Genomic DNA, 57671 nt, shown 5'->3' on the forward strand with positions numbered 1-57671 from the left:
ACCCGCCGGAGGAGGCGTTCGCCCCTTGCGCATGCCTGCGGAAGGAACCTCCCGAACCGCCGAACATCGAGGAAAACATGTCCTCGAATCCTGCGTCGCCTCCCCCGCCGGCGGTGAAGCGGGCACCGCCTGCGCCGAAGGCGCGGATTGCGTCGTACTGCTTGCGGTCCTCCTCGTTGGAGAGGACTTGGTAGGCCTCGCCTACCTCCTTGAACCGTTCTTCTGCAGCCGAGTCTCCCGGATTCTTGTCGGGATGGTACTTGCGGGCAAGTTTGCGGTAGGCCTTCTTGATGTCCTCTGCAGAAGCGTCTTTCGACACCCCCAGAGCCGAATAGAAATCCTTGCCGATCCAATCCTGGTTAGCCATCGCCCTTCACCTCCTTCGTTGTGTGCAACGCGATGTTCACTCGGGGGACACCACTGCGACGCGCGCCGGGCGCAGGACCTTCTCGCCGATCCGGTACCCGGGCTGAATGAGTGTTTCTATCGTTTCCGCCTCCGCTTCGGCCGACGTCGAATGCATGAGCGCCTCGTGCAGGAGCGGGTCGAAAGCGTCTCCGACCTTTCCGTAGCGCTCGACCCCAAAGGAGGAGGCGAGCGTCGACTCGAACTTCTCCGCGATCGCGCCGAACGGGCCGGTCAGATCGCCGTGCTGCCGGGCGAGCTCGACGTCGTCCAGAACCGGGAGCAGCGCCTCGACGACGGAGGCGACTCCCTCCTCGCGGCGCACCGCGCCCTCCGCCTTGGAGCGGCGGACGTAGTTCTTGTACTCCTGCTCGAGGTTGTAGAGGTCGGCTCCGCGCCTGGCCACCTGGTCCTCCAGCGAGGAGATCGTCGCCATCGCCTCAGCGAGCGGATCGGTCAGATCGGCCGGATCGGTCGAGTCAGCCGAGGACGTCGGCGCCGCCGGGTCGGCCTGCGCCTCTTCCGCCGAGGAGGCTCCGTCCGGGCCTCCGTCCTCAGCGGCGGTCGCCTCCGGGCCCGTCTGTCCAACGTCGGGCCCGGCCGGGCACTCGTCTTGCGGCCCCGGGGCCGGGGCGGACTCGAACTCCGCCCCGGCCTCGTCGAACTCTTGGTTCGTCACTTCTTCTCCTCATCGTCGACGATCTCGGCGTCCACGACCTCTTCGTCACCCGCCTGGGCGCCCGCCGAGGACGCGTCGGCGGAGGCCCCGGCGTCGGCCTGCTGCGAGGCGTACATGGCCTTGCCAATCTCTTGGGACTTCTCGTTGAGCTCGGAGAGAGCCGACGAAACGGCGTCGAGGTCCTCGCCCTTGAGGGCTTCGCGGACCTTCTCGACCGCCCCGCGCACATCGCTGGCGACGTTGTCCGGGACCTTGTCGGCGTTGTCCTTGAGCAACTGCTCGATCGAGTAGACCGTTTGCTCGGCCTGGTTGCGGACCTCGGCCTCCTCGCGGCGCTTGGCGTCCTCGGCCGCATGCTCCTCGGCTTCCTTGACCATACGCTCGATCTCTTCCTTGGGAAGGGCCGAGCCGCCGGTGATCGTCATCGACTGCTCCTTGCCCGTCGCTTTGTCCCGAGCCGAGACGTGGACGATGCCGTTGGCATCGATGTCGAAGGTGACCTCGATTTGCGGAACGCCCCGGGGCGCCGGCGCGATGCCGGTCAGGTCGAAGGTTCCGAGCAGCTTGTTGTCGCGGGTGAACTCACGCTCGCCCTGGAACACCTGAATCGTCACGGACGGCTGGTTGTCCGTCGCGGTGGAGAAGGTCTCGCTGCGCTTGGTCGGGATCGCCGTGTTGCGCTCAATGAGCTTCGTCATGATTCCGCTGGTCCCGCCCAGGCTCGTCTCGATGCCGAGGGAAAGCGGGGTGACGTCAATGAGCAGCACGTCCTTGCGGTCGCCGGAGATGACGCCCGCCTGGAGCGCGGCGCCGACGGCCACGACCTCGTCGGGATTGACGCCCTTGTTGGGCTCCTTGCCGCCGGTCAGCTCCTTGACGACGTTCGTCACGGCCGGCATACGGGTCGATCCGCCGACCAGCACGACGTGGTCGATGTCGGAGACCTTGATTCCCGCGTCGCGCACGACGTTGTGGAACGGCTCCTTCGTGCGTTCGAGGAGGTCCTTCGTCATCTCCTCGAACTTCGCCCTGGTCAGCGTCTCATCGACGTGGATGGGGCCCGATTCCGACATCGAAATGTAGGGCAGCGAGACGTTGGTCGACGTCGTCGAGGACAGCTCCTTCTTGGCCTTCTCGGCGGCTTCCTTCAAACGCTGAAGCGCGATCTTGTCCTTGGAAAGGTCGGCGCCGGACGCTGCCTTGACCTGCTCGACGAGCCAGTTGACAATCCGCTCGTCCCAGTCGTCGCCGCCGAGCTTGTTGTCGCCGGAGGTGGCGCGCACCTGGATGGTGGAGAATCCGTCGTCGTCCTTGCCCACCTCGAGGAGGGAGACGTCGAAGGTTCCGCCGCCGAGATCGAAGACGAGGATCAGCTCGTCCTCCTTGCCCTTTTCAAGACCGTAGGCGAGGGCCGCGGCGGTGGGCTCGTTGACGATGCGCTGAACGTTGAGCCCGGCGATCTGGCCCGCGTCCTTCGTGGCCTGGCGCTGGGCGTCATTGAAGTAAGCCGGAACGGTGATGACGGCGTCGGTCACGGGTTCGCCGAGGTATGCCTCGGCGTCCTTCTTCAGCTTCTGCAGGATGAAGGCCGAGATCTGCTGCGGCGTGTAGACGGTGCCGTCGATGTCGACCTTCCAGTCCGTGCCCATGTGGCGCTTGACGGACGAGATCGTGCGGTCGACGTTCGTGACGGCCTGCCGCTTCGCGACCTCTCCGACGAGGACCTCGCCGTTCTTCGAAAAGCCGACGACCGAGGGGGTCGTGCGCGATCCCTCGGAGTTGGCGATGACGGTCGGTTCCCCGCCCTCGAGGACGGAGACGCAAGAATTCGTTGTGCCGAGGTCGATGCCTAGTGCACGTGCCATGTGTTTTCTCCTTTTCTGCGAGCCTGGCGGCTCGAAACTCTATGAGCCTGTCGGCTCTAAGCCTCATGCACCCCAAGTCTGGCTCGCCGGCCGGGTTATGTCCAGTCGACTCTCCATTTCTTGAGTCCAATTAACTCAACTTTCACCGCGGGCGGATTATTCCCGCATTCGACGAGGAGTTTTCTTCCCGCGTCGTTTTGAAGCCCTTCGACGTGGATTCAGAGCATTTCGGACACCCCGAAGCGTCGGACATCGAGGCGTCCGGAGCCGGCCCTTCCGGCTCGCCGCGCTCGGCGTCCTGAAGGGGATAAAGGAACACCCCCAGTTCCGAGCACCGAGGGCGGGAACAAACATACTGATAGTTCGCATCAAGCGACGCTATCGTCGCACGCACAAGAACGCCCCGGCACTCCGGCCGGCCCTCAAAGAGGAGAAAAGACACATCATGCACATCGTTAAAGAAACAGACGCCGAGCAGCGCCGAAGTCGGCGCAAAAGCACGCGTGCGCCCATCGCGGCGTCGTCAATCGCTGCGCTCGGCGCATGCTCAGGCGTTTCAACCAAGAACGACCCGGAGGCCGAGCGCATCGTCAAGAGAGCCATGCAAGAGGAGAAGGACCCGACCGAGCTTCCTTTTGGCGCGAAGGACATATCCGGCGGCGAAGACACGACTGTCGTAGCCAAAGTACAAATTAGCATCTCAGGTTTCGACGACCGTCGAAAGGCTGCATTCGACGCGGCCTGGCGGACGGATGCCGACAAGAAGCTCGGAGTTTTCACTTACAAGGCGGATAGAGGGAACGGAAGAACCTTTGACCTGAGTCTGCACGTGCAGCAGACAAACGGCGTTTACGTCGTCTATCGTCAACTTGACGGTAAGTGGGTTCGAAAGTCATGCCGGCGAAAAGAGCTTATCGACGCATTGGAAGATAAGACCATGTCACCACATACTGCAAACCTCCTGAAGAACGTAAAAGGACTGACTCACGCAAAATCAGGAAACACTCACGTCATAAAGAGAATTCTCGACGCAGACCTTTCTGAACGTAAAAGAGATTACAATATTGCGTTAAAGCGAATAAAAAGTACTCAAGATTTACAATGAAGGCAAATCGAAAAAATTATGCCATACACGCATTCAAAGGGAACGTGATAGGGACCGTAAGTGAGGGAGCAGTCAGAGGAAAGATGGAGATAGACATCGACATAAAGGCAGACAAAACCGCCCCCGTCCGTCTGTCGCTCCCCGAAGAAGCCAAAGACGCCCCGGAGGGAGACCCTTTCGATGACTCCAAACCACAGACGAACCTTCCGACCACGAGCCCGACACGACGGACGAACCCTCCGACTACGAACCAGAGACCACAGAAGACCCCGCCGACGGCGGATCAGAACCCGCCGAAGATCCTGTCGATGGCGCGGAGGCCGCATGAGACAACGCGGAACGGGAATGGGAACAGGGCTTCCGAGATGCGACAAGCGACACATTTGAGGGAAAAGGCCGCTTCGCGCGGCCACCGTGCGCCGAGATCCGACAGTTCAGGAAGCGGCACGCGGCGGCTCGCCGACGTCGAAGAGGCCGTCTTTGCCCAGGAATTCCATACCGCCATTGGCGAAAACGACCGCGCGGCCGCCCGCGCGCCGACGCGCCTGCGCAACTCGGCTGTTCCGCGCCAAGCGGCAAATGCGCCCCAATAGAAACTTCGGCAGAAAAAGCGCTCGGGGTAGGACTCACCACGCAGGCGGTGGCGACATTCGCCCGTCTTCCGTTAGGGTCGAACAAAACCCGCACGATAAGGAGTGAAAATGTCCCGCAAAGCGATCGCAGTCGCAGCCGTCGCCGCCGTGTTGACGGTTTCCGCCTGCTCCAGTGAAAAGACCGCTGACATCGACGGCGCAACCCTGATGTCGAAAGTCAGTTCAAAGCTCTCTTCAAACACACAAAAAGGCGACAAGATCTTCACGAAGGACGGCGTCCTCACCGCTTCCATCGACTTCGAGGCCAAGGCGCCCTCGTCCAGTGGGATTAAAGAGGGCAAGGCGAAAGGCGACCTGGAGATGAAGGTCGATTCCGAGAAGCACGGAATCGCGATCAAGGCCAAGGGAGATTTCAAGGGCAAGGCCTTCAAGGACGTTTCCAAGGGGATGTCCGACAAGGGCTCCGGCTCGATTGAGGCTTACGGCGAGAAGACCAACGACGGCGGATACAGAGTGTACTTCAACGCAAACGACAAGCAGTGGAAGTACACCTCTGTGGGGAAGTCGGATTACCAGTCTTTCCTGAACGAGGTGCAAAAGTCCGCGAAGCAGCAGAGCGGCAACCTCAAAGGCAAGATTGACAAATTCATGAACGACGCGAAGCAATATGTCGACATTGACGTCAAAGAGAACGGAGACGATTACATCGCAACCGTCACGCCTAAGGATGTCGTTATCAACCAGCTGGTTTCCCAGGCTGGTAAAGAAGGCGTCAAGATCAATAAGAACGACGTCAAGGTCAAGCTTGTCGTGACCACCAAAAAGTCGGACTACTCCCTCAAAGAGCTGAAGGCCGACGTGGACATCAAATCCACGGACGACAAGTTCTCCCTCAAAGGCAACGCCAACATGAAGATCGAGGAGAAGGACGTTTCGATCGACGTTCCCAAGAGCGCCAAGAACGGCACGTCCGTTCCTCTTCAGGAATTGCTCGGCTCCTCATCCTCGAAGGCATTCTCACAGGACTGAGGCACTCCCAACCAAAAGCGCCAGCCTTGGGGTCGGATTCTCCGGCCTCGGGAGCGTGAATCCCGGAAACCCGAGCTGTCACTATGCCCTCGAAGCCCGACCGAGGCCAGTATCACGCATGGTTTCGGTCGGGGGCGGGCCGGCTGCACGCAAGCCGGCCCGCCCTTCTGTCTTTGCCCGGACCAAGCGCGCCGTCTCAGATTGAGGGCGATGAGAGCAGCCCGGCGCCTATACGGTAGAATGCCTTTCGGCATCCCCCACGCAGGAGCGCAGTATGACCTTTCGCCACTCTCTTTCTCGAGCCCTATGCGCATCTTTGACGCTTCTCGCCTTGGCCTCATGCTCAGACGGCGGAGCTTCCCCGAGTCACGAAAGCACCGCCGACCCCAGGGACGTTCTCGACGCCGCCGTCGCGGACACAAGCCGGAGCAAAAGCGATCCTTTCGGCATTGGCAAGCACGATAAAACAATTAGCGAGACCGAGGCCGTCTCCTATGAGGCGTCAACAGAAAAGCGGGAGAGGAAGACTTCGAAGAATATCATCATACGAATCGACGCCGATTCTCGCGTCGCAGAAGCCAGAGGGACGCTCAAGGCCACTGACGCAGCGGGACGGCCCAAGGAGCGCAGCCAGGAGCGACTCAGCTACTACGACGGCTCCGCCAAAACACCGACCGCTTATTACAACGACGAGGGATGGCACAAGACGTCTCGCACACCGGATGGGAACGCGCCTTTCGACGTCGTCCCTGTCGACATGCCGTCCTTCAAACGACTCAAGGACCTCACAATCACGGAGGTCGGTCAAACTTACGTCATCACGGGAAAGCCGCATTCGGACGACGGCGGAAACGGTTCGCACACGGCGGGCGTCGTTGATCCGTCCAAAAGCATGGTCTCGGTGACCATCGACAGGAAGACGAAGAGAATCGGCTCGATCGAAAGCCGCATCGTCGTCATGCGCGACGGCAAACGCGCCTTCGAGGCGAAAAAGTCTCTGAAATACGACTGGAGCCCAGTCGACGTCGTCGTGCCGCCGGAGGCCAAATCGGCTCCGAGCGCCACACCGACCACAACTCCGACTGCCGCCGCTACGCCCACGGGCCTCGCACCGAGCAGCAAGGCCGCGTCCGCAAACGGCTAATCGGCCGACGGCCGCCTCTCCCCCGCCCTGATCGGCGCCTGGATGCCATTGCCGACCGGCGGCATTGGGCATGTGCCAAACGGTGTGAACGCCGCAGGAAAGTTGGCCGCCCGATTGAAGTCAATTTTCACGGGGCCGGCGCCGCCCCCCTCTGGGGCATCGAAGGAGACATATCGCCAGTCCGCCGTTTCCACGCCGTTCGTCCCGTCATAGAAGACCGCCGTCAACGTGGACGAATCTCCTTGAACCACGAGCTTCGCCGAGGCTCCCGCGTAGACGAACTCAACGACGCCGACGATGTGGGCCACGCCGGGCACCGCGGGATTCGCGGTGGTGATTGGGATGTCCCGAGGCTCGTCAAAAGGCTCGAACGTCCCCTTCACGACAGCCGACGGATCGTAGCCGTACACAGGCACGCCCTTGAACCTCTGCCGCGTGGGAGCGAGGGAATCGCGGACCCGAACGGCGTATCGCCCCCCTCTTTTCGCGACCTCCGCGACCTTCGTTCCGTGCTTCAGGGAGGTTTCGGAGTCTCCGTCGTCGAGTTGGAAGACGACCTCCCCCTCAACCGGCACACCGTTTTGTGTGACGCCGTCGGCGGCGGTGAACGCCGCATAGACCCCCTCTCCGTCGACCGCCCGCCACGTGCCGAGAAACCCCTCCACGGGCCCGGCGGCGGCGGGGATCCACGTCAGGGAGGTCAAGCTCAGCCATCCGTGTTCGGAGGCCAAGGCCTCGTTTCGCTCATTGCGCCATTGATTCCATGCTTTTTCGGCGTCCGCCGTCTTCTGCGCGTCGGCTGCTTCGTCGGCGTGCGCTGCTATTTCGGCGTCCGTTCCAACCACTTCGGGGTCCATAAGCTGATTGTACGCACGTGGGAGGCCGTTTGGCTCGGTGGCGAGAGAAACCACATTGTGACTGGAACCATGCATTGCCGCTTTGCCCTTGCAAGAGGCGGGAGGTAAGCTAAGTAAGTCTTAGTTGACACGCGCTCATAGCTCAATGGATAGAGCATCTGACTACGGATCAGAAGGTTGGGGGTTCGAGTCCCTTTGAGCGCGCCGAGGCTCCGCACTGGTCGACGCGATCCCGGTGCGGAGTTTTCGCTGCCTTGAGTTTTAAGACTATTGTTGAAACTCGAACGGCCCGACATACGCGACATCGGCGGAGACGACGTTGACTTCACGATCACAGACATCGCCGAACACTGAGCTTCTCGATCCTCTGCGCATTCAGTCCGCCCGAATGCGCAGAGGACTCAGTCAGGCGGAGCTCGCACGCCGGCTGGGGCTGACCGATCGAACCGTCCACAGGTATGAAACCATCGGCGCTCCCACCCGTATGGGACCCAAGCTGTCGGAAACTCTTGGGTTCCCCGACCGTTTTTCGAGCGCCGTCCATGCGTCGAATTCGATGCGAAAGCCATCAGTTTTCGTGCGAGGCGAACAACAACGAAGCGGCAGCGCGCGGCCGCTATATCGGCGGGCAGCTTCGGCATTGAGGTAGACCTGTGGATTTCCCAACGCTTTGGCCTGCCCGACGTCGCTGTGCCCGACATGACGGGTGAATTACTTTAGGCTTTAGGACCTCGATCGCATGGATTCAGCGTGTGACGCGCGGCGAGGGATCCTCGGGGATCTTCGGATGATTCGGATCCGGATTGTCGCGCGTGAACGTCGACCAGTTGGGCGTCGGCAGGGATATCGACGGCGTCGGAACGGATATACGGGAAGGCGAGGGGATCGAGGGCATTGGCACGGGGCTCGGGGCGCAGCGCGGCAGGCCGCTTCCCGGGCGCGTCGAGCAGGCCGACGGCGCCCTCGTGCCTCCTTCCGACGGCGCCGTGGCGGCCGTCGTCGACGGACTGGGGCTCGGTTCCTCAGAACCGCAGGAGGCAAGGCCGCCCATCCCGATCGCTCCAGCGACGAACACGACGCAGAGAATAGCCGGAGAGGCGACATAACGGGTTTCGCGCATATGCATATAGGCAATGTACCCGAGAGAGGCGGAAACAGAAACCAAACACGTAACAGGCGCATCGGCAGAACCAAGGGTTTGCAGGCGCCTCGGCCGAGGCTTTCCAACCCGCGTTTTCCGGCATTCTGGCAGGTGCGCCTCCGTCGTCAGCCGCCCGCACCCGCGTTCGCAAAAGCTCAGGCCGCGGCGCGCCTGCTCTTGAGGAAGCCCCGCAGCCCGCGCGGCGAGGCGAGCCACACCGCGAAGAAGAGAAAGCCGCCGGTCGCCACGACGGTCGCCCCCGAAGCCGTGTCGAACCAGTAGGAGACGTAGACGCCCACAATGGTCGATGTCACAGAAAGCGCTGGGGCGATGAGCAACATCTTCGAGAATCTCTGGGTGATGAGCAGCGCAGTCGCCCCGGGCGTAATCAAAAGCGTCACGATGAGAACCGCGCCGACCGCCTGCATCGCCGTCACGACGGTCATCGCCAGGCATACGAGCAGCAGCGCGCCCATGCGCCACGCCGGGAGGCCGATGGCTTGCAGGTGGACCGGGTCGAAGGCGTAGGCCGTGAGGTCCTTGCGCTTGAGCAGCAAGACGGCCCCCGCCAGCGGCCCAAGGATGAGCACCTGCCACATGTCCGCCTGCGTGATCCCCAGCAGATCGCCGAAGAGCACGTGGGAAAGATTGATGTTCGAGGGATTCTTCGACACGAGCACGAGGCCTATGGCGAAGAGCGTCGTGAAGACGATGCCCATGCTCGCGTCCGACTTGAGGTGGGACGTTTGCCGCACCGCGAAGATGAGGCCGACGACGAGGAGCGCGGCCGCGAGCGCGCCGACGGAATACGGGATCCCGAGCATGTGGGCGATGACGACTCCTGGCAGAACCGCGTGCGAGAGCGCGTCGCCCATAAGGGACCAGCCGACGAGGACGATCCAGCAGCTGATGATCGCGCATACGGCTCCGGCTATCGCTGTGACGACGATTCCGCGGACCATGAACTCGTAGGTCCACATCCTCCCGAAAGTCTCCCACAGATCAGGCATCGCCCTTCTCCTTTCCGTGCGGGGCGTTGGCCGAAGCGTCCGGACCCGCCACGCCGTCGGTTTGAGCTGCGCCGCGCTCGCGGGCCTGAGCGCCGGTCACGCCGAAGGCGCGGCCGAGATTTTCCGGGCGCAGAGCGTCCTCGACGTCGCCCTGGAAGACGACCTCGCGCAGGAGCAGGAGCGCCTCGTCGCACAGCTCGGACATCCCGTCGAGGTCGTGCGTGGCGACCAGCACCGCTGCGCCGCCGGCGGCAAGGTTGCGCACGAGCGAGACGATCGCCCCCTCGCTCGGCTTGTCGACGCCGGCGAAGGGCTCGTCCATGAGCAGCAGCCTCGCGCCCTGGGCGATGGCACGGGCGATGAAGACCCTTTTGCGCTGGCCTCCCGACAGCGCGCCGATCTGCCGATCGCGCAGCTCCGGCACGCCGACCATGTCGAGGGCCCGGTCGACCGCTTCGACGTCGTCGGGGCGAGGGCGCCTCGTCCATCCCATTCGCCCGTAGCGGCCCATCATGACGACGTCGGCCACGCTCAGCGGGAAGTCCCAGTCGACTCCCTCGTTCTGGGGGACGTAGCCGACCAAGCCGTCCTTGCGGGCCGAACGCGCGGACTCCCCGTACACGGAGACGTCCCCGGTCGAGCGGACCGTGCCGACGACCGCTTTGATGAGCGTCGATTTCCCGGAGCCGTTCATTCCGACGACGCCGCACACGCGTCCGGGCCTGAGCGAGAAGGTCACGCCCGTCAAAGCCTTGACGGGCCCGTACGAAACGCGCAGGCCTTCGACCGACAGCGCGGCCTCCGTTCGCCGTCGCGGTTCGATTTCGCTGCGTCGCCTCATGATGCCCCGCCGGCCAGCCCGGAGGCGATCGTCTTCGTGTCGTACTCGAGGAGTTTCAGATACGTGGGAGCCGGGCCTTTCGCGTCCGTGAGCGAGTCGACATACAGCGTTCCGCCGTATTTTGCGCCGGTCGCCTGGACGACGGCATCCATCTTGCCCTCGACAGTCGATTCGCAGAAAACTGCGGGAATGCGGTTTTTCTTCACGCTGTCTTGAACGGCCGCAACACGTTTGGGCGTCATCGCGCCCTCGGCGTTGACGCCCCAGAGGTAGTGCTCGGCGAGCCCGTAGTCCCTGGTCAGGTAGCTGAACGCCCCCTCGCACGTCACGAGCGCCCGCTGCTCCTGCGGGACCGCAGCGAGCTTTTTCTGCATGTCGTTTGCGATCGCGTCGAGCCTGGCCTTGTACGCCTTTCCGTTGGCCTTGAACTCCTTCGCATGCGACGGGTCGAGCTTGGAAAAGGCCGCGACCATGTTGTCGACGTAGATCTTTGCGTTTTTCGGGCTCATCCACGCGTGGGGATTGGGCTCGCCCTTGTGATCGCCTTCGGCTATGGGGATGGGCGTCACCCCTTTGGAGGCGACGACGGTCTCGGCTCCGGATTGCGAGGTGAATTTCTCAAACCAGCGCTCCAAGCCCAGCCCGTTTTGGATGACGAGGTCGGCGTCGGCGCCGCGCCTGATGTCCTCCGGGCTCGGTTGGTAATCGTGTATTTCCTCGCCGGGCGAGGTGATGGACTCGACGCGCAGTCGATCGCCGGCGATCGACTTAGCCATGTCCTTCATGACGGTGAATGTGGTGAGCACCAGAGGGCGGGAATCGGAAGAAGGCCGCGCACTGCACGCGGCCAAGGCGAGCGCCGCAGCCAGGACGGCGGCTGCGCCCGCGAGTCGATGGGCGGGTTTTCTGAACCCGCTGTACTTCGTCATGAATCTCATGATATTTCGGTAGACCGAAAACTAGTGGGCCACAGGTCCTATTGAGAATCGATCTCAAGTTGTTTGCGAGGGGTGAAAAGGGCGGCGGCCTCGGCGCTCCGCAAACGGAGCTCTTGGACGAAATGCCGGCGAAAGCCGCGTTCAGACTGAACTCGGGGACGGTGGAGGACCCGAGGCGCTTGGCGTCGGAGTCGGCATCGTCGCAGTCGGCGAACTCGTCGGGCTTGGGCTCGGTGCCGGGCTCGTGAGAGTCGCCGTCGGGCTTGTCGAAGTCGGCTCCGGGCTCGCGGGCGCGGGCGACGTCGGCTCGGCGCTCGGCGAGGGGCTCGGCGAGAGCGTCGGCTTAGGAGCGGGCTTGACGGTCACCGTTGCGGAGGCCGCGTCGTCTTCGGAGGCGACGCCGTTGCCGGGAGTCGAATCGACGTCCTTCTGATCCGCGGCTGCGATCTCCGCCTCGTTGACGAGGCCGCCCCCTCCTGTGGCGCGCGCGACAATGGAAATTTCGGCGGACTTCCCGGGCGCCAAGGTTCCGACGTCCCACACGCCCGTGGCAGAGTCATAGGGGCGGTCTGCGGATACGAAGGTCAGACCCTTGGGAAGGCGGTCTTCCACCTTCACGCCGGTCGCGGTCCCGGACGGAACGCGGTTGAAGGAGTAGGAGCCGTCGGCACCCGTCGTCGCCGTCGCCACGACTGCCCCGTCGTGGTCGCGAAGCTCAACCTTCGTCCCCTCGGCTCCCGCTTCGCCGCCGCCCCTGGCGCCATCGCGATCGGAATCGCGGTAGACGCTGCCGGACACCGACTGGAGGACGTCCAGCGAGGCCTTCGAGCTGTTGTTGGCCGCATTGTCGTCCTTTTGGTCAAGGGACTCGAGCGACGCGGCGTTCGTCACCTTCTTTCCGGCTGCGGCAGATGCGATCTTCACGCGGACGACGAGGGTCGCAGAGGCTCCAGCGGGCAGCGAACGCGCGGCCTGTCCGTCGGGGAAGAGGGTCCACAGGCCGGTCGCCGCGTCATAGGACCCGACCGCGGCGCCCGATTCGCGAACTCTGCGCGGACGGCGCGCACGTCGCCGAACGACGCCGGCGAGTCGGTCCAGTCGTCGACGCACCCGGCCGGCCCGGCGGCCCTCGCGGCGCCCTGCGCGGTCGCCTCGCCGCGGCATGCGTTCTCCGAAGTCGAATACTGAATTTTCACCTTGTCCCGCGGGACGTCGGAGTCGGCCACGGCAACGGGCCCGGCCAGCCGCGGCTGCCACTGTGAGCCTCGGGCGTTCGAGGCGGCCGGCCCCACTCCGCGGTCGCCGAGGTGGGGAAGGACGTCGTAGAGGACGACGTCGTCGGCGTTGACGTGCCCGACGGCGGGAACGCCCGTGTACTTTCCGGTCGCGTCCATAGCGGCGGCGTAGGAGGCGCGAAGAGTGTAAATGACCTCGACCCCCTTGACGGGAGGGACGATGTGCCCGGATTTGAGTATGGACAGGTCGGCCGAGCCGTCGACCGTCGTGGACGCCTTCGCGCTCGCCTGCGTCGCGGAGCTTGCGGCAAAGGAGGCCTCGGGGGCGATCGTCGGAGGGGCGACGACTCCCGTCGTGTTGGTGGCGGCCGCAAGGACAGGCGCGACCTCGGAGTTCACCGCCCCGTCCGGGTTGGCGAAGCGCGGGACGTCGACCGTCAAAACCGCGTCGTCGCAGTTGGCGTCGGTCGATGCGCAGGAGAACTCGACCGTGTAGACGACGTTGTGCCGGTCTCGACCGTCCGCGCATTCGGTGTGAGGGTCACGCGCAAGGTCGGGGCGCCGCCCTCGGCGAAGCTCGCCGACCCCAATCCGAAAATGAGAAGCGCGGATACTAAGAAACTAAAATCCTTCGGCGTCTCCTCGATTGGGCGCGGGGCGAGACGGTGATCGACATGAAAATCCCTTCCGGCGTCATAGGTGAGAAGCGCGCAGATGCACCTCAACCCTACCGTCTGCAACAAGCGGTAGTCACTAGCCCGCTATAAGCCTCAGGGATGATAAAACAGAGCGATTCGCACTAAATCGATTCGATTTTGGCTGACAACGCCTCTAAATTCTCGAAACAATGCCCGAGGAAACCCAATTTCTTTGCGGCCTCGACGTTCTTCGGGGAGTCATCGACGAACAGCACGTCCTCGGGGGCCAGTTTCCGCCCGGCGGACTGCGACAGCCGCGCGAGGGCGACGGCGAAGACCTCTTCGTCGGGCTTGGCCAAACGCAGGCGGCACGAGAAGAGGACCGGGTCGAAGAGCTCGTCGATCCAGGGGTTGTGCCACCTCGTCCACCCGACGAAATCACAGGGTATGTTCGAGAGCATCCCCATCGTCAAGCCGGAGCGGTTGAGGCCGCGCGCGAAGGAGACCATCGCCTCGTCTTTGACGCCCAGCGCCGCAAGGTCGGCCGCGAGGGCCGCCTGCCAATCGATGTCGACGCCGGTCTCGGCGGAAATCCTCGCCCAGTATTCGCGCGAGCCAATGGCCCCCGCGTCGTATTCGACGCGATTTTCCCCGCGGTAGGCGGGAAGGAGGACGTCAGGTTCAACCCCCACCGTTCTCGCCAGCGTTTCAAATGATGTGCGTGATTGTTCGGATATGAATAATCCGAAAAGATCGAACAGAAGCGCGTGCATGTACCCAGATTAATTGACATACAGTTTATTTGCATTAGCCGTCCAAGCAGTGCACACAACTTCACTTCTTAGCCGCTCGCCCCAAGGCGGCGACGGATTCGCCGAGCGCCCCGGCGACGTCGGTCAGATCCTCGCCCGCTTCGACCTGCGCGAAGGCCTCCAACAGGAGCATGCGGGTGAAGCCCGTCCACATGCGCGGATTCTCCACTCCCAGCTCTTCCCATTGTTCGCGGAGAAAATCGTCGGCCATCGCGTGAATGTCGGCGACGTCCTCGGCGACGGCGGCGCGCTCGCCGCTTGCCCCGTCGGATCGGGCGGGGCGCCCGCGAGCGTGCATGAGGCTCATGAGCCAGCCGTGGGAAGACTCGTTCGACTGCCTGAGGCTGGCGACCGCAAACTGCCGAAGACGGACGACGGGCGGCGCCTCGGCGTCGATCTGCGAGAAGATAGCTTCGCGCCAGCGAGGAATGTAGCGGGCGAGCGTGAGCAGGCGCAGGTCGTCCACCGAATCGACGTACCGGTATATCGAATTGCGGGCGATGCCGACCTCCGCAGCCACGGCCGCGGCCGAAAGGGCGTCGGGGCCCGACTCGCGCAAAAGCCGTTCGGCAGCGTCGACGAGCTTCGTTTTGACGATCTCCCTGTGTTGGCGCACGGTGGGCGCGCTGATCTTCGGCACTGCCATCCCCCTTGGATCACTGCTTCGAGCATAGTCGCCGCCCGCCCCAATCGCACGCTGCGGCCCCGCCGCAGAGACGACGAGGGCCCGGGAGGTCACGCATCCCTCCCGGGCCTCGCGGTGCACGCAAACGCGCACGCGTCAGACTTCACGCACATCGGAGGGGAAGGAGACGTTCCCGACCCGAATGCCTGACGCACGCATCCTGTCTCCCGAGTCTGCGGTGCCGACTGCGCAGCAGCGCAGGCCGACAATTGAATTATACCTGAAATACCTACGTTTTCGAAGGTACTACTTGCCACAGATTAGGGTCATTCTATCCGTCGTTCTCCTTTTCCCACAGCGACGAAGGAAGGTCAGCGCCTCACCTGCCTGCCTTCGCATGTCTCACCGTGTTGAGCAACATGTTGACGGTCGCGGCCGACCGTTTCTCGCCCTCGACCATCACGTTGAGGTACGTTCCGTTGAACTCAACCACGTAAAGATAACGGAAGTCTCCCGATTCGGTTATATGCCTGGCCGCAACGGCGGGGAGCCCGGCGATCGTCGTCTGCCCGAGGTACTCCCCCGAGGCGTCGTCGTCCTCCTTCGACGCCCATTCGTCGGCGAGGTCCTCACCCGAATGGTACTCTTCCTCGTCGCCGACTTCGAAAAGCAGCGACGCCCCGTTCGCCTCTATGCCGATGGCGTCTTCGTCGTCCTCGTCCCGCTCGGTCAGCGTCATCTTGCCCGGCATCGGGAAGGAAATGACGCCGGACGGCGTCTGGAGGTTGTACTGGCCCCCTTTGACGCCCCCTCTGAGTTTTCCGTCGCGGCTGAGAACAGAGAGCTTCTCCTCCTGGGGGTCGCCTCCGGGCTGCGAATCCGAGCGCCCGTCGCCCCCCACGCCGGCGACCATGTCCGAGCCGCCTGAGCCTTGGGGCCCCGCGAAGTTAAACGTCTCCGCCGCCTTGAGCAGCACGTTGAGCTCCTTTTGAGTGGGCGCCACCACCGTGAGATTCCATACTCCGTCTTCGATCCTCAGGAGGTACACCCTGCTGAGATGGCCGACCCTCGTCTTCGCGTCGACGGCCACCGCTTTGACGTTGCCGAGGGACGCCGTCTGGACCGGCCTGACCGACGTCGAACCGCGCGACTGGACGATCTTGGTCAGCTGCTCGGCCGTCGTGTTGGAAACGGCCGTCTCCGTCGGGAAAAGCGAAAGCTTGACGTTCGGGTTCGACGAGCTCTCCACGCCGGCCACCCCCGTTTCCGCGTACGTTCGCTCGAAGACGCGCATCGACGGGCCGACGTTCATCGTCACCCTTCCCGATCCGGTGCCGACCGTGAGCACGCCGTTTGTGACGCTGGCCGAACCGAGGGGAAGGCCCTGCCCCTGGGGCTGGGCCTTCTTCGTCGCAGTCGCGGTGGGAACGGGCGTCGGAGAGGGCGTGGGCGACGCCGTCCGCGTCGGCGCAGCGCTCACCCCGAAGGACATTTCCTTTTTGGGCTCGGAAGCGCACGCGGTCAGGCACATCGCCGCCGCGAACACAACAATCACGAGCCTAGGAAGTCGCATCCTCGACCACCTGGAGAAGAGCCGGAACCTCGGTCTCCGCCTTGCCCGAGTTGACGACCAGCTGGATCATCACCCCGTTGACGTTGACGATGTATATGCGCGAAATCGTGCCGTTGGTGGATTTGACCAGAATGGCGCCGGCGGGATACCCCGCCACCTTCTGGACCTCGGGCACCGTCTTCATATGCTCGATGTCCTTCATCCCGCCGTTCTCGCGCATTTTCGCCAGGATCTGCGTGGGATCCGTCGTGAACCCCTTCCTGTCGATGTAGAAGGAGACGTTGCGCCCGGAATTCTGCTGATCCTCAAAGCCGAGCAGGCCTTCGGCGCTGGGTTTGGAGGGGACGAACCCGTCGGGCATCCTCATGACGATCTTCGCTCCGTTGACGTCCACCGTGTACGTCCGCCCGGACACGGAGGCCTTCAGAGGGTCGACGTGGCGCGAGGCGGCCGTGCTGGGCGAAGTTCTCGATCCCGCATTGACCGGCTTGAGCGCGCGGACGGTTTTGAGGAGCTCGTCGGCGGTGGCGGCGTCGGGGGCGTTGATCGTCGCCGACCACAGGTAACCTTCGAAATCGGCGACGACGACGATCGCCACATACCCGGTTTGGATTGTCGCCTGGGCCGCGACGGCCTTGAAATCCCCCAGATTCTGGATGTCGTAGCGGGCCTCGATGTTTGTGAACTGCTTCGTCCTAAGCGTTGCGGCGACGCTGTCGGCCGAAGGCAGCGACGTCGCGGAGGACAAATGGGAAAACATGAGATTCGTCTTCGAATCGGAGGAAGACGTCAACCCTACGAGCTTGACGTCTTCCTGTTTGGCCCTGCTCACTGCGTAGCCGTTGGGAGCCGTGAAGCCGACCCAGACTTTGCCCGTAAACAGGCGGAATTCCGAACCTTGGATTTCCGCCTCCCCCAAGGTCGCCTTGGGGTCCGTTCCGACCGTCGGGCCATTGCCTTTGGTCGAGTGCGGCGAAGTGGATGAGGGGGTGGGGCCAGCGGAAGTTGAAAGCGAACATGCTGGAAGGGCGATAAGCACAACAACGGCGAAGAAGATTCGCAGTCCTCTCATATGCCCTCCTGGAGACATTCAACTTTACGGCACGATAATAGGCGACCCCACGCCGAAAATCGGCCCTCGGCAAGGGGTAACCCTGCCCATCGCTCCGTTCCTCGGAGCTGGGCGCGCGCTCCGACGACGACGCGATTGGGTGCGACAAGGGGTCAAGGGCCTGGAATGCCACGGCTGCCAGGGGGAAGGCCCCTCGTCGATCGGACAGAATACACATTACCCCGCACTCGCGGTTATTTCAGGGGCGTTCATCCATTGACATTCCACGCTCCAAGTGCTCCTCCCGACGGCGACGGAGCCGCAAATCGAGTCGGCCGGAAGGAGGCGTCAGTGGACCGCCGCGGGCGAACCGCTCGGCGAATCCGTGCCTCCGTGGACCCAGATGTCGGTCGGAAGCTCGCCGGGCATCGAGGGGTTCCCCGTGGCAACGAACGGCCTTTCGCGGTTTCGCAGATAGTCTTGGAGCGCCCCGAAAGCCCATTTACCGAGCATGACGATGGACACAATGTTGATGAGCGCCATTCCCGTCATCGTCAGATCGGCGAAGTTCCAAACGAGTTTGAGCTCGGCGACGGACCCAAGGACGATCGAGACGATGACGATTGCCTTGAGAAGCTTGTCGCCCCACGCTTTGCCCTTCGTGAGAAAGTCCATATTGACCTCAGCGTAGGCAAAGTTGCCGATAACCGAAGAGCCGGCGAAGACGCAGATGAGAACGACCATGACCGGTCCCGCCCACGCCCCCAGCGTGGATTTGAGCGCGGCGATCGTCATGTCGGCGCCGGCGGGGTCGGGAGAGGTCCAGTAGGGCTTGAGCGCCTCGGGGTCGGCGTTGAAGAGGATGAACGCGGTCGCCGAACACACAAGGATTGTGTCGACGAAGACGCCCGCAGACTGGATGAGGCCCTGCTTGGCCGGGTGGGTGACGTGCGCGGTCGACGCCGCATTCGGCGCCGAGCCCTCGCCCGCCTCGTTCGAGAACAGGCCGCGCCTGACTCCGTTCATCATCGCCGCTGTCATCGATCCGGCCAAGCCCCCGAGCGTTTCCCGCAGTCCGAAGGCGTTTTCGACGATCAGGCTGAAGGTCGGGCCGACCTTGTCCAAGTTCATGACCACGACTGCGGCGGCAAGGCCGATGTACACGATCGCCATGAGCGGGGCGACGATCTCCGAGGCCTTTGCCACGGCCTTGAGGCCTCTGTAGACGATCGGCCCGCACAGGACCAGGAGGATTGCGGCCGTGACCCAGGGGTTCACCTCGAACTGGGTCTTGAGCGTGTCGGCGATCGTGTTCGCCTGGACCATCTCGAAGGAGACTCCGAACGAGCAGATGAGGAACAGCGCGAAAACGACCCCCCATTTGCGCGAGCCGAGCCCCCTCTGGATATAGAAGGCCGGGCCTCCGCGGAAGGTGCCGTCGTGCCACCTGATTTTGAACAGCTGGGCGAGAGTGGCCTCGATGAAGGCGGTGGCCATCCCCAAGAAGGCAACGAGCCACATCCAGAAGACCGCGCCGGGCCCGCCCAAAGTGACGGCGATTGCGACGCCGGCGATGTTGCCCGTTCCGACCCGCGAGGCGATGCCGATCGCGAAAGCCTGGAAAGAAGAGATTCCATCGCCGTCGACGTCGCGGGAGTCGAAGACCTGCTTGACCATCTGGCCGAACAGGCGAATCTGCACGAAGCCGGTGCGAATCGTGAAGTAGATTCCCGCTCCGATGAGCATGACGATGAGGATGTGGGTTGTGATCCAGTTATTCGTCGTGGATATGAGCTCGGTCAGCTTGTCCATGCCGCCCTCCTAAAGACCGCCTGCGACGAGGAACGGTCGGCTCGCGCGATTTGAAAACTCAAGAGATATTACTAGAACATTACGCGATTTGAAGAATCCGTTACTAAAAACGACGCAAATCCGCACCGACGGCGACCTTCCCAACCGCCGAACAAGAGAACGCTCGATTCCCTCGTCGAGAAGCCGACTCTTTGGCCGCGTAATTTTATCAAAGAATGAAGCGTCCCGCCTCGACTCCCCCCATGGGTATCATTGCCCATGCGACTACGGTCGTACGACGCGGTACTATAGATGACGTAGTCAGCCACGGTTGATTGCGCGTGTGTGATAAGCCCACGTCAGCCTCCAATTACGACGTGGGCGACGAGGTCGCCGGTCGCCCAGCCGGGACCTCTGCCTCTTGGGTCTGCGCCTCCAATGGACCCGGAGATGAAGTGAGGCCCACCATGGCGGTGGGCCTCACTTTTTTGCTTTTATCCGCGTCTGCGGGACCTGCGGGAGCCTTCGGCAGCCTTTTGCCGCTGATTCGTCTGGAACTCCTCGTCGAGAAGCGTGAGGTCGTCGGCGGTGACGAGCTGGCTCGCCACGGCGTACTCCACGAGCCTCGCACGGCGATAGGTCGCGTGAACGCCCTTCCCCCCGCGCAGTCCGCGCACGCCGAGCCTGTCCAGCTTCTCGCAGACGTTGTCGAGCTTGCGGTTGAAGCGGGTCTGCGTCCATCCGAGACGCTGGGCGGCCTCCTCCGAACGGGGAATGTCGGAGGGGCCGGTCCCCACCCGCCGCAGCCAGTTTTCGGCCAGAGCGAGGATGAGAAGGCGCTGGCTGGGCGTGAGCGTCACCTGCCCCATGGTCGTCTCGCCGACGTCCTCGCGCCCCGTGGACGAGACCTCGTACATCGTGTCGGGAACCGTCATGTCTATCTCATACGTGGTGGGGCCCGCGGTGAAGACGAGGCTCATGTTGGGCACGACGAGCGGAATCTGGCTTCCCGGGCCTATCCAGGATTGGAGCATCCCCGTGGTCTCGGCAACCGTCACGGCGATGCGCGAACCGACGTTGCTGACCCACCACAGGCCGTTGTGCGACTCAATGACGAGGAAGTTTCGGTGGAGAAACGGATTGTCCTCGATCGCCAGGGTGCCGACGCGGCCGATAGTGAACGTGTCTCCCGGATCGATCTTGTAGACCTCGCCGCAGAACTCAATCTCGAGCGCCACGCGCGCCTTCTGTGCGGGTTGGGCGACCGCAACCGAGACCGCCTCGCTTTTAGCATGTTGAGCCATCGATCCTCCTCCGTCTCCGGCATGACCCCAATATGGACCATTGTGTCAGGTATTGCTGTTAAACGGGAACAGAGCCGTCAATGAGAGGTCGGTTATAGTGAGAGATAGGTTACTGTCCCGATGTCACAACGCATGCACTGACCGCCTTTGATTCGTTGGAAACCCCCACCCGCCTGACCTGAACCGTGATGCACGTCTCGACAGGCCTGGCCGCCACGGTCACGCTCGTCTTCTCCGTGGCTTCGACTTTCCCCTCCCCCGCGACGAACGGGGCCTTGTAGAGGTACATGTCGCCGTCGTGCGGGTCGGGATTCTCCCATGTGAACGTCACGCGCCCGTTGCTCACCGTCCCCTTGAGCTTCGTCACGCCCTGAGGCTGCTCCGCTCCCGGATCCATCTTCGTGGTTTCCGAGGCCGAGGGAGAAGGCTTGATGGTTTCGCCCTTGCCGCGGTTCATGAAATAGACCACGCTCAGCGTCACGATGAGGACGACGACGGCCGCGATGGAGAAGCGCGCGACCGGCTTGCGGAGAAAGGCCGCGAACGTCCGTTTGGCGCCGGAGGCCTCGGGCGGCGGGGCGTCCTCAAGTTCGTCGTCGCCGATGGGCGCCCCGTAATACGAGTGGCGGCGGCCCGCGGAGGCGACGTCGGCGCTGTCGACGGCGAAAACGACCCCCGCACCGCGATCGACCTCGATCGAATGCCGACCGACCCGTCGAGGCACGTCGCGCGTGTTCTCGTCGTCGATCGGGGAGATGGTCCGCACCGCCTGGCGTGTGGCGTCCTCGTCGACCGTCGAGGACTCCTGCCATTCCTCCCCCTCGCCCTGAACGTTCATGTCGGTTGGGCGCTGATGGAGCTGCTCGGCCTGAATGAACTGAAGGGCCGTCGCAAACTCCCGCACCGACTGGTAGCGCTGCTTGGGGTCCTTGGCCATGGCCGTGGCCAGGACCCTCTCGAGCTCGTCGGGGGCGTCGGTGCGCCCGGTCTTCGGCAGGGGGGAGCGCAGAACCCGATTGATGACGGCGATCTCCGAATTGTCGCCGTCGACGATTTCGAAGGGCGCGCGCCCGGCGACGAGAGTGTAGATCGTCGCCGCCAGCGAGTAGACGTCGACGGCGGGCGCGGCCTCGCCCTCGCCCGTCGCCTGCTCCGGCGGGGCCCACGGAACGGAGAAGCCCTCGGCCTGAGTCGTATCGCCCATCCGGGTTGCGATTCCGAAGTCCGTGAGCACCGGATGCTGATACGGAGTCATGAGGATGTTCGACGGTTTGATGTCGCGATGGACGATTCCCGCCCTGTGCAAAGTCTCGACCGCGCCTGCGATCTGTATGCCCACTTCGAGGGCGAAGGTCACCGGCAGCGGGCGCATGCGTAAAAGCTTGCCCAGATGCGGCGGAGGGCAATACTCCATGATGAGGTACATGCGGCCGTCTTCGGTCTCCCCGGCGCCGTGCACGGAGACGACTGAGGGATGCGAGCTCATGCGCGCCATGAGGTTGGCTTCCGCGCGGAAAGCCAGCTTCTGCTGCTCGGTCACGCCCCGCCGAAGCACCTTGATGGCGACTTCGCGGTGCGGAACCTGCTGATCGTACAGGTACACGTCGGCGAAGCCGCCGGACCCCAGATAGGACAGGTACCTGGCATTGGGAATCTTCGGCGGTGTGGCGGGGCGTCGGCCGGCCGACATTAGACTCCCGACCTCGGACCGAGCATCTGGATGGTCACACCCTCGCCGATGTCGATGACGTCGCTGACCCTGAGGAAGAATGGCTCGGTCGGGCTGATGCGAATCGGCCGCTCATTCGGACGCAGGACGTAGGTCCCGTTGTTCGAGTTCCTATCGACAAGCCGAACGTCCCAGTTATCGACGCGAATCTCGCAGTGGGTCCGCGAGATCTGCTGATCGGGGCTCGGAACGGGGACGAGGTGGGCGCGCGGGCGCCCGGGCTCCGGGGCGGAAGCCGGCTTGCGGCCGATGATGATGTCGGCGTCCAAGGGCACGTTGAGCCCCGTGGACACCCAGATCTCCCCGAGGGACGGACGAGGGTACCAATTCGGTTCGCCTCCGAGCGGGCCGCTGCATATCCTGCACACCTTCCCGTGGGGCGGGTTGAGATGGCCGTTTTGGCACAGCACGGCCAGGACCATCGCCTGAGGCGACTCCGCCTGGACCCGCTCCTGCTCCTGCGCGCTCTGCTCGCCGACGACGGTCTCCGCATCGTAATCCTCGGCGGAAGCCCCTGCCGCAGCCGCATCCGCGGCGACACTGGGGAAGGAAGGCTCCGGCCGAGCCCCCTGCGCCCCCTCGTTGTCTCGGGGGGCCTCTTCCCGCGGCTGGCCGTCCCAGCCTGCCGGGCCCTCGACGGGCGCTTCCGGTTCTTCGGCGGCGTCGACGGCGTCGCCCGCCGGCTCGGGCGCGGTCGGCTCCTCGGCCGAGGGGGCCTCGTCGGCGACCTCCCAGGGGCGGGGGGTGCGGCGGGCGGGCTCCTCAGCAGGCTCGGCGGATTCTTCCGCCGCATCCGTCGGTTCCTGTTCCGGGCCTTCGGCCGCCTGGACGGGAGAGAACGCGGCCTGGGCCGCGTCTTCGGACTCGTCCAATTGGTCGGCCATGGGGAAGCGGCTTTCGATCGGGAACCGCGGCTGCTCCTCGGGGACGTCCTCCTCGGGCGCCTGATCGCCGACCTCGCCCGCCGACGAGAGGTTCGCGGCGATCTCTTCGAGCTCTTCGGCGGGAATCGCCTCCTCTTCTTCGGTGGCGCCGTCTTCAGCGGCCGGAGTTTGAGCCGCGGGGCCCTCCGCCTCCACGGGGGCGGGCGCCTCGGCCTCAACAGGAGCGGCGTCCTGCCACTCGGTTTTCTCTTCCTCGGCCTGAGGAGTGTGGAAGTCTCCGGGAACAGAGTCGATGAAGAATGGCGCCTCCGCGGACGGCTCGTCCGCTTTCTCCGGAGATCCGGCCGAGGCGACGTCGTCGGCTCCATTGACGGCGTCGAGCGTGGGCTCGTCGAGCGGCATGCGCGTCTTTTCGAGGGCGTCGATCGGGTTGGCGGGAAGGGGGCCCTCCTCCTTGGCCTCGGCCTCGGCGGGCTCCTTCGAAACGTCGGCGGCTTCCTGCACGGCTTGCGGCGCCGGAGCGGCCTCGGCTCCCTGATCGGCAGCCCCGTAGCCGCCGGGGGCCGGCGAAGAGCCCGCGGCGCCGTATGCGGCCGCCTCCTTGGCGCGGGAATCCGCGGCGGCTCCGCGAATCTCGGGGTGCCCGGGCACGAATGCGAGAAGAAGGGCGGAGGTCGCCGCGATGCCGTCGGCGAAGGGCAGCCCCTCCGGTCGGCCGACGCCGGCGCCGGGCCCGGCGTCGAGAACGAGGTCGGCCATTCGGTCAATGAAGGCCTCGTTCCAGGTCGGGGTCTCCATTCCGGTGCCCAGGACGTTTCCGTCTCTGTCGCAGGCGCGGAAGGCCCCGCGAAGCGCGACTCGAAGGTGCTCGCCTTCGGACACCGCGATGGCGAAAGCCGGGATCTGGCGCGACGGGCGCACGCCGAAACCGAGGGCCTCTACAAGCTGCTGGAAGGTCGATCCTGAACGAATGGCCTCCCACAGCCACTCTGCCTGGCTTGGGGTGGCACCCTGAACCATCATGGCTCCGTGAGGCGCGACGACGGCCAGAACGTCGCCGGATTTTGCCTGCGCACGTGTGATGTACATTCCTAACCCCTCCGGGGAACGGTGTCGTCGCCGACTATGCGGCGAGCGGCAGTAACGGTCTCTTCCTCAATATTGCCGCTTGGCAACTGCGGACCACAATCCACGATGTCGACGACGACCACCGTGACGTTGTCCGAGCCGCCGGCGCCCAAGGCTTTCTGGACCAGCGTTTGCGCGGTCTCCTGCGGATCTTCCATGTATCGTGCCACCTCGCTGATCCTCTCGTTCGACACGACGGAGCTCAGGCCGTCCGAGCACAAAACGAAACGGTCTCCCATCGAAAGGGGCACAAGGAAGACGTCCGCCCCCACGTCGCTTCCCGAATGTCCGCCGAGCGCGCGCGTGATGACGTTCCTGCGGCCCCAGTTGTTCCCGTCGGCCACTCCGGCGTCGATGAGCTCCTGGACCTCCGAATGGTCTTTCGTCACCTGGATGAACGCCATTCCCGACAGGTGATAGGTGCGGGAGTCTCCGATGTTGAAGACGCGGGCGTAAGGGAATCCGCCTTCGATGCCGAGGACGAGGCCCGTAAGGGTTGTCCCGGGGATCCCCGTCTCGCTGGCGAGGCCGCGCACCGTCCTCGCTGCCAGGGCGATTCGCTCCTCGAGCTCGCCGGCGCTTACGAAGTCTCTGCCGTCGAGCGAGGCGAATGCGTCCACTGCCGTGCGGGAGGCGACTTCTCCGGCGCTGTGCCCGCCCATCCCGTCGGCCACCACGAACACAGGCGAGGACGCGAAGAGGGAGTCCTCGTTCAGTTCCCGCATTCCTATGTCCGTCGCAAATCCGCAGCGGGCATACGCGTAAGGGATCACTGGAACGTCACCCTCACGCGGCGCCCGCCGAAGACCACGCTCGCGCCGTCGGTGGCGAGCACGGGGTGGTTCGGCTGCACGGGAACCGGCTGGCCGTCCGGCGAGACGACGATGGTTCCGTTGGTCGACCTGAGATCGTCGACCCTGACGCCACCCGGCATGAGGGTGAGCGCAACATGGGTCTTGGAAACCGATTTCTGCAGGTCGGCCACGGGCATCGGCACGGCCGAGGGCCACGACGGGTCGACGACGGGGTTCCTTCCGAGCACCACGGTTCCCCTGAGGACGTGGGTCACGCCGTCGTCGAACATGAGGCGCACGGTGGCGGGCTCGCGGCTGCCGGAAACTCTCTCGATGATTCGGGTTTCGTCGAGGCTTCCCGGTCCGGCCGACGCCGGAGCCTCGGCGGCGCTGCCGGCGGCGGGCGGGGAAACCGCGTGGCGAGGCGAGCGCGTCGAACGCGACTGGCGCGGAGAAGAGTCCGCGACGGGCGGAGAAGCCTCAGCTGCAGGAGAGACCCCGTACTCGTCGAGCTGCTCGGCGATCCGAGCCTGGGCTTGCGCCCGGTTGCTCCTGGCGCGTCTGGACATCCTGCCCTCCTCGGAATCGGGCGGCTGGCTCTGAGGCGCGAATTGGGACGTTTCCGGCGCCGGATAGCCGGGAGCCGAGTATTCGGCGCCGGCGCCCGAAGGAGCATTCTGAGCCGGGGCCTCGTACCGCGGATCGTACGCCGGTTCCGGCGCACTGTAAGCGGACTGCCCGTAGGCCGGTTCCGGCGCACTGTAAGCCGACTGCCCATAGGCCGGCTCCGGCGCACTGTAAGCGGACTGCCCATACGCCGGCGACGGAGCCTGCCGCTGGTCGACGACCCTGGAGAAGCCGGGGCCGACCAACCCGGGCGCCTGCGCGTAGGGATCGGCCGACGGCTCGGCAGCCGACATTCCCGACGGAGCCCCCTGCAAAGGGGCGGCCATCGGCGATCCGGCCGACTGCGCCAGCTGGGCGCTTGCGGCGGAGGGGACGTCGAACTCGTCGTCGTCCTCGATGGGGCGACGCGTGTCGACGTAGATGATGTCTCCGATCCTGTCGAACCACGTGCGCCCGAAGCGGTCGCTCGTGAAGTGAAGGATGAACGGGAGGCCGACGACGAGGGTCGCCAAAGTCACGGCGGCCTCGACGGCATACTTCTGTATTGCGAACGCTCCGGCGTTGCCGCCGTCCCTCATTCGGACGGCCACCACGCCAAGGGACGTCAGCCCTGGAAGAGTCCCTCTCTTGGCGACGTAGTAGCAGTTGCCCGCGATGAAAACGACGATCAGCCCCACGCACGCGACGTAGGGCATCGGCTTTTCGCCAGGCGGTGGGAAATCCGCGTCCACTATCGGTAGAGCCGAGGCTCCTAGCTCGGCCACAACGATGAGAAGGCTGAGGATCCGCGACGTGGTGCGACGCCGCTTGCCCGCTGGCTGATAGAACACCCTCTCATTACTCATGAGTTCCCTCTTTTTCATTAGGTCTCTTGGGAGGATATACCGACCCGGCGGATCCGCGCTCACCCTGTTCATGGGGACCGCTAGCCTTGAACGTCTTCGCCTGCTTCCAGCGACGGCCCCCGCCGGCCCGCGGAGGCTTCGACTTGCGGCGCGCGCCAAAGGATTTCAAGGAAAAACGCGACCTTCTGGTCGAGGCTCGACGGATGACAGACTTCGCCTCCTCAGCGCTTCGCCACGTCGCCGTCAAAGAAGTATCGCCAATATCACCGCTTCCGAAAACTGAGGCGTCGGCCCTGCGGGCCGTTTCTACGATGGGCGCCGAATCGACCTCCGCTTTCCCTGCGGGCGCCTTTTTCCCTGCGGCCCCCTTTTTCCCTGCGGCCCCCTTTTTCCCTGCGGGTGCCTTTTTCCCGGAAAGGGCCTTTGCGACGGCGTCCGTCACGGCGGACGCCTGCTCGCTGCGGGTCATCCGGGCATCGACCGACACCCGCCCGTCGCGAGCGACGTCGAGCACGTCCTCCCACGCTCCGGCGGCCCTCTCGTCGGGACGGCCTTTCGTCCGCCGCCTGCGAGTCCGCAGCGCCTTCGCGGCGAGGACTGCGACGAAGGGGCCGACGATGAGCAGCGTGATTCCCAGCCCCGTCGCGATGTAGAAGAGCCAGCGGGAGACCCCTGCATCCTCGTCTTTCTTGCGGTCGTCGTCGTTTTGGTTGGTGGGGGTCAGCTCGACCGGCTGATCGAGAGGATCGGGCGGCTGGATCACGATGGGCCGGGGGTTCGGCTTCGGTTTGGGCTCTTGAGTCTGCAGCTTCTTGTCTCGAGGCGGAGTCGGGTCGAACATTACCCATCCGTATCCGTCGAAGTTGATCTCGACCCACACGTGGGCGTCGCGGCCCTTGATGTTGATCGTTCCGTCCTTGTGAGAGTCGGGATAGAAGCCCATGACGACGCGGGCGGGCATTCCCGCCGACCTCGCCATGAGAGCCATGGCGACGGCGTACTGTTCGTCGTCGCCCTGCATGTACTCGGCCTCCAGAAAGGCCTGGATCCTCTGATTCCTGTGCCCCGGGCGCGAGGGAGACTGCTCGCCGCCCGCGTAGAACCCGTTGTTCTTCAGGTGCTGCTCGATTGCGCGGGCCTGCTGAATCGGGCTCATCGTCCCCTTGAGGATCTTCTGGGTCTTCGCGGCGACGGCGTTGGGCACGTTCGTATTCTCCTCCATCGGCACCGCCCCGAAGGCGTGGCCTTCGAGCTGCCTGTCCGACGGGGCGGGCCGGACGAGGTCGACGATCCGGTACGAGTCCCCGTCCCTCAGAGGAGTGACGGTCAAGGCCGTCTGCTCGGACGGCGAGTAGTAGAGGTCGTCTTGGAGCTTCTTAGCCCGATCGCCCGCGAATTTCAGGTGCGTGAGAAGGCCTCCTCCCGGAACCCATACGCCCGAGTATTTGCCCACCGAAATCGAAAGCTTGCTGGGACGGGACTTGGCGGGCGGGTTCTCCAGAGAGACGTCCGGACCGATGCGCCGGAAGCCCTTCTTCGGGTCCGTCGAGACGTTGTAGACGATCCCGTCGTAGACGTCGAGTGTGGCCAGGCGCACTCGCTCGTCCTTCTTCAGCCCGCTGACGGAGAAAAGGGTCTCGCTCGCATGCTGGTCGTTGTACGAGCGGAAATCAGACAGAGGCGACGGATACTCGCGCACGTTGAGCGGCGGGACGACGTGGTCGCGCACGGCGTACCGCGCCTGAGAGTCCGTGAGCGCGGGGGCGAACACGAGCGCCGCCACGGCGCCCGCCCCCGCGAGCGCAAAGGCCCCGTTCCGGCGACGTCGGCTCGCCTTCTCCCCCGCCTCCGCGGCGGAGACCGCCACAACTCTGCGCCTTTCGATGACGCGCGAACACCAGACGAGGCCGATCAGGCCTACGGTCACCCCAATCCACCGGGCCAGAGGCGCCTGCCTCGAGCCGAAGAGGATTCCCAGGATCACGACCAGCCCGACGGGAATGACGCCCCATTCGGGCCGCGAAGCGCGCAGCGCCAGCGAGCCGCATATGAGCGCCGCAACGAGGCACGCGAGGTAGGGCAGGACGGTCGGCCCCACGAAGGCCGCCGCGGGCGGAGTGAGCGTGAGGAGGTCCTTCCACCCCTTGATGGTCTGCACCATGAGCATCTGCAGGACCTCGGAATTCGGCAGCCAGCCCGCGGCGGCCACGGGCCGCAAAGCGATCGCCCCGCCGAACAGCAGGTAGCACGCGACGCCGAAAACGGCCGTGAGCCACGGCGTGAGCCGGGCCGCGTAGCCGGCCCAGGCGACGGCCACGCCCACGGCGATGCCGCCGACGGCGGCGACGTATCCGCTGAGGTCGCCGAAAACCGGCCCCCACGTCATGCTCGCGGCGACGAGCATGACGACGAGGACGCCGAGGTCCATGTAGCGCAGACGGTTTGCGGGCATCAGGTCACCGCCTTGCGCAGCGCCAGGGGCAGATCGTCCAGCCGGGGGACGGTCACCAGCGGCAGGCCCGCGATGAGCGAGCGCGCCGTTTTGCCCAGCTCGTCTGCCCGCAGCGCGAATGTGCGGGCGTTGACGGGGAGGATCGCATAGCCGCTGTGGATTTCGGCGACGTCGACGAGGGAACCCGTGACCAATGCGATGACGCTGGCGTTGGGGGTCTTGTCCATTGCGACTCGGGCAAGGTCGCGCAGTCGGACGACGCCGGGGCGGGCGTCCAGAAGGGTCAGACCGTCGAGGAAGGGCCTGGGAGAACTGGTCGGAAGCGGGCCGAGCTGGCTGACGAAGCTCAGCTCCCTGCGCTCGCGCAGGACCGCCGCCCCGATCGAGGCGGCCACGCTGACGCCGAGTTCGTACTCGCTTTCCGAGGCCCAGGATCTGGCGTCGTCGTCGAAGACGATGAGCAGGTGGGCCCTCCGGGTCTCCTCGAATTGGCGGACCATGAGCTTGCCGATGCGCGCAGTCGTCTTCCAGTGGACGTTGCGCCGATCGTCGCCCGGAATGTAGTCGCGCAGGGCGTGGAAGGCGACGTCGTTGGAGGAAAGGTCGTGGGTCGCGGCGCCCTCGATGTCGCGGATGAACCCTATGGAAGACGAGCCCACGTTGACGGTTTTGGGGTGGACGTAGAGGTCTTGGCGTTCCACCCACACCTGTTCGCGGCGCAGCAGGCCGAGCCCGTCGCCGCGCACGGATCTGACCGGCCCGACCGGGATCACCCCCCGCCGATGCGTCGGAATCGTGAAGATCTCGTTGAACGCGCGGTCTCCCGAGAGGATCGGGACCCCGAATTGCGCGACAGTGGCGCCCACGGGCACCTCGACGACCGACGACGGACAGGGCCTGGCCGCCGTGTTGGCGACCGTCAGCTCTCCGACGGCGGTTTCACCCGAGACGACGCGGCTGGAGGCGAGCGTCAGATCGACCTTGTAGGAGACCTTTCCTATCGTCCACGCCACGGCGACTATCCACGCGACGCCCAAGAGCACGGCCAGGCAGACGAGCTCCATCCAGTGGCGCTGGCGGCCGTAGTGCCAGGCGAGAATCGCCAAGACGAGCACGGCCCAGCCGAAACCGGTGACGACCCTGAGCACGGGGATCGCGCGGCGGACTCCGGGCAGCCCGGATGCCCGCTCGCCCAGCCGGCGCAGCGCGTCCGCGGCGGACGCGGCGGCGCGCCGCAGGCGGGAAGCTCCCGCTCGGAGGGGACGGCGAGCCCCCGATTCCTTCACATGCAGAAAGGCCATTCTATTTGCGCAACGTCGGCGCGGGCACCTCTTCCAGGGCGCGCTCGACGACCGCCTCTCTGGTCGCTCCCGCGAACTCGGCGTCGGGATCGAGGACGAGCCTGTGATCCCACACGACGTGTGCGAGGGCCTTGACGTCGTCGGGAAGAACGTAGTTCCGGCCCTGCGAGAGGGCCCACACGCGGGCGGCGCGAACCATCGAGATCGCGCCGCGCGTGGAGACTCCGACCCGCACGTCCTTCGACGCGCGGGTGGCCTCGACGAGATTCTGGACGTAACCGAGCACCGCTTCGCTGGCGAAGTTGTTCGCAGCCCTGCGGGACATCTCATCGACCGCGCTGGTCGAAATCACCGGAGGGAGGTCCTTCGAACGGTCCGGCGAGGCCGCGCCCTTGAGGATCTCCACTCCCGCCGCGCTCTGGGGGTATCCGACGGAGGTCTTGACGAGGAAGCGATCGAGCTGCGCCTCGGGCAGCGGGTAGGTTCCGGCCTGCTCCACGGGATTCTGCGTGGCGATAACCATGAAGGGGCGGCCGGTCTCGTGGGCCACGCCGTCGACCGTCACGCGGGACTCTTCCATGACCTCCAAGAGGGCGGACTGGGTTTTGGGCGAGGCGCGGTTGATCTCGTCGGCGAGCACGATCGAGGCGAAGATCGGCCCCTTGTGGAAGTTCCATTCGCCGGTTTTCTGGTCGTAGATCGTCACGCCCGTGATGTCGGACGGAAGAAGGTCCGGGGTGAATTGGATGCGCGAGTGCGTGCCTTGCACAGTGGCCGCGATCGACCTGGCGAGAGCCGTTTTACCGGTCCCCGGAGCGTCTTCGAGAAGCAGGTGGCCCCCCGCGAACATCGTTGTGAGGGCGAGGCGAATGACGTCGTCCTTGCCCAGAAGCGCGCGGCCGACGTTGCTGACGATCCTCCCGAACGTCTCCGCGAACCACGCGGCGTTCTGCTCGGTCACCTGTTCTTGTTGTTGAGTCATGTTCTTCCTGTCGATCTTTCTCGCGCTTTCTCACGCCCGCGGCGTTCGGAACGCGACGGCCTCGGGCGGCAGAGCGAGGGCCTCCCGGGGGAGGCGCCCGCCCAGCGCGCCTCCCGGATCGGAGCGCCAGGCGACGGAGTACATGCCCACGCGCTCGCCCGGCATGAGGTCGTTGCAGCGCTCGTCGCTGTCGATCTCCTGCGGGGAGGACTGGCTGACCCTGATGCAGTACCTGACCGGCCTCATCCCGACGTCGTCGATCTTCACCGAGTTCTTCGAGAAATCGACGGACTTCGACTTCTTGATGCCGCTTCCCGTTATGGTGTATTCGCCGGAGGACCCGTTGTGCGAGCCTCCGCTCCACGTGCAGACGACGTCGTCGTCGCCGGGCTCCTCCCAACCGCAGGAGAACGCGTCCGGCGGCGTCGGCCTGCCGTAGGGCACGACGGCGTTGGACGAGGAGACGAGGCTCGTGCGGTTCTCCGAGACGGTGCGGGCACGGAACTGAAGCTTGACGCTTTGTCCGTTGGGCAGCCCGCGAACGATCTGGCCCCCGCCGTTGATCCGGTTCCAGGAGCCTCCGCCGTTGGTCGAATACTCGTAGACGAGCTCGGATTCGCGCCAGCCGTTGGTCGCCGATCCGCGGGGCGCATTCGTGATGCTCACCTCGCCCGAGGTTCCCGTCGCCTCGATGCGGCCTCCCGCAGGGGCGCTGAGCGACCCCAGGATCCGAACGGACCCGGCGCTTGCCGCCGTGGACGAGTTCGGGTTCTTGCTGTTGTAGGCCGTGACGGTGAAGCTCACGGGCTGGCTCGAGTAGCCGATGTCCATGACCACGGAATTCTTGTTGCCCGCGACTGTCACGCTCTCGCCCGTGCTGGCCTGCACGGTGTAGGACTCGATCGGCCTGCCGTTGCTCGGCGCGCTCGTCCAGCGAACGGTCGCCTGGCCCCTGCCGTCACTGCCTGACTTGTTGACCGACGTGTTCTCGACGCTCGCCGAGAAGGCGCCTGGGCGGCCGAAGGGCGTGACGGGCGCCGAGGGCGCGGACGGCTCGGATTGCCCCTGCCTGTTCGTCGCCACAAGGGTCGCTTGAACCGACGTCCCGTTGGGGACGCGGACGGTCGCCGACGTCGCGCCCGGAGCAAGCTGCACGGACTGCCCGGGGGCGACGTTGAGCGTGAGGGCCGTCACCGGGCTGCCGTCGGAAGACACGCGGTTCCACGAGAAAGTCACGCTGCCGTCGCCGGGAGTCGCCGTCAGGCCCGCCGGCCGGTTCGGCACGATGTCCATGAGCACGGGCGCAGACCGCGTAGGCGTCGAAGCGCCGACCGCGTTGTAGGCCGTGACCTCGAATACGTGGTCGATGCCGAGAGTCCGCCCGTCCAGCTGGCATTGGGTGACCGCGCCGCAGTGCTTCTCATCGCCCTGCGTGACGTCGCGGACCACGACGTCGGTCACGGGCGAGCCGTTGAAGTCGATGACCTTCCACATGACCGTCGCGGAGTTCTTGTTCGTCACACGTGCGCCGAGGATCTGCACCGGAGACGGCTTGCCCAAGACCGAGAGCTTGAACTGGCCGCGCACCGACCTTTCGGGCAGCCCCGTGGCGTCCATAAGCTGGTAGGAGACGTAGATCTCCCCCGTCACGTCGTGCGGAATCGACACGGAGACGACGGTTCCCGACGAGGAGGCCTTGACTCCCCCGACCTTGCTCGAAACCGTCGGTTGGCCGGCTATCGACAGGGGCTTGTCCGGGAAGGGGTTGACGGCGAACTTGGACACGTCGACCTTCGCCGTGGTCCCCGCCTTCACGGTCTCTTCGTAGGAGGCGACCTGGATGAGCGGTCTGTCCGTCTTGACGATCGTCACGGGAACCTGGCCCTTGACCGAATTGTGCCCGTCGTCGATGGACACCTCCACGGCCCCGGCCGAGCCCGGCTGCGACTCGGCGTCGGCCTTGACCGAGAGCACGGACCCGGAGACCTTGGCGTCGATCCCCTTCGGAGCCTTGACCACCTTGTACGTGAAGTCCTTCGGATCGTCGCCTCGGTCCTGGTCGGTCGTCATCGCCGCCAGGTTCGCCGAAACGGGCTTCGTCGATCCGGCCTCCACCTGCACGGGCGTAGGCGTGAACTCCGGCGGACGGTTGCCGGACGGCTTGACCTCGACCGGAAGCTGCAGGGTCCTCACCAGGCCGCTGCCGTCGTTGCGGTCCTTTCCGTCCGTGACCTCGAGGGTGATCATCGTCGGGCCGGAGAAGTCCGACTGCGATGTGAAGGTGATCGTCCGCTCGTCCGTGTAGAGGGGGTCGCCGTTCCATCCGACCGAGGCGGCCACCTTGCTGGGGTCGGTCATGATGACGGACCTGCCCGAGCGCGTGAGGATGTAATCGTTGATTTTGATCTTCTTCGGCTTTCCGGCCTCGGCGACGATCGTCTTCGACGTGTCGACGACGGGCTCGGTCTGCCTGGCCGGGGGCACGCGCACGACGGCGGCCGATTCCATCCCCGTCGAATCCTTGACCTTGTAGAGGACGATCCGCGCCTTGTCGGAGGTCTTGATGGTCAGGGACTTGTCGGAATTGACGGTCACGCCCTCGTCGTCGGATTCGACCTTCTCGTCGTAGACGTCGCCGTCGGGGTCGGTGTCGTTGGCGAGCACGTCGACCCTCACCTTGTCCTTGCCGAAGGCCTTGTCCCGACTCACCGAGTCATCGCGGGCGATGGGCGCCAGCGCGGGGGCGTCGGGCGAGACGTTGACCGTCAGCAGGCCCTCCGCGAATCCGCCCCTGCCGTCGGTTATCCGGTAGGAGACGGGATAGGAACCCGCCGTTTTGGGCGTTTTGACGATGACCTCGTTGCGGCGCTCGGAGACTTTGAGGCCCTTGGCCCTGCTCTTGGCCGAACCGGCCACGAGCTTCGGCGTGTCGCCGCTGTCGGGGTCCGAGTCGTTCTGCGTCACGGGCACCGACACCTTCGTCCCGGGCCGCACCCGAACCTGGTCGGCAACCGCGTTGGGCGGTTGGTTGGTCTTGGGCGCCGGAACCACGCCCACGCGCACCCTGGCCGTCGCCGTCTTGCCGTACGTGTCGCGCACGATGTACTGGAAGCTGTCGGTTCCGGGCTTGCCCGCCGTGTACTTCAGAGAGTCGCCGCCGACCTCCGCCAGGCCGAGCTTCGGCGATTCGCCCGGGCCGACCAGCTCGACCGAATCGCCCTCGGGGTCGATCCCGTCGAGCGGGACCGTTATGTTCAGCTTCTCGCCGACGACGGCGCGGGCCGTGATGTTCTTCGGTATGGGCGGGCTGTCCTTCTCGGCGTCGGCGGCCGTGACGGTGATGTTGACGGTGGCCGACTCCGTGTGGCCCAGAGAGTCTTGGACCGTGTACACGACCTTCACCGAGCCGGGCTTCTTCCCCGCCCTGAAGCGAACGACGTTGTCGGAGAGGAAGACCTCCCCCTGATCCTTCTGGGCGTTCGACTGCAGGTTCGGCAGCACGGTCATCTTGAGGTTGCCGGGGGACCTGTCGTTCGCCAGCACGCGCACCGATCCGACGTCTCCGGCCCGGACGACGAGCTGGTCGTCGGCGAGCACGGGCGGCGCCTGTGCGTCCGCGGCGGGCACGGGAATGACCTTGACCCGGCCGGTCGCCGTCTGGCTTCCGTTGGAGACGGTGTAGGTGAAGGTTTCGGGGGCGTCCAGCCCGGCCGGCGCGCTGACCCTCGCATGTTCGTGGTTGTACGGAGAGACGACGAGCTTGGACCCCGGCTCAGTCTGGACGGACTGGAGCGTGAGGACGCCGCCGCCGGGATCCGAGTCGTTGCTCAGCACGTCGACGAGGCTCTGGCCTCCGGCGGGCAGCATCGCAATGTCGTTCTCGGCGATCGGCGTCGAGTTGGCGTCGCGCTCGACAGCTTCGACGCGGATGATCCCCATCGACGACGTCGGCCCGTCAGAGACGAAGTACGTCTGGTAGTAGGTGCCCGGCTTGGACGCGGAGACCGTCACGGTGCTCTGATCCGAGGAGGCCTTGGCGGTCAGGCCTTGGGGGCTCGGGCCGAGGCTCACGAGCTTGAGCGAGTCGCCGTTGGCGTCCGTGTCGTTGGCCAGCGGGTCCACCGTGGTCGATTCGCCGGCCACGACGCGCACGAGGTCGCCGTTGGCCCTGGGAGGCTGATTGACGCCGTCGGTCACTTCGACGACGACGGAGCCGTTTGTGTCCGCCTGTCCGTCCGAGACGACGAGGTTGACGTTGCGCACGCCCGCGCCCTGGCCGAGGTCGGAGATGGAGACGGAGCCGGTCTCCCGGAACGAGGCGTTCAGCCCTTTCGTTCCGGCGGCGCTCTTGAGGTAGATCTGGTCGCCGTCGGGATCGATCCAATCCCCGAGCACCTGGAGGGTCGTCGTGCCGCCGGAGGAGAGCTTGGCGCTCGTATTGATCCTTTGCACGGGCGGGGCGTTCTGACTGAACGGGTGGACGGAGACGTTCACCGTCGCGGTCGCCTTGCCGCCGCGCCCGTCGTCGGCCTCGTACGTGAAGGACGTCGATCCGGTCGCCCCTTCGGGCACGTCGATCTGCAAAGCCTGCCCGTTGCGCCCCGGCCGGACCGTGCCGAAGGACGGCTGGCTGAGGGCTTTGACCGTCAGGATGTCCCCGTCCTCGTCGTTGTCGTTGAAGGTCACGGGCAGCGTCGTTGAGCGCCCGGGCCGCACGCCGAAGGAGTCGTTCTCCGCCTTCGGCGGGTGGTTCTCGTCCGTCCTGTTGGGGTCTTGCTGCTGGGTGTTGAGGTCGGAGCTGTCTTCCTTCTTGTCGTCGTCGACGTCTTCGCTTTGGTTGATATTGTTCCAGTCGTTGACCAGAACCATGTCTTTGTCGGGGAGCCACACGTTGCCGTTGGCCACGTCGTTGAGGACGATGATTTTCCTGTTTGTGCGGAAGCGCACGCTCTTGCTCGCCTCGAGTTTCTCGGCGGGGCGCGAGACGTCGTCGGCGTTGCCGTCGCAGTCTCGCACAAAACGGCCGGTGTTGGCCCACGCCGCGTAGGCGCACCCCTGGTGGAGCACCGGAGGGGCCGCGCTTCCCCGCGCGTTCGGGTTGTCCGGGTCGGCGGCCTTCTGCGTGACGGCGCCGTCGTCGAGGGAAACGCGATACAGCGACGTCGATGAGGCAACGAGCACGTCCGAGGAGTTCGGCCCGGGCTCTTGCAGGCGCAGACCGTTGCTGTCGCCGAGCGAGACGAGCTTGCCGTCGGGAAGCAGGAGCTTGCCCGAGTCGGGGTCGAGCACCACGGGCTTGTCCCCGACCGAGCTGATCTGAAGCCCCTTGACCGAGGCGAGCTCGTCCGGGAACTTGTGCTCGATCCGCGTGAAAGCCGAGCCCTCGGCCTGCATCGTGCGCAGAACCTTCTCCTTGGCCGAGACGACGTGGACGGACCCGTCCTTGCCTACGGCCATCGTTCCGTCCTCGACGCCTTCGGTCGTCGGCTCCGCGGCCTCGGGTGAGAAGCCGGGAAGCGACTTGAAGCCCGTCGTCCAGACCTTTCCGGCCTTGGAGTCGATGAGCCCGATCGTGCCGCCGCCCAGCCCGACGCCGTCGACCGTTCCGAGTTGCTGCTCTGTGCCGATGAGGGACTTGGCCGGATCGACCGCCGCAAGCGTCCCGGCTTCCATGTTGCGATAGAGAACCGTGTCCTCTTCTTGGAGCACGTCGAATTTGTCGGTTTTCGTCCTGTCGGAGGCGTCGATCGATTGTGAGGGGTAATTCACATGGCCTAGCGTGCGTGAGCTCTGGTTCGTGACCCACACGCCGCCGTCGTTCAAGGAGAGCTCGGCTCTGTCGATGCCCTGGGACGCGGCGATGGCCGCTCCGTAGGCGAGAAGGATTGCAGCAGTCGCCCCGGTTGAGACCAGACGCTGGGTACGTTTCGAAAGCCCGCGACGGCGGGGCCTCGGGGCATCGCGTGTCAGATCGCGCGTCAGGTCGCGTGAACGCGGCAAAGACATCCTTTTACCTCCTATTGGATGTTCCGCACGTGGGTGGCGTGTGGGAGGAACCCGCGCACGGCTGAGGCACTCCGCCCTCTTCGATTATTCGAACAGCGCGAAGGACCCCACTGTTCAAAATATATTGCCTTTTGCCCTAGCTTCCAAGACGCCTTCCCCTGCTTTCGCGAGCGCAGCGCTCGCAGCCCCGATCGAGCATCGCATCACGCCGCCGTCCTCAACCGAATGCGTCCGCACCGCCCCGTCCCACTGCCTTCGCAACTCCGCGCTGCCGTCGCCACCCCGTCCCCGCAACTCCGCGCTGCCTTCGCCTCCCCGTCCCCGCAACTCCGCGCTGCCTTCGCCTCCCCGCACCGCCCTCGACGCCCCATCCTCCGTCAGCCGGCCAACCGCAGCGGACGCGCGTGCAGCCGCTGTGAGGCTTCGCGCGCTTGCGCACCAAAACGATTTCAATGTGGAATGATTCGGCCTAAATACAAGGAAATGCGACCTCCGACTCGACCTCCGCCCCACTCAATCCGGCCTCTTTCCCCGATCGCGCGGAACGAACAGGTGGGCTTTTGCCGCCATTTCGGGAGAGAATGACCGCATGGGTTTCATCGATTGGGCATTCGACGTCGCGGCGGCGCACCCCGACTTGACGGGCGCGCTCATCGACGTCGACGGCGAATGGCTTGACATCCTACTGCCCGACGGCCGCACGTTCCGCTTTCGCCCCGGCCAAATGATCGACAAATCGAAGCCCGAACCCGTCCGTCGCAAGCTCCTCGACCGCCTCATCTCCATCGGCGTCGCCCGCGCCGAGTCCGCCCCGTCAGAGTCCGGCCCCTCCGCGTCTGCGCGCTTTGAATCCGACGCGTCCGACGCGAGCGTTGAATCCGACGCGAGCGCGCCCGAGGCCGGCGCAGCTTTCGATCGGTCCTCGGGCTCCGAGTTTTTCGACGAGGCCCCGCCGGAGGACGAGCCCTCCGCCGTCGCAGCCGAACGCCTTGGACCGTTGGACGCAAGCAGCGGAGAGTCCGTGCTTGCCCACATCATGCCTATCGTGCGCAGCGCCGACTACTTCGTCGCCTCCCACGACCACGCGCGCGACGACTCGATGATTTACGTGCCTCTCACTCCTTTCGTGGGTGCAGGCATCGCGATCGACGGCCGCGACCTCATCACGCCCATGTACTTCTCCGACGCCGAACGGCTGGGCCTTCCCACCGACATCGTCGGTTTCTTTCAGCAGGCGCTCATGCACCTGCGTACCTCCGATTTGACCAACGGCCAGCCTTCCGTGCAGGTCCAGCCGGGAACTCTCGCGGGAGCGCAGATCTTTGAGTTCGCCGGCCCTCCCAGCTATCAAAGCTCGTGGTTCATGGACGTCGAAATGGCGCTCACTGTGGCCGAGTCGCTCAGTTCCGTCCACGACGACGGCCTCGCCTTGTTCGTTCCCGCCTCGCGCGACCTGGCGTTTGTGGTGATGGCCGACGATCCGCATCTCGCCCCGCTGTTTCAGTATCTTTCGCAGGCCGCGGCCGACGCGGAATCGATCTATCCCCTTCCGCACGTGGTGACCGGCGACGGGTGGAGCGAGTGGATTCCGATGAACGACCACCCCGCCGCCCGCATCCTTTCCAAGATCCGCGCGCGCTCGCGGGCTGCGATCTACAGCGTGCAGGAGCGCGAGATGCGCACGTGGCCGAACGATTTCGGAAGGCTGGCGCCCTTCGAGGTGATTCGCGACGGCGCTCTTACCTCTTCCGCGACGCGTTGGACGTCCCTCGACGGCTTCGGATCCGTTCCCGACGCCGAGTACATCGATTTCGTGCGTCAAAAGTCTCCCCACCCGTGGGACGCCGAGGCGTCCGACCGCGTGCGGCTCCGAACCCAGGTGGCACGCGACGTCTGGCACGAGGGATTGTCTCCCATGCACAACGTGTGGCCCCCGCGCTGGAACGTCGCCGGCTTTCCCGACGACGCCCAGATGGCCGCCCTTAAGGAAGCCTCAACCCGCGAGTTCTGAGCGGGGCGTATGGCTCCGCGGCCCGCTAGTCACTGCTTCTCCCCCGCACTTCTCCCCCATTTCCCCGCGTAGAACCGGCCAAGGGTCTCCTCCTTGAAGTCCGCATAGTCGCCCGTCTCGATTGCCGCGCGGATCCCGTCGACGAGCCGCACGGTGAAGTGCTCGTTGTGGATCGTCGCGAGCGTGGAAAAGAGCATCTCTTTGGCTTTGTACAGATGGTGAAGGTAGGCGCGTGAGTAGTGCGTGCACGTGTAACAGTCGCATCCGGGCACGAGCGGGTTGAAATCGCGTCTGAACTGGGCGCGCGTGAGATTGAACCTCCCGTCGGGCGAGTAGATCGCGGCGTTGCGGGCGACGCGGGAAGGGTTGACGCAGTCGAACGTGTCGGCCCCGGCTTCCACCGCCGCGAAGAAATCGTCCGGCTCGGAGATCCCGAGGAGGTGGCGCGCCCGATCTTCAGGCAGTTCCTGCGAAGCCCACCCGACAATCGTCCCCAGATTTTCCTTCTCCAGCGCCCCTCCGATGCCGAAGCCGTCGAATCGCTGCCCGTCCGCTTCCATCGCGCCGAGGTCGCGGGCGGCCTTTCGCCGCAGATCCTCGTACTGGGCGCCTTGAACAACCCCGAAGAGCTGCTGGTATGGCTTGCCTTCGCGCTCGGCCGTGAGTGCGCGATGGGCCGCCAGACACCGCAGCGCCCATCGCCTCGTGCGTTCGAGGGCCTCCTCTTGGTAGGCGCGGGAGTTGAGCAGCGTCGTCAGCTCGTCGAAGGCGAAGATCACGTCCGCTCCAAGCTCATGCTGGATGCGCATTGAGACTTCGGGCGTGAATCGGTGTCGACTTCCGTCGAGGTGGGAGCGAAACCACACGCCGTCGTCGTCGACGTCGGCCAGGCGTTCCTTCCACGGCGCCACCGTCCCGTCAGCGTGCGGGGAGCCCGAGAACTCCTCGGAAAGCACCTTTTTGAAGCCCGACCCTAAAGACAGGACTTGAAACCCACCCGAGTCGGTGAACGTCGGGCCGGGCCAGTTCATGAATTTTCCGAGCCCGCCGGCTTCGTCGACGATGTCGGACCCCGGCTGCAGGTACAGGTGATAGGCGTTGGCGAGCACGGCCTGCGCGCCGACGTCGGCGATCGCCTCGGGCGCCACCGCCTTGACAGTGGCTTTGGTTCCGACCGGAACGAAAGCGGGCGTGGCAATCTCGCCGTGCGGGGTGGCCAACACTCCGGTGCGGGCAAGCGGGTGGGCGTCTAAACGGGCTCGAATCTCAAACGTCATTTCGCGATCTCCTTGCCGTCGGACTCCGAGACCCGCTCTCCGCACGAAGCCTGCTCTTCAGCGGAAGATTCCGCGTACGCGGGGTCCGTCTTCTTGACGAATCCGATGACAGCGTAGGTCAGCGGCAGGAAAACGGCTTCGACGCCGACTTTGTAGGCAAAACCGACGAGCATGAGGTTGAAGATCGTGGCCCACCCCGCGTTCCCGGTCCACGCGATGAGACAGAAGACGGCGGTGTCGGCGGCCTCTCCCACCACGGTCGATCCGAGCAAGCGCACCCATAGGCGTTTCTCTCCGAACGCCTTTTTGATCTTGACGAGGACAAGGGAGTTGAGGAGCTGGCCCGCGAGATATCCCAGCAGCGAGGCGGCGACGAAGCGCGGCACCTGGCCCAAAACCGCCTCGAAGGCAGCCTGGTTCTTGTAGTCGGGGTCGGCCGGCGCGATTTGAACAAGCCAGAAAGTCAAAGACGCCAGAATCTGAACGACGAATCCGGTGACGATGACTCTGCGCGCCCGTCGAAAACCGTAGACTTCGGAGAGGACGTCGCCGAGTATGTATGTCAGCGGGAAGAGAATGGCTCCGCCGTCGAACACCAGGTGCCACGAAAAGCCTCCGACGGCTATGTCTACGCCGATGAGCTTCGTGGCGGCGATGTTGGACAGCAGAAGGAATGCGACGAAGCATACTGCGACGATGTCGAAGTATCCTCGGCGGACGTGACGGTGGCTCACGGAGAACTCCTTTAGAACAGGGACTTCAGTGCGGGATGCGGGGTTCGCCCCGCGCTGCCACCACGGGGGCCGGTTTGAAACCGAGACGTCGAATCGCTCCGTCGTCCTCGTAGAGTGTAGCGCCGCACGCACCCGACGCGAAGCCTGAACTCGCGATCGCCGTGCGTTCAATCGTCTTTCGCGTCCCATCTTCACACCCCGTGCCTTCGCGTTCCAATGATTGTTCCATCTGGCCGGGTGAAGACGAATCCGCCGTCGTGGTGGGCGATGGTCGTCATCTCGCGGTGGACGAGGGCATGGTGATGCCAGCACAGCAGGACGGCGTTGGCCAAGTCAGTCGCGCCTCCCCTTTTCCAGGGCAAGGCGTGGTGGATCTGGCCGTGGGGGATCGTCTCCGTGCACCCCGGGTACCGGCAGGTTCGATCTCTGGCGATTACAGCGCGAGTCTGCCCAGGTGTGAACAAACGCTTGCTTCGCCCTGCGTCGAGAACTTCCCCGGTCGCGGAAAACACGATGCGGCCAACCGAAGAGTCGCAGGCCAGCCGGGCAAGCTGAGTCATCGACAGTGCGGTTCCATCGTCAAAAGCGGCCGGCTCCGCTCCGGCCAAAGCCTTCAGATCGATTGCCGAGGGAATGACCGCCAAGAGGGGGCCGAGCTTCTTCCGTTGCCGGCGAACCTTTTCCAGGCACGCGCCGGCCCGCCCCTGCCCGCCCGTCTCGACGCACCGCCTCGAAGCATCGCGGTTCACACCGTCATTGGCCCCACCTGCTTCGGCGGCGCCGACGCCGCGCGCGTCGACGCTTCCGGTTGCTGCGACGCCGCTTTTGAACATTGAGAGCGAGCCTTCGGAAGAATCGTTTGCGTCGAGGGCGGGACAGCCGCCGGCAGCGTTTTCCAAGCGCGTGAGAGTCGCCAAGGGAACATGAACCGACAAATGCGGGCGGATGCGAGCCCCGGCCGCCAGAGTTCCCTCATCAAGGCGGACGCTGGCAAGCTCGACAAGGGCTCCGGCGCGCCGTTCCGGCAGAGTCCGCGCGTCGTCGGCGCCTTTTCTCCCCATGAGCGCGCTCAACGCCGTGTCCACGAGCGCCGAAGTCTCGCTGGAAAGCCAACCGCTGACGCGCATTCCCCACCCCGATGGGGAAAAGACAACCTTCTCCCGCGCAGCTTCGTCTTTCTCCGCCGCCACTCCCATGGCCGGGTCCTCCCGCAGGGCGCGCGCTCTAAGCCGCCGCTCGAATTCACGCGGAGCAGACCGACGCGCCCACCGAACTATTTCTTCTTGAACCCCCTCGCGGCGAAGCGACTCTCGCAGAGCGGGCGTGGAAAACACTCGTCGAACGCCGTCGACATGCTCGGCGAACACCTCTCCCGACTCCAGCGCGGCGGCCATGACCGGCAACTCCTCGCCCAAAGATTGAGCGCGTGCGATTTCACGGGCGGCTGCAGCAGGCGACTGCCCCGAGGCCTTCTCGTTCCAGCGGACCAGCGTTCGCTCGCCCGAAGCGCGCCAGCTGCCCCTTTCGCCAATCGCAACGAGCCAGCGACCTCGCACCGCCCCCAAGCGAGAGGCCAGTCCTGCCAGCGCCTCGGCACCGGCAAGAAGCTCCTCGTCAGAAACCTTCGACACGTCCAGACCGGCCAAAATCGAAATATCGGCCTTCAATCCGTTCACAGACTCACCCACACCGGATTTTCGACCCCGATCGGACGCTCTTCCGCCGCCTCCCGCATAGGCAAAGCCTTGAGAAAGCGCCACCCCAGCTGGGCAAAGAACGCCCGCCACATCGACGTCGTCGAGAGCCATTGTGCCCGCCTCCTTCCGCAAGATCCCCGGCGTCACCCTCTTCTCCCATCATACACGAATCTTGATATGGTTTCAATTTTTTGTTCGATATTTTCTATCGTTTATTCGTGAAGCCAACCTTTGCAAAACGTCCGACGACGCCGCCTCCACACCGGCCGCGTAACCTCCGCCCACGACCTCCACCTGCAACCTCCGCCCGCACCAGCCACGCATCACACGCTGCGCAGCCGCCACCCCCACCCCAACCGCGCAACGCCCACGCGCACGTCGCCGCCGCCGCACACAGAAGACGGCGATTCCCGCCAAACCAGACCGCTCCGCCCGATCGTCGTCGGACACTCGACGACAGGCGGAAACGACGGCAGGCGGAAACGACGGCTCCCCCACCGCCAGCCCCGCACGGAGGCCACCCGCGCACAGAGGCCAAAGGCTCGAACCGCCCTGGAACGAATCCTAGAACCCGATGTGCAAAACCGCCGCGCGGTCGGCCGGGCTCACGGCCTGCGAAACCGCCAGATCCTTGCCGTCGCGATACCCGATGCTCTGCCCGGGAAGCAGGAAGGCGTCGGCAGAAAGCAGGTAGTCGACCACGTTTGACAGCATCGCATATACCTCTTCCTCGCTGTGCAAAGACCCGACCACCTCAAGGTCGAGATGCCCGAACAACGGCAGTCCCAGCGTCCGGCCGTAGACGAGGTCCGGCTTGGACACGCGGATTCCCACCCACAGCGGAATCGGGGCCTGCCCCTTGCTCAAGAGATCCGCGAGTTCAACCGTCATCCGCGGAGGCTGCACGACGCCGAGTTCCGGCCGGAAGAGCCCCACCGCCGACTTCTCGCGCATGAGCGCATCGGCCACCTCCGTGAGAACGACGTGTGCGGTCAGCGCGCGCCGCCGCAGTCCAATCTCGCGAGGAAGCCCCTCCAGTTCCGCTATCTCTTCGCCGGTGAAACCCGGAATCCCCGAACCGCCCGCCTCCACGGCCCGATCGCCGAATTCGCCTCCTGAACCGCCGTTTTCTCGCCGAAAGCCGTCCGCTCCAGGCCCGAAGCCTCCCACTCCAGCCCCGAAGCCGCCAACGTCCTGCATCGGTGCGAAGCAGGTCAAGGCGACATGAAAACCGTGTGCTGGAAGCCGACCCCTTTCCGGCACGGCCTCCCCCGGAACCGGGCTTAGCAGCACGACGACGTCGCGCAGCGCAAACCTCAGAATGCTGCCGCCTTCCTCCCATTCGGAGGCAATGCTCTCACTCCACAGCGTCCCCACGCGCGCCGCAGCCGCCTCGAGGTCGATGGGAGCGGTGAATAGAGCCGTCGCGGAGAGCATCTCCGGGGCATCGGGATGGATCATCGAAACGGGAAACTCGGTCATGCCGCTCTCCTATGCCGAAACAAGTCAAAACCGCGAAACAAGTCAAAACCGCGAAACAAGTCGAAACCGCTGAAATGAGATGGAGCTCGTCCGTCGAAGCCGCCGACACGTCGACAAGCCACCGCTTCGACAGCCCACCAACGCCACTTCGACAAGCCGCCGCTTCGACAGACCGCCACCGCTTCACAAGCCAACGCTTCGACAGCCCGCCAACGCCGCTTCGACAAGCCGCCGGCTTCGGCGGCTTCCAGGTGCGTCGAACAACGAAAATGCCGAAAAGGGCGTGGACAAAACAAAAGGCGTGGACAAAACAAAGGCAAAGACATAGATAAGGCTGGGTGGTTCGAATCGACAGCAGCGGAAACGAACCACCCAGCCAATTGGCAAGGAATCCGGGATTCCCACACGCTCACCTCATTTGGGACGGATGCATCTTGCCATTGCGCGCACCCGACGGGGGCGCAAGCTCTATGAAGTTTTGCTGCTCTAATGGTATACCGCAGACCTGCGATCCGCAGCAACCGTAGGTCTAAAAGTTTAGGCACTTTCGACCGGCATCACAAATCGACTTAGCCGACAGTGAAATTCATCAGAGGTCTGCCAGACGCGTGTAGGTCTCAACGAAGACTTCCTCCGGAGTTCCGGGGTTGTCGACGACGAAGCCGAGCTCGTCGTCCTCGAGCCTTTCCAAAGTGGCGTACTGGTTGGACAGCAGCGAAGGGTTCATAAAGTGCCCGCGCCTCTTTTCCATTCTCTCCGCGTTGAGGTCCTTGGGCGGCGCAACGTGCGCGAAGACGGTTCGAGCGCCGTTTTCCCGCAAGGTGTCGCGATACTTGCGCTTGAGGGCGGAACAGGAGACGACGGTCGAATGGCCGACGGCGTTTTCCGCGCGCATCCAGTCGCGAATCGCCTCGAGCCATGGCTGGCGGTCGGCGTCGTCGAGGGGAAGGCCGGACGCCTGCTTGTCGCGGTTCGCCTGCGTATGAAACTCGTCGCCCTCGGCGTAAACGTAGCCGAGTTTGCCCGCGAGCATCATGCCGATCGTTGTCTTTCCAGACCCCGCAACGCCCATGACAACGATGTTGACGGGCCCTTTCGCCCGCGGCGGCGCTGGCAAGTGTGGGATGTCGGATTCACTCATCGCTTCCTCGCTTTCGCTTTCCCGGCGGAGTCGGCGCCCGCCGCATTGCTTGTACCGTGTCTACGGTATCCCATTGCGAAGGCCGCGGGCATATGGGCTTGTCAACTTTTTGACGCAATGCACGTCCCGGTTCAGCCCGCACCCTTCCCGGGTCCGCCGCCGTTGCCGTCCATCTTCATGAAGTGCGGTCCGCGCGCCGCGAGTTCGACGGCGTACATCGGCCCCCAATGCCTCCAGGGTTCCTTCGACAGGTAGTCGTTGGTGAAGCGCATGTCGTCGGAGACTTCCGTGACGCAGAACTCGGGGATTTTCAGGTCGACGACGGGCGCGAGCCTCTCGCATTCGGCCACGATGAGCCCCTCGTTCTGGCCGGCGAACACGTCGAATTCCCAGCCGTCCTCGTCATACCAGAGCGAATAGCGATTCTTCAAGATGACGGTGGGGCAGCGCCGAATGATCTGGGTTGCCACGGCGAGGTCCAAGCTGGATTCCATCTCGTAGCGCTCCCCTTGGACCGCCGGCGACTTCACCGCCATCGAGGCGGAGGCCTCGTCTTCGGCGTCGGCCAGAAGTCCGGTGAGAAGCCGGCGTTCGTAAGCGCCCAAGTAGTCCGTCGCCTCGTCGAAGGCCGGGCACTCGACGGACCTTCCAGGGAAGGAGATCCTCACGCGCACGGCGTACCCGTCCACGGCGAATACGTACGCCTGAACGATCACCTGCTTCGAGCCGTGCCGAACCACGTCTCCGGGCAGCGCGCGCACCAAGAACTTGCGCTCGAACTCGAATTGAAGGTCGACGTCGTCGGAATCGCTCATGCCTCAAGGATACGGAAATCGGGCGAAGGTCTCACGGACAATCCACGCTCCGACGGCGCCGCCCGGCGAAACCGCCCGCCCGCAGTCCACGAAGGATTTCGACAAGATGCCGAAGGTCGTTGCGCCGCAGGTCCCGCGGAGTCGCCGTACGCCCACAGGCATCCGCGGACGACGGCGAACTCCGTTCGAGACCGGGCACTTGCCCTACTCTGAGTCCCGTTTGAAAGCTCCGCCGAGCGCATACACACCGAGCGAAACGGCGTAGGCAACGACGGTGAACACTGCGACTCCGCTGTATCCGGTGAACCTGGACAGCAGATAGCCCCCAATGGCCCCGCCGATGGTGGCGCCCGCATACATGGCAGCGCTGGCTAGCGACGACACGGTGCCCCGGGCCAGATCGGTGTGACTCTGAAGCTCGCTCATCAGCACGGGGAACAGAAAACCGCCGACGAGCATCGCCACGGCCAGGACGATTACGGCCACCCACATATTGGACACGAAAGCAGTGCCGAGGTAAATGGCGCCAAGGGCGATGATCCCGAACAAAAGCGAACGCCTTTCCCCGAGACGTGCAACGAGCCGCGACCCCGTCAAGGAGCCGACGGCGTTGCCGAGGCCGATGATGATCATCGCCGTGCCGATCGCGTTCTGATCGGCGCCAAAGTCTTTTGCCAGCCACGATCCAATGAAAGACAGGGCGGTGAAGTTACCGGTCTGGAAGAGCAAGTATGCAATCAGCGACATCAGGAGAGGGCGCGAACGGGCGACGTGTGCGTAAGGCGCGAAGAGTCTGCCGCCGGAGGCCGCGGGCGCCACATTCGGGAAACCCTTATAAAGAATTGTCCACAGCACGGCGCTGGACGCGGCAATCACGAAGAATGGAATGCGCCATCCCATTGAGGACAAGAAGGAAGCGATCGGGATGCCTACCACTTGGGCGATCGCAAGCCCCGCCGTTGCGTACCCCATGGTTTTGACAATTGCTTTTGGCGGCACAGTCACCGGGATCGACGCCCAGATCTGCGGTGCGACGAAGGCGGCGGCAACGCCCGCAAGCGAGCGTGTGGCGAAAAGCGACCAGAAGCCCCACGTGCAACCGCAAGCCGCAGTGAAAACGCCGAATCCGACCAGCCCGGCAAGCAGAACCTTGCGGCGGTCAAGCCGATCGGAGATGGGACCCGCAATGAGAGCAAATAAAGCGTAACCGAGAGCATAGGCTGAAACGAGCCAGCCGGAACGAGACACGCTCACCCCGAACTCCCGTTGAAGCAGGGGAAGCAGCGGAGCCGTGAGGAACGTATCCGTGCCGATGACGAATAAGGTGGAGAAGGAGAGCAGGCGCATCGTGGGTTCGGATGCGTGCGTGAACTGCGAAGGGACAGTCATAATTGCACCTTTCAAGCTGCCCCACAGGCCGTGACTGGACGGCTGGACGCATTCCAAAGGGCGAGCCAAACTTGCGGATCGGGAGCTCGGAGTCGCCAACGCGCGCCGACGACGCCCCCAACCCTCATTTCGAAATTTCTCGAAATAATGATCCATCCGCGCTTTCGCAGCTGTCAAGGGCTAACTCACGTCGGTCGTCCTTGACAGGCCCGCCCGTCATTGAGGGAAGGCCGCCCCGTCGGGGCGTTCACGTCGATGCGCTCAGTCAGGCCGGCCCCTCATTGAGGGAAGGAGCACCGCATCTGCGACGGTAGACTCGAGTCGAAGTCGACGAAAGGTCCAACAGTGGGAAAAGAGAAGCTGCATCATCCGGCTCAGGACGCCATCAAGCTTGACGGCGTCCTGAGCGCGCTGTCCGACCCGATCCGCCGCGACATCCTTCGGAAGATCGCATCCAACGGCCCTCAGGTTTGTGGCGATTTCGACTACGACGTCGCACCGTCGACCATGTCCTACCACTGCAAAGTGCTCCGAGAGTCGGGGCTCGTGCACACCGAGGCGATCGGCAAGCACCGTCAACTCACACGCCGCGACGAGGCCATCGAAGCCCTCTTCCCCGGCCTCCTCGAGTCCGTGGGGCTGCCTCCCGGCAAGGGGCGGTGGCCAGAGCACACAGAGCACCACGAGGACGCTGAGCCCCAAAAGCGCCCATAGCGCCCAGGACGCGCTGAGCCACAAGAGTCCAATGGACGATGTCCGCCCCTCCTCCCGAAAACACAAATCCACCCGCCTCGCGCGAGAATGCTCAGATCGGCAGATCGACAGCAGGCAAAGGGACCGAAAGAATCAGGCGGACCGAAGAGGTTCGGAAAGCTCCAGGTAGCGGCGGAAAGCCGGGATCCTCCGCGGACGAATCCACACCGGGGCGTCAGGGGTGGCAAAATTGCCCCTATGGACAATCAGCTTCCCACCGGAGTCGACGTGGTGGTCGCCGCCCAGACCCTCGGTTCGACGATTCGCCGCACTCCGCTCGACATGTCGCTTCGCCTTTCGGGCATTCGCAATCAGGACATTCTGCTCAAACGCGAGGACATCCAGGTGGGCCGCTCCTACAAGGCCCGCGGCGCGTACAACTTCATCTCAAGCCTGAGCGCGGAAGAGCGCGAAGCGGGCGTTGTGTGCGCATCGGCCGGAAACCACGCCCAGGGCGTAGCCTTCGCGTGCAGGCAGTTGAAAATCCATGCCAAGGTCTTCCTGCCGTCCACGACCCCGCGGCAGAAGCGGGCTCGCATCGCGGACATCGGGGGGCGTTGGATCGAACAGGTCATCGTGGGCGCCACCTTCGACGAAGCATCCGCGGCGGCGCAAGAGTATGCGCGCGAGCATGGCGCGACCTACGTTCACCCCTTTGACGACCCGCGCACGATCGCCGGCCAGGGAACCGTGGTCAAGGAGATTTTCGAGCAGGCGTCCGCGCCTCCGGCTGCCGTGGTCGTTCCCGTGGGCGGCGGCGGCCTCCTGGCAGGAACCGCGATATGGCTGCACACGTTCCACCCCGAAGTGAAGGTCATCGGCGTCGAGCCGGAGGGTGCGCCTTCGATGCGCGCAGCCCTCGACGCAGGGCATCCGGTCACCCTGCCCCACATCGACGGCTTCGCCGACGGCACGGCGGTGGCTCGGGCCGGAGACATCACCTTCGAGATCGCGCGCCAGTTCGTCGACGAGATCGTCGTCGTCCCAGAAGGCGCCCTGTGCACGGAGATGCTCGAGCTCTACCAGGTCGAGGGCATCATCGCCGAGCCGTCCGGAGCGTTGGCAAGCGCCGCCGTCGCCCGTTTCCTCCCCGACCTTCCCGACGGCCCGGTCGCCTGCGTTGTCTCGGGCGGAAACAACGACGTCTCGCGCTATGCCGACATTGTGGAACGCTCGAGCGTCTACGAGGGGCTGCGCCATTATTTCCTCGTCACCTTCCCTCAGAAGCCCGGGGCGCTCCGTCATTTCCTCGACGGCGTGCTGACCGACGGCGAGGACATCGTGCTTTTCGAGTTCACGAAGAAGAACAACCGCGAGACTGCGCCCGCCCTCGTCGGCATTGAAATCCAGGAGCCGGAGCGGATCGGCGAACTCTTGGCCCGCATGGAGGAATCCCCTCTGAGCATCGAAAAGCTCGAGCCGGACTCCCCGGTATTCTCGTTCCTCCTCTAGTGCGCTCTCGCTTCCCATAGTGCGCCCTTGCTTTCTCCCCTAATGCGCTCTCGCTTTCTCCCTAGCGCGTCCTCGCCTCCTCCAATGCGTCCTCGCCTCCCATAGTGCGCCCCGCGCCGGCCGAGTCACCTTCGACGCAATGGGAACCTGCGGCAGCGAACAAAGTGGGTCCTGCACCGGCCGAATCGCGCCAAGGCGTCCGGTCGCGCCAACGCCCGGCCGGCTTGGCCGCCGTTCGATCGGAACATGCGCTCGCCTCGGCGTCGTCCGCCCAGTCCCGCCCGGTCGCCGCCGCTTGGCTTTTCCGAAGGCGGCGCGCCGCTCTAAAACGACGTAAACTACGACGAGAAGGACAAAGGAAGGACTCCCATGGGCCTGAAAAAATTCGTCGCCAAAACGTACATGCGCTTCTCGCGTTGGACGTGCGTCACCGATCCGCTTCCGGAAAAGGTTGTTCTCATCGGCGCTCCGCACACGTCGAATTGGGACGGATTTTTCATGGTCATGGCATTCTGGTCGATCGACCGGGACTACAAGTTTCTGGTCAAAGAATCGCTCGTGAAAAATCCTCTCACGCGCCCCTTGATCAGGCTTGCACACGGAATAGCGGTCAATCGGTCCTCAAGCAACGGAATCGTCGGCTCGATCGTCGAAGAAGCGAAAAACAGCGACGAATTCGCCCTCGTCATCGCCCCGAAGGGAACGCGCGCCAATCGCGAGTATTGGAGGTCAGGCTTTTACCGCATCTGCCTTGAAACGGGACTTCCACTTCAGCTGGGCTTCGTGGACAGGCAACGGAGAGAATACGGCTGGCGTCACAGCATCGTTTTGACGGGCGACGTCGAAGCCGACATGGAGAAAATTCGGTCCTTCTACGAGGGAAAACTCGGCAAGCGGCCGCAGTACAGCAACGTTCCCAGGCTCCGGGCCGAGGACGACGTCGAAGCGCGCGAACGCCTGCTGGGCGGGATCTAGGGGCCGTTCAAAGAAAAGGGCTCGGACACCGCGCTTAACTGCCAGTTTCGCGCAGTGCCAAGCCCCAATCCTTGCCACCGGCCCGCGATTGCCGCGTCGCCGTTGACTCACTCCGAGACGTCTAGAAAACCGGACATCCCACGTCTATTATCTGATACGCGCGGGCGATGCACAAGACTTCGCGAGCGCGCACATTGAGCATCGCGCCACGCCCGCGCGAACACTCTTCGTTTCTGCGTCGCGCTTCTCCTTCGCTGCACATCGCGCCACGCCCGCGCGAACACTCTTCGTTTCGACGGTTTGCCATACCCGCTCGGGAACATCGCCCGGCACGCGGCCTGCTCCTCGCTTGCCGATTTAGGTTAAAACAATTAACCTATTGCCATGGAGACATCAACATCGATGCATTCGCAGGCCGCGTCGGCGAAACAGGCGAGGTTCGCGGAACCGAGCGCGCGGCCGAAACGCGGCAAGGCATCCGGCGACAAGCGGCGGACGGACACCCGAGCCCGCCTGGCGGCGGCGACGGTTGACATCATCGACGCCTCGGGCTGGCCCTCGGTGACCCTGGGGGCCGTGGCAAAGGCGTGCTCGATCTCGACTCCCGCGATGTACAAGCATTTTCCGGACAAGGCGGCTCTTTTCGAGGCCGCGCAGGAGGAGATGTCCGGCAGGCTCGGCGCGCTCGCGGATGCGGCGGCCCACGAAAGCCCCGTCGATTCGATCTTCGACGTCGGCGAACGCCTCATCGCGTATTCCGAAGAGCACCCCAACCTCCTCGAATTCGCGTTCTTCGGCCCCTCGAGCAACAACACGTCGGCCGTCGACGCCGGGGCGGGGGCCCGCTGGGAGCTGCTTGCCTTCGTCCACCGCGAGATCGGGCGGCTCGTCGAGTCCCAGCCTCTGCCGCCCTGGCGCAGCGCCGACGAAGCCGGGCGCGACCTGTTTGTTAGCCTATGGTCTTTCATTCAGGGCTACTCGAAGCTCGTGACGTCCGGAACCGTTCGCCATCGGAGCGCTTTTCTCAAAGCGGCGTTGAGGTCCGTGCTGTCGATTGCGACGGCGCAAACCTCGGACGAAGAGCCCCCGAGCCCGGCGGAAGAGGCGCAGGCAGCCCAGGCAAAAGGGGGAGATTGCGCCGACAAGAAATGAGCAAACGCAGAAAGCACCCGAATCGACCCGGCAACCGAATGCCAACCGACAACCGAATGCCAACCGGCAGCTGAATGCCAACCCGGCAACCGAATCCGACGCGGAAGGCCGGCGCGCAACACACACGGAGCGATGCGCCGCAAGCCGTTCCGCACTGAGACAAAGAAAGGAAGAACAATGTCTCACACCCTCGTCGTTTACGGCCACCCGTACGATAAATCCTTCAATCACGCGATCCTCGAGGCGGTCACGGCCGGCCTCGGCAAGGCGGGCAAGAAGTACAAGGTGATCGACTTGCACGTCGACGGCTTCGATCCAAACTACTCGACCGAGGAGCTGTCCCTTTACAAGGACGGCGGGACGGCCGATCCGCTTGTCACCGAGTACCAGAAACTGGTCGACGAGGCGGACTCCCTCATCGTCCTGTCCCCGATTTGGTGGTCTTATTTGATGCCCAATGTCAAAGGGTTCTTCGACAAGGTCATGAAAAAGCCGTGGGCCTACATCGACACCAAGACCGGGCTAAAGGGCAAACTCCAGCACATCAGCAAATCGTGGGTCATCACCACCGCCATCGCGCCGAAGTGGTATCTGCGGCTGTTCGCGGGCAACCCGATCAAGGGAACGTTTATTTCCACGGTCATGAAGTCCCTCGGATTGCGCAACGTCCGTTGGACCCACTTCGGCCAGATCAACAAGCAGGGCGGCGGCCGCCACGAGAAGTTTCTGCGCGAGATCCGGGAACAAGCCGAGAAATTCGGCGGTTGAGGCTCAGCGCGCCGACCGGACAACCGCTTGGGCGAGGAGGTCGAGGCCTCGCTCCGCCTGAGCGGTTCCGGGAGAGAGGTTGACGAGCATGACCTCGTCGGCGCCCGTCGTCGCCTCGAATCCGTCAAGGAACCGCTTGGCGTCCTCGCCCGTGCCGACGGCCGTATACTTCAGCATCCCGACGATCTGGTCGGCTTTGCCGGACGCGATGTAGGCGTCTAGATCGGCGTCGGAAATCTCCTCGGCGCCCTTGGCGAACATTCTCACGCGACGCCGAAGGACCTCGGCGTGCTGAACTTTCGCGGCCTCCTCCTCGTCCGCCACAATGAAATTCGCGGCGGCGATCACGTAGGGTTGCGCGCACTGCTCGCTGGGGCGGAAACGGGCGCGGTAGACGTTGATCGCCTGCTCCAGCATCTCCGGGGCGAAATGGGACGCGAAGGCATATGGCAAGCCGAGCGCGGCGGCCAGCTGCGCGCCGAAAAGCGAGGATCCGAGGATGTAGAGCGGCACCTTGGACCCCCGCCCAGGGTTGGCGTTTACGCCCGGTATGACGGTCGCGTCGGCGAGGTAGCCGCGCAGCTCTGCGACGTCGTCGGGGAAGTTCTCGGCTGCATTCGGATCCCTCCTCAAAGCGCGGAGCGTTCGCGGGTCGGTGCCCGGCGCTCTTCCCAGGCCCAGGCCGATGCGGCCGGGATAGAGGGCTTCGAGGGTGCCGAATTGCTCGGCGACGATGAGCGGGGCGTGATTGGGGAGCATCACGCCGCCCGCGCCAAGCTTGATCTTCGAGGTTCTCGCGGCCACGTGGGAAATGAGCACGGCCGGCGCGGAGGACGCGATAGTCGGCATGTTGTGATGCTCGGCGTACCAGATGCGTTCGAAGCCCAGGCGCTCTGCCCGCTGCGCCAAGAGAACGGACCGGGTGAAAGCGTCCGAAGGGGTTTCGCGCGGCCCGACGAAGGCCAGATCGAGGAGGGAGTAGACGGTCATCGCGGTCCTTACGTCGCAGTGTCGTTGGAGATCATTGTGTCTGCGTTTCATTCTATTCGCGGGCCCGTTCGCCGGTAAGGACGGTTCGCTCTCCGCTTCGGCCACGCGCCCGAATTCTTTCGTTGACCCAGGAGATGAGAACCGCGGCCAGGTAGAGCGCGATGAGGACGAAGGCCTGGACCGTCATCGGCCACGGGCTGGGCAGGGGGTTGGCGATCGCCGCGAAGACGAAGGCGAGGACAACCGCCCAGCGCCACGCGCCGAGCATGCGCCGCGCGCTGAGAAGTCCGAGAAAGTTCAGCGCCGTCAACACTTCGGGAACGAGGAAAGAAATCCCAAAAGCGAGGACGAGCCGAGTGTAGAACGTGACGTAGGAGCCGGCTTCGAGCAGCGAATAGCTCCCGTCGGGGACGAAGCTCTGGAGAATTCTGACGGCGTGGGGCGCCATCCGGACGGCGCTGAAAGCCCCCGCGGTGAAGAGCGCGACGCCCACGCAGCCGAAAGCCGCGCCGTAGGCCTTTTCGTTGCGCTTGAGGCCGGGGCCGATGTATGCGCCGATCTGATAGATCCACCAGGGGCTCGAAACGATCGCGCCAATCCACAAAGACACGCGCATTTTCAGGTCGAATCCGGCTCCGATCGTCTGGAAGTTGATCTGCGTGCGGGAATCCTCGAGCTCGGTCAGCGGCTCGAGGATGAAATCGAGCACCGGTTCATAGAGGAACCAGCCGACGACGGCGCCGACGCACACCCCTGCCAACGATCGGATGAAGCGTGAGCGAAGCTCGCTCAGGTGGCTGGCGAGGCTCATCCTGCCCTCGGGGTTGCGGCGTCGGCCTCCCAGAAAGCGCAGCCGGCCGAGGATGCCCCGCCGGCCGCTCGCGCCAAACCGCCGTGCCCTTGTTGCGCGCGGCCTTTTTGCGCGCGGGCTTTCCGAGCCCGGCTTTTTCGCGCGGGCTTCGTCTGCCGTCACGTCGCGCTTCCTGCCACGCGGCTTCGATCTGCTTTCACGTTGCGTTTCCTGCCGTGCTTATGCACAAGGAATCTTGGTCAGGCTCGCCCGGCGTCGGACGACGGCCCGCTCCCTTCCAGCGGCTTTTTCTCGCCCGCAGGCACCTGCCCCTCCTGCGCAGAGGAGCCGGACGGCTTGGCAGCGGGGGCCGAATCCTCATCGTGGAATTCCCGCATCTCCTTCCGGAGCACCTTAAGCGACTGCCCAAAGTATTTGGCAACGTCGGGCAGCTTCGAAGCTCCGAAGACCACCACAAGAACGATGACCAGAACAACGATGTGCGAGGGTTTCACAGTTTGTCTCCTTCAATCGAGTCCCGCGCGGCGGAAGGCTCGCCCGTGGACTTTTCGTTTGGCTTGGGTTCGGCTTGGGCGGACGGCTTGTGCGGGCCTTGGGCGGCCGGTTCTTGCGGGACGTGCGCGGCCGGCTTGTGCGGGCCTTGCGCATCCAGACCTTGCGTGGCTTGCGCGTCCGGAGCTTGCGTGGCTTGTGCGCCTTTCGTCGCCGCTGCATCGGCGCCCTTGGGGTCCGCGCGCTTCGAACTGGTGCGCCTTGAGTTCGCGCGCTCGAAATCGGTGCGAGCGAAGGCCGCGGCGCTGTAGGCTGTCCTTTCAGCTGTTCTAGCCGCCCTGTTCGTCCCGTCTCCGGCCGGGTCGGCGCCTCTCTCCGAACTCAAGGTTCCCGCGCCGCCCGCGTCCGCCATCGCCATCCACGCCTCCATCTCTTCGCGCACGGCTTCGCGCACGATCCTGCGAGGGTCAAGCTGGCGGAAGTCCAAGTTTGCGAGCGCTGCGACCTCCTTTTCCGCGACGCCCAATTCGCCGCCGGCCTCTGCGCGCATGCCGGCGCTCCACTGCCGCAAGGCCTCAATTCCTTTGCGCATTGCGCGCAGGGCTTCGGCTATGTTCTTAGGGCCGAGAACAAGCGCACCGACAACGAGGAGCACCAAGAACTCCCCGCCGCTGATTCCGAGCATGTCGGCCGCCCTTCGTCGCTTTCGGCGGCCACCGGCAGATAACCGCCTCCCGACAGCCAGCCGCAACCGGTCGTCTTCCGACGGCCAGCGGCAACCAGCTTCTGTCCTTCGCCGTCCCCGACGGCTTCGAATGTGCGGGAAGACTCCGTCATCCGATCGCGTCGCAAACGATCCGCACACGATGCTACACGCGTGACCGCTTCGAGCACGACGATGCGCCCACAGAATAGTCAGAAGCAAGGGCGACGGCGACGCCGCATTGTGCGGACTGCAGCGGCGAGCCGGCCCCGCCGCGCGCCGATCCCCGCTTCAGTACGCTGGCCAAGCAGCAATGCACCGCACCGGTCAAGCAGTAGTGCGCCAGCCAAGCAGTAAGTGCGCCAACCCAAGCAGCAGCGCGTCGGCCAAGCGGCAGTGCGCCAGCCAAGCGGCAGTGCGCCAGCCAAAGGGCCAACGGCGATACGACGACGAAAGCTTCTCATGAAACATAAAGTGAAAGCTCCTGTATTTTTCACACTAGAAAACAGCTCTATGCGCTTTGCCAACCATTATCGATAACCAAACAACTGCTGATACGTAGGCGATTCTTCACCGATGGCTGTCCTCCATCGGGACATGTTTCAAGGAGTTTTCTGCGCGATCACTGACATTGATTGCACTATCGCATGCGGTTTTCCAATTTGGGGTAGACAACCGGCTAAATCCCTGTAGGCTATATGTGTGGCAACACTGTAGGTCTCAGATGCGCCACACGCCTCCCGAGGTGAGCGACCATATCCATGGTTGCTCGCCAACCCGGTATGCGGCTGTCAAGGCCGCATACCGGCTTTATGTCCGTATCCGTTTGCCTACCTATTTTTCTTTACTGTTGCATTTTTGCAGCTTCAGCGCCCATAGCAGCGTGGAAGGGAGTTTGGCCGTGTCCGTATTTCGCTTGGATCGCGATAAGTTTGATCAGCGGCTGGGTCAGTTGGAGAGTGCCGGCCAGAAGTTTGACAGCGCCCAGCATCAGTTTGCGGTGGCTGCTCAGGCCATTGCCGGGGCGACGACGGGCGCCGGGTCCTCCGGGCGATTGAGCCCGCCTCCGTCTGGCTCCGGCTCGTCGGGATCTTCGTCCGGCTCTAGTTCGTCGGGGTCGGGTTGGTCTGGCGGGGAGCATTGGTCGGGCATCGGAGAGCTCGACCAGTTCCATTCCCCGCTGCACTCCTCGGTGATCGTGCTGGACGGCAAGCTCTCGTCCATCTCGCGCAACCAGAAGGCCGCCATTGAGCGCATGCGCCAGGCCTTGCACAGCTTCCTCGAATTGAACGAGTCCGAGAAGAGCGCGTACTTGGGGCGGTTGCAGGCCCTGGATACGAAGTTCACCTACCGACGCCCCGAGGAGATGGCCGACATCATCAAGAGCTACAACCAGGCTCGATCCGCCTTTGAGGCGCTTTCCAAGATCGTCTGACAGACGCGCGGCCTGACAGACAAGTCCACATTCACACATCTACGTATTCACCAACACCTACGCTCATCTATTGCGGGAAGGAGCTTGTTATGGCCACGCCGAATGCGGACCGGCTGCATGGGATTGAGGATTGGCGCACGAGCGCGATCGAGGATTCGTTTGGCTTGTTTTCCTCGGTCAAGGACTCTTTGACCGAGATCGCCGCCATCA

General features: G+C 64.4%; 48 protein-coding genes and 1 tRNA gene (2 of these 49 running past the window's edge). 15 read left to right on the top strand and 34 right to left on the bottom strand.

Annotation, left to right across the window (positions count from 1 at the left end):
- The 3 genes in view from A4H34_RS01430 to dnaK are tightly spaced (at most 36 nt apart) and all read right to left on the bottom strand, a layout consistent with a single transcriptional unit that may run on beyond the window.
- On the bottom strand, positions 1-367 hold the 5' portion of the coding sequence (locus tag A4H34_RS01430; RefSeq protein ID WP_009198244.1) for a DnaJ C-terminal domain-containing protein. 617 nt of this gene lie to the left of the window's left edge; 367 of the gene's 984 nt are visible here — the first part of the coding sequence; it begins with the start codon at positions 365-367; its stop codon lies off the left edge, out of view.
- A gap of 36 nt (positions 368-403) precedes the next feature.
- On the bottom strand, positions 404-1084 hold the full coding sequence (grpE, locus tag A4H34_RS01435; protein WP_064230828.1) for a nucleotide exchange factor GrpE: 681 nt from the start codon (positions 1082-1084) through the stop codon (positions 404-406).
- The gene (gene dnaK / locus A4H34_RS01440) at positions 1081-2949 is read right to left on the bottom strand and encodes a molecular chaperone DnaK (RefSeq protein WP_064230829.1); all 1869 of its coding nucleotides are present in this window, start codon (positions 2947-2949) and stop codon (positions 1081-1083) included. Before dnaK ends, grpE begins: the two co-directional genes overlap by 4 nt.
- A gap of 445 nt (positions 2950-3394) precedes the next feature.
- Between dnaK and A4H34_RS01445 the strand changes: the two genes are divergently transcribed.
- The 3 genes from A4H34_RS01445 (at position 3395) to A4H34_RS01460 (ending at position 6820) form a co-directional block, all read left to right on the top strand.
- A complete protein-coding gene (locus A4H34_RS01445; RefSeq protein WP_064230830.1) occupies positions 3395-4054 on the top strand; it encodes a hypothetical protein in 660 nt (219 codons plus the stop codon).
- A 701-nt stretch (positions 4055-4755) separates the two neighbouring features.
- A complete protein-coding gene (locus tag A4H34_RS01455) occupies positions 4756-5676 on the top strand; it encodes a hypothetical protein (protein ID WP_009198237.1) in 921 nt (306 codons plus the stop codon).
- A gap of 274 nt (positions 5677-5950) precedes the next feature.
- Positions 5951-6820, top strand: a complete 870-nt coding sequence (locus A4H34_RS01460) for a hypothetical protein (protein ID WP_064230832.1) — start codon at positions 5951-5953, stop codon at positions 6818-6820.
- Here the strand turns inward: A4H34_RS01460 and A4H34_RS01465 are convergent.
- Positions 6817-7677 carry a DUF1684 domain-containing protein gene (locus A4H34_RS01465; protein WP_197480385.1) on the bottom strand — a complete coding sequence of 287 codons (861 nt, stop codon included), beginning with the start codon at positions 7675-7677 and terminating at the stop codon, positions 6817-6819. The genes A4H34_RS01460 and A4H34_RS01465 overlap by 4 nt on opposite strands.
- Before the next feature lie 131 nt (positions 7678-7808).
- Between A4H34_RS01465 and A4H34_RS01470 the strand changes: the two genes are divergently transcribed.
- The 3 genes from A4H34_RS01470 (at position 7809) to A4H34_RS01475 (ending at position 8783) form a co-directional block, all read left to right on the top strand.
- A tRNA-Arg gene (locus tag A4H34_RS01470) sits at positions 7809-7881 on the top strand.
- A 115-nt stretch (positions 7882-7996) separates the two neighbouring features.
- Positions 7997-8326 carry a helix-turn-helix domain-containing protein gene (locus tag A4H34_RS11525; protein ID WP_407946296.1) on the top strand — a complete coding sequence of 110 codons (330 nt, stop codon included), beginning with the start codon at positions 7997-7999 and terminating at the stop codon, positions 8324-8326.
- Positions 8327-8480: 154 nt separating this feature from the next.
- Positions 8481-8783 (top strand): hypothetical protein, encoded by a 303-nt coding sequence (locus A4H34_RS01475; RefSeq protein ID WP_064230833.1) that lies wholly within the window; start codon positions 8481-8483, stop codon positions 8781-8783.
- Between the two features lie 190 nt (positions 8784-8973).
- On the opposite strand, the gene A4H34_RS01480 is transcribed toward A4H34_RS01475, so the two are convergent.
- From A4H34_RS01480 to A4H34_RS11145, 5 genes are all read right to left on the bottom strand, one after another.
- Positions 8974-9828 carry a metal ABC transporter permease gene (locus A4H34_RS01480; RefSeq protein ID WP_064230834.1) on the bottom strand — a complete coding sequence of 285 codons (855 nt, stop codon included), beginning with the start codon at positions 9826-9828 and terminating at the stop codon, positions 8974-8976.
- Complete coding sequence (locus A4H34_RS01485; RefSeq protein WP_009198231.1) at positions 9821-10669, bottom strand: metal ABC transporter ATP-binding protein; 849 nt, start codon at positions 10667-10669, stop codon at positions 9821-9823. Before A4H34_RS01485 ends, A4H34_RS01480 begins: the two co-directional genes overlap by 8 nt.
- Entirely contained in the window at positions 10666-11607 is a 942-nt protein-coding gene (locus A4H34_RS01490; protein ID WP_407946297.1) for a metal ABC transporter substrate-binding protein, read from the bottom strand. Before A4H34_RS01490 ends, A4H34_RS01485 begins: the two co-directional genes overlap by 4 nt.
- A 141-nt stretch (positions 11608-11748) precedes the next feature.
- Positions 11749-12606: a DUF11 domain-containing protein gene (locus A4H34_RS11140; RefSeq protein WP_231870989.1), complete on the bottom strand. Its 858-nt coding sequence runs from the start codon at positions 12604-12606 to the stop codon at positions 11749-11751.
- Positions 12528-13283, bottom strand: coding sequence for a hypothetical protein (locus A4H34_RS11145; protein WP_064230836.1), 756 nt, complete (start codon positions 13281-13283; stop codon positions 12528-12530). The genes A4H34_RS11140 and A4H34_RS11145 overlap by 79 nt, the downstream gene beginning before the upstream one ends.
- 63 nt (positions 13284-13346) lie before the next feature.
- Between A4H34_RS11145 and A4H34_RS11150 the strand changes: the two genes are divergently transcribed.
- Positions 13347-13511 carry a hypothetical protein gene (locus A4H34_RS11150; RefSeq protein ID WP_197480386.1) on the top strand — a complete coding sequence of 55 codons (165 nt, stop codon included), beginning with the start codon at positions 13347-13349 and terminating at the stop codon, positions 13509-13511.
- Between the two features lie 130 nt (positions 13512-13641).
- Here A4H34_RS11150 and A4H34_RS01505 read toward each other — a convergent pair whose 3' ends face one another.
- From A4H34_RS01505 to A4H34_RS01570, 14 genes are all read right to left on the bottom strand, one after another.
- Positions 13642-14253: an HAD-IA family hydrolase gene (locus A4H34_RS01505; RefSeq protein ID WP_064230837.1), complete on the bottom strand. Its 612-nt coding sequence runs from the start codon at positions 14251-14253 to the stop codon at positions 13642-13644.
- A 61-nt stretch (positions 14254-14314) separates the two neighbouring features.
- Complete coding sequence (locus tag A4H34_RS01510) at positions 14315-14932, bottom strand: TetR family transcriptional regulator (RefSeq protein WP_064231639.1); 618 nt, start codon at positions 14930-14932, stop codon at positions 14315-14317.
- Between the two features lie 364 nt (positions 14933-15296).
- A complete protein-coding gene (locus tag A4H34_RS01515; RefSeq protein WP_156510206.1) occupies positions 15297-16472 on the bottom strand; it encodes a hypothetical protein in 1176 nt (391 codons plus the stop codon).
- Positions 16473-16476: 4 nt separating this feature from the next.
- A complete protein-coding gene (locus A4H34_RS01520) occupies positions 16477-17562 on the bottom strand; it encodes a hypothetical protein (RefSeq protein WP_064230839.1) in 1086 nt (361 codons plus the stop codon).
- 327 nt (positions 17563-17889) lie between these two features.
- On the bottom strand, positions 17890-19353 hold the full coding sequence (locus A4H34_RS01525; protein WP_064230840.1) for an alanine/glycine:cation symporter family protein: 1464 nt from the start codon (positions 19351-19353) through the stop codon (positions 17890-17892).
- A 473-nt stretch (positions 19354-19826) separates the two neighbouring features.
- Positions 19827-20636, bottom strand: a complete 810-nt coding sequence (locus A4H34_RS01530) for a hypothetical protein (protein WP_009198222.1) — start codon at positions 20634-20636, stop codon at positions 19827-19829.
- Between the two features lie 109 nt (positions 20637-20745).
- On the bottom strand, positions 20746-22326 hold the full coding sequence (locus A4H34_RS01535) for a serine/threonine-protein kinase (protein WP_009198221.1): 1581 nt from the start codon (positions 22324-22326) through the stop codon (positions 20746-20748).
- On the bottom strand, positions 22326-24338 hold the full coding sequence (locus tag A4H34_RS01540; protein ID WP_064230841.1) for an FHA domain-containing protein: 2013 nt from the start codon (positions 24336-24338) through the stop codon (positions 22326-22328). The genes A4H34_RS01535 and A4H34_RS01540 overlap by 1 nt, the downstream gene beginning before the upstream one ends.
- A 2-nt stretch (positions 24339-24340) precedes the next feature.
- Complete coding sequence (locus A4H34_RS01545) at positions 24341-25102, bottom strand: PP2C family protein-serine/threonine phosphatase (protein WP_009198218.1); 762 nt, start codon at positions 25100-25102, stop codon at positions 24341-24343.
- Between the two features lie 44 nt (positions 25103-25146).
- Positions 25147-26643 carry an FHA domain-containing protein gene (locus A4H34_RS01550; protein ID WP_197480388.1) on the bottom strand — a complete coding sequence of 499 codons (1497 nt, stop codon included), beginning with the start codon at positions 26641-26643 and terminating at the stop codon, positions 25147-25149.
- Positions 26636-29095 carry a transglutaminase-like domain-containing protein gene (locus tag A4H34_RS01555; protein WP_064230843.1) on the bottom strand — a complete coding sequence of 820 codons (2460 nt, stop codon included), beginning with the start codon at positions 29093-29095 and terminating at the stop codon, positions 26636-26638. The genes A4H34_RS01550 and A4H34_RS01555 overlap by 8 nt, the downstream gene beginning before the upstream one ends.
- Complete coding sequence (locus A4H34_RS01560) at positions 29095-30381, bottom strand: DUF58 domain-containing protein (RefSeq protein WP_138587122.1); 1287 nt, start codon at positions 30379-30381, stop codon at positions 29095-29097. The genes A4H34_RS01555 and A4H34_RS01560 overlap by 1 nt, the downstream gene beginning before the upstream one ends.
- A 16-nt stretch (positions 30382-30397) precedes the next feature.
- Positions 30398-31378 (bottom strand): AAA family ATPase, encoded by a 981-nt coding sequence (locus A4H34_RS01565; protein WP_064230844.1) that lies wholly within the window; start codon positions 31376-31378, stop codon positions 30398-30400.
- Between the two features lie 30 nt (positions 31379-31408).
- Entirely contained in the window at positions 31409-37378 is a 5970-nt protein-coding gene (locus A4H34_RS01570; protein ID WP_197480389.1) for an Ig-like domain-containing protein, read from the bottom strand.
- 595 nt (positions 37379-37973) lie between these two features.
- Between A4H34_RS01570 and A4H34_RS01575 the strand changes: the two genes are divergently transcribed.
- Positions 37974-39395, top strand: coding sequence for a hypothetical protein (locus A4H34_RS01575; protein WP_082902983.1), 1422 nt, complete (start codon positions 37974-37976; stop codon positions 39393-39395).
- Positions 39396-39424: 29 nt separating this feature from the next.
- Here A4H34_RS01575 and tgt read toward each other — a convergent pair whose 3' ends face one another.
- The 7 genes from tgt to A4H34_RS01610 all read right to left on the bottom strand — a co-directional run bounded on the left by tgt (position 39425) and on the right by A4H34_RS01610 (position 47888).
- Positions 39425-40672, bottom strand: coding sequence for a tRNA guanosine(34) transglycosylase Tgt (gene tgt, locus A4H34_RS01580; RefSeq protein ID WP_064230846.1), 1248 nt, complete (start codon positions 40670-40672; stop codon positions 39425-39427).
- Complete coding sequence (locus A4H34_RS01585; RefSeq protein ID WP_064230847.1) at positions 40669-41406, bottom strand: queuosine precursor transporter; 738 nt, start codon at positions 41404-41406, stop codon at positions 40669-40671. Before A4H34_RS01585 ends, tgt begins: the two co-directional genes overlap by 4 nt.
- A 191-nt stretch (positions 41407-41597) precedes the next feature.
- Positions 41598-43214: an HNH endonuclease signature motif containing protein gene (locus A4H34_RS01590; RefSeq protein WP_231870912.1), complete on the bottom strand. Its 1617-nt coding sequence runs from the start codon at positions 43212-43214 to the stop codon at positions 41598-41600.
- A gap of 453 nt (positions 43215-43667) precedes the next feature.
- Positions 43668-44585, bottom strand: a complete 918-nt coding sequence (locus A4H34_RS01595; RefSeq protein WP_064230849.1) for a DUF4261 domain-containing protein — start codon at positions 44583-44585, stop codon at positions 43668-43670.
- Positions 44586-45174: 589 nt separating this feature from the next.
- A complete protein-coding gene (locus tag A4H34_RS01600; RefSeq protein WP_009198203.1) occupies positions 45175-45726 on the bottom strand; it encodes a gluconokinase in 552 nt (183 codons plus the stop codon).
- A gap of 131 nt (positions 45727-45857) precedes the next feature.
- Positions 45858-46541: a CYTH domain-containing protein gene (locus tag A4H34_RS01605; protein ID WP_064230850.1), complete on the bottom strand. Its 684-nt coding sequence runs from the start codon at positions 46539-46541 to the stop codon at positions 45858-45860.
- Positions 46542-46745: 204 nt separating this feature from the next.
- Positions 46746-47888, bottom strand: coding sequence for an MFS transporter (locus tag A4H34_RS01610; RefSeq protein ID WP_064231641.1), 1143 nt, complete (start codon positions 47886-47888; stop codon positions 46746-46748).
- A 387-nt stretch (positions 47889-48275) separates the two neighbouring features.
- Between A4H34_RS01610 and A4H34_RS01615 the strand changes: the two genes are divergently transcribed.
- The 5 genes from A4H34_RS01615 (at position 48276) to A4H34_RS01635 (ending at position 53030) form a co-directional block, all read left to right on the top strand.
- Positions 48276-48644, top strand: coding sequence for an ArsR/SmtB family transcription factor (locus A4H34_RS01615; RefSeq protein WP_009198198.1), 369 nt, complete (start codon positions 48276-48278; stop codon positions 48642-48644).
- Positions 48645-48881: 237 nt separating this feature from the next.
- A complete protein-coding gene (gene ilvA / locus A4H34_RS01620; RefSeq protein ID WP_064230851.1) occupies positions 48882-50135 on the top strand; it encodes a threonine ammonia-lyase IlvA in 1254 nt (417 codons plus the stop codon).
- A 369-nt stretch (positions 50136-50504) separates the two neighbouring features.
- Positions 50505-51110, top strand: coding sequence for a 1-acyl-sn-glycerol-3-phosphate acyltransferase (locus A4H34_RS01625; RefSeq protein WP_064230852.1), 606 nt, complete (start codon positions 50505-50507; stop codon positions 51108-51110).
- A 384-nt stretch (positions 51111-51494) separates the two neighbouring features.
- The gene (locus tag A4H34_RS01630) at positions 51495-52262 is read left to right on the top strand and encodes a TetR/AcrR family transcriptional regulator (RefSeq protein ID WP_082902984.1); all 768 of its coding nucleotides are present in this window, start codon (positions 51495-51497) and stop codon (positions 52260-52262) included.
- A 177-nt stretch (positions 52263-52439) separates the two neighbouring features.
- Positions 52440-53030: an NAD(P)H-dependent oxidoreductase gene (locus tag A4H34_RS01635; protein WP_082902985.1), complete on the top strand. Its 591-nt coding sequence runs from the start codon at positions 52440-52442 to the stop codon at positions 53028-53030.
- Between the two features lie 3 nt (positions 53031-53033).
- Here the strand turns inward: A4H34_RS01635 and A4H34_RS01640 are convergent, their stop codons facing one another.
- The 4 genes from A4H34_RS01640 to A4H34_RS01655 form a co-directional block, all read right to left on the bottom strand.
- Positions 53034-54020 (bottom strand): LLM class flavin-dependent oxidoreductase, encoded by a 987-nt coding sequence (locus A4H34_RS01640; protein WP_009198192.1) that lies wholly within the window; start codon positions 54018-54020, stop codon positions 53034-53036.
- A 52-nt stretch (positions 54021-54072) separates the two neighbouring features.
- Positions 54073-54993, bottom strand: a complete 921-nt coding sequence (gene tatC, locus A4H34_RS01645; RefSeq protein ID WP_331711606.1) for a twin-arginine translocase subunit TatC — start codon at positions 54991-54993, stop codon at positions 54073-54075.
- A 77-nt stretch (positions 54994-55070) separates the two neighbouring features.
- On the bottom strand, positions 55071-55325 hold the full coding sequence (locus tag A4H34_RS01650; RefSeq protein WP_009198190.1) for a twin-arginine translocase TatA/TatE family subunit: 255 nt from the start codon (positions 55323-55325) through the stop codon (positions 55071-55073).
- Entirely contained in the window at positions 55322-56008 is a 687-nt protein-coding gene (locus tag A4H34_RS01655; RefSeq protein WP_009198189.1) for a prolipoprotein diacylglyceryl transferase, read from the bottom strand. The genes A4H34_RS01650 and A4H34_RS01655 overlap by 4 nt, the downstream gene beginning before the upstream one ends.
- A 919-nt stretch (positions 56009-56927) precedes the next feature.
- Between A4H34_RS01655 and A4H34_RS01660 the strand changes: the two genes are divergently transcribed.
- Both A4H34_RS01660 and A4H34_RS10805 read left to right on the top strand, forming a co-directional pair.
- The gene (locus A4H34_RS01660) at positions 56928-57461 is read left to right on the top strand and encodes a hypothetical protein (protein ID WP_082903124.1); all 534 of its coding nucleotides are present in this window, start codon (positions 56928-56930) and stop codon (positions 57459-57461) included.
- 89 nt (positions 57462-57550) lie between these two features.
- On the top strand, positions 57551-57671 hold the beginning of the coding sequence (locus A4H34_RS10805) for a hypothetical protein (protein WP_156510207.1). 1616 nt of this gene lie beyond the right edge of the window; 121 of the gene's 1737 nt are visible here — the first part of the coding sequence; its start codon is at positions 57551-57553; the stop codon falls past the right edge of the window.

Origin of the sequence: Peptidiphaga gingivicola (assembly GCF_001652275.1) — a bacterium.
Taxonomy (GTDB): Bacteria; Actinomycetota; Actinomycetes; order Actinomycetales; family Actinomycetaceae; genus Peptidiphaga; species Peptidiphaga gingivicola.

Bases quoted from the DNA above. Each gene is read 5' to 3' on its own strand.
- dnaK (WP_064230829.1), bottom strand. From the start codon at position 2,949: ATGGCACGTGCACTAGGCATCGACCTCGGCACAACGAATTCTTGCGTC.
- A4H34_RS01445 (WP_064230830.1), top strand. From the start codon at position 3,395: ATGCACATCGTTAAAGAAACAGACGCCGAGCAGCGCCGAAGTCGGCGC.
- A4H34_RS01455 (WP_009198237.1), top strand. From the start codon at position 4,756: ATGTCCCGCAAAGCGATCGCAGTCGCAGCCGTCGCCGCCGTGTTGACG.
- A4H34_RS01460 (WP_064230832.1), top strand. From the start codon at position 5,951: ATGACCTTTCGCCACTCTCTTTCTCGAGCCCTATGCGCATCTTTGACG.
- A4H34_RS01465 (WP_197480385.1), bottom strand. From the start codon at position 7,677: ATGGACCCCGAAGTGGTTGGAACGGACGCCGAAATAGCAGCGCACGCC.
- A4H34_RS01480 (WP_064230834.1), bottom strand. From the start codon at position 9,828: ATGCCTGATCTGTGGGAGACTTTCGGGAGGATGTGGACCTACGAGTTC.
- A4H34_RS01485 (WP_009198231.1), bottom strand. From the start codon at position 10,669: ATGAGGCGACGCAGCGAAATCGAACCGCGACGGCGAACGGAGGCCGCG.
- A4H34_RS01490 (WP_407946297.1), bottom strand. From the start codon at position 11,607: ATGAGATTCATGACGAAGTACAGCGGGTTCAGAAAACCCGCCCATCGA.
- A4H34_RS01505 (WP_064230837.1), bottom strand. From the start codon at position 14,253: ATGCACGCGCTTCTGTTCGATCTTTTCGGATTATTCATATCCGAACAA.
- A4H34_RS01520 (WP_064230839.1), bottom strand. From the start codon at position 17,562: ATGAGAGGACTGCGAATCTTCTTCGCCGTTGTTGTGCTTATCGCCCTT.
- A4H34_RS01525 (WP_064230840.1), bottom strand. From the start codon at position 19,353: ATGGACAAGCTGACCGAGCTCATATCCACGACGAATAACTGGATCACA.
- A4H34_RS01530 (WP_009198222.1), bottom strand. From the start codon at position 20,636: ATGGCTCAACATGCTAAAAGCGAGGCGGTCTCGGTTGCGGTCGCCCAA.
- A4H34_RS01535 (WP_009198221.1), bottom strand. From the start codon at position 22,326: ATGTCGGCCGGCCGACGCCCCGCCACACCGCCGAAGATTCCCAATGCC.
- A4H34_RS01540 (WP_064230841.1), bottom strand. From the start codon at position 24,338: ATGTACATCACACGTGCGCAGGCAAAATCCGGCGACGTTCTGGCCGTC.
- A4H34_RS01545 (WP_009198218.1), bottom strand. From the start codon at position 25,102: ATGCGGGAACTGAACGAGGACTCCCTCTTCGCGTCCTCGCCTGTGTTC.
- A4H34_RS01550 (WP_197480388.1), bottom strand. From the start codon at position 26,643: ATGAGTAATGAGAGGGTGTTCTATCAGCCAGCGGGCAAGCGGCGTCGC.
- A4H34_RS01555 (WP_064230843.1), bottom strand. From the start codon at position 29,095: ATGCCCGCAAACCGTCTGCGCTACATGGACCTCGGCGTCCTCGTCGTC.
- A4H34_RS01565 (WP_064230844.1), bottom strand. From the start codon at position 31,378: ATGACTCAACAACAAGAACAGGTGACCGAGCAGAACGCCGCGTGGTTC.
- A4H34_RS01575 (WP_082902983.1), top strand. From the start codon at position 37,974: ATGGGTTTCATCGATTGGGCATTCGACGTCGCGGCGGCGCACCCCGAC.
- tgt (WP_064230846.1), bottom strand. From the start codon at position 40,672: ATGACGTTTGAGATTCGAGCCCGTTTAGACGCCCACCCGCTTGCCCGC.
- A4H34_RS01590 (WP_231870912.1), bottom strand. From the start codon at position 43,214: ATGGCTCTCGACGACGTCGATGTGGCGGGCGTTCTTTGCCCAGCTGGG.
- A4H34_RS01595 (WP_064230849.1), bottom strand. From the start codon at position 44,585: ATGACCGAGTTTCCCGTTTCGATGATCCATCCCGATGCCCCGGAGATG.
- A4H34_RS01600 (WP_009198203.1), bottom strand. From the start codon at position 45,726: ATGAGTGAATCCGACATCCCACACTTGCCAGCGCCGCCGCGGGCGAAA.
- A4H34_RS01605 (WP_064230850.1), bottom strand. From the start codon at position 46,541: ATGAGCGATTCCGACGACGTCGACCTTCAATTCGAGTTCGAGCGCAAG.
- A4H34_RS01610 (WP_064231641.1), bottom strand. From the start codon at position 47,888: ATGCGCCTGCTCTCCTTCTCCACCTTATTCGTCATCGGCACGGATACG.
- ilvA (WP_064230851.1), top strand. From the start codon at position 48,882: ATGGACAATCAGCTTCCCACCGGAGTCGACGTGGTGGTCGCCGCCCAG.
- A4H34_RS01625 (WP_064230852.1), top strand. From the start codon at position 50,505: ATGGGCCTGAAAAAATTCGTCGCCAAAACGTACATGCGCTTCTCGCGT.
- A4H34_RS01630 (WP_082902984.1), top strand. From the start codon at position 51,495: ATGGAGACATCAACATCGATGCATTCGCAGGCCGCGTCGGCGAAACAG.
- A4H34_RS01635 (WP_082902985.1), top strand. From the start codon at position 52,440: ATGTCTCACACCCTCGTCGTTTACGGCCACCCGTACGATAAATCCTTC.
- A4H34_RS01640 (WP_009198192.1), bottom strand. From the start codon at position 54,020: ATGACCGTCTACTCCCTCCTCGATCTGGCCTTCGTCGGGCCGCGCGAA.
- A4H34_RS01655 (WP_009198189.1), bottom strand. From the start codon at position 56,008: ATGCTCGGAATCAGCGGCGGGGAGTTCTTGGTGCTCCTCGTTGTCGGT.